This window comes from Nitratireductor alexandrii, from assembly GCF_004000215.1.
GTDB classification, from domain to species: Bacteria; Pseudomonadota; Alphaproteobacteria; order Rhizobiales; family Rhizobiaceae; genus Mangrovimarina; species Mangrovimarina alexandrii.
Genome location: NZ_RBVY01000006.1, coordinates 172,055 through 229,253 on the forward strand (window position 1 = coordinate 172,055; position 57,199 = coordinate 229,253).

Below are 57,199 nucleotides of genomic sequence, written 5' to 3' on the forward strand. Positions count from 1 at the left end.
CATGTCAGATGCTCGGGCATCTCGGCCGGCGCGACCAGATATTTCTGGATATGGTAGAAGCCGCCGCCGTGGACCTGCCATTCCTCGCCGAAAGCGCCTTCCGGCAGGTTCGGCCGTTGCCGCAGGCCGAGATCGAGCGCGACGAAATAGAATGACGAGCCGATCCACGCGATGCCCGTGACCACGTGCAGCCATCGCATCGCGAAGCTCAGCCAATCCCAGAAAACCGCAAGATCGTACATCGGCGCATGCCCTCCTCGTCCGGGCGACTTTACGGGCTCGGCCGCAAACGAAAAGAGGCACAGTCACCGAGCACTTTCAAAAAAATCTGGATAATAATAGTCTCCGCTCCTGTCATCCAGATCGCATCGGGGCACGTCATGGCCTATCTCGACAATGTCGCCGTTTTCGTTCGCGTGGTGGAGCTCGGCAATCTGTCGGCCGCGGGGCGCGACATGCGCATTTCTCCGGCCGTCGCCTCCAACCGCATCAAGGAGCTGGAAAAACATCTGGGCGTGCGCCTGTTCAATCGCACCACGCGCCAACTCACCCCGACCGAGCAGGGCCGGGTCTTTTACGACGGCGCCAAGAAGGTGCTCGACGCGGTCGCCGACGCCGAGGCCGCCGTCAGCGCCTTGTCGGGCCAGCCGCGCGGCACGATTCGCGTCACCGCGCCGCTCGGCCTCGGCCGCCGGCTGCTCGCCTCCGGCATTCCCGAATTCCGCGAGCGCTATCCCGACATCGAGGTGCGGCTCAGACTGTCCGATCACGATGTCGACATGATGCGCGAGGGCATCGACGTCGCCTTCCGGCTCGGCGTGCTGGAAGATTCCAGCCTGCGCATGCGCGGCGTCCTGGAATGCGAGCGGGTGCTGGTCGCTGCCCCGTCCTATCTGGCCAAGCGCGGTGAGCCGCAAAGCCCGGACGACCTTCTGGCGCATGATTGCCTGATGTTGCGCTATCCCGGCGCACGCGAGCATTTCTGGACCGTGCGCACGCCCGACGGCCCGCGCAAGCTGGACGTGCGCGGCCCTTACGATTCCGATGACGGCGACGTGCTGACCGGCTGGGCGCTCGCCGGCCACGGCATCGTCATGAAGCCGCGCTTCGAGGTCGAGCCCTTTCTGCGCGATGGACGGCTGACGACCATTATGACCGACACGCCGCCGATCCCGGTTCAGCTCGCCGCCGTCTATCCGCACAAGAAATACCAGGACCCCAAGGTCCGCCTGCTGCTCGATTTCATGGCCGAGCGCTGCCAGCGCATGATCCGCGACATTCTCGACGGTCGCTGAGCGCCTGCCGGCGGCACGGGAGGAACCCCATGGCCCGTATCATCGCCAAAGCCGCCCTCACCGGCCTTGTCGGGTTTCTCGTCCTGCCCGTGGTGATTTTCCTCGGCGTGCTCGCGCTTGGTTATGCGTTCGATCCCGCCTGCGCCACGCCGGGCGCATCGGGCGGCTGCGAAATGGGGGCAGCCGCCTCGGCCATCGCCTCGGCGATCCCCGGCTTCATGCTGTTTTTCCTGGTTTCGCTGCTGATCAGCGTGAGGCGGAGGAGGAAGGCTGAAACGCGGCCACGAGAGCCGTCATGATCTCCGCCGCAGCCAGGGCCGCGATCACGGCAGGGCGCTTGTCGCGCACGCCGTCGCCGCCAATCGGCGTTACCAGCCGCGACAACGCGGCCGCGCTGCCGCCAGCGGTTTTCAGGAACCAGCTCCTGAAGGTCGCCTTTTTTGTCGCCGAACCGATCATGCCGACATAAGCGGCGTCGCCGCGCTTTAGCGCCTCTGACACGATCAGGAAATCGAGCGCGTGGTCGTGCGTCAGAACGACGAAGGCGGTTCCGGCGGACGCCGCACGCACGAGCTCCTCCGGCACGGCGCTCAGGCGGGTTTCGACATCGGCAGGAAAACCGGCGATGGCCTCGGCGCGGGTCTCCACCACCGTCGCGCGCACCGGCAACAACACGAGCGTTTCCGCCAGCGCCCGGCCGACATGGCCGCCGCCGAAAACGAGCACGCGCGGCAAGCGGTCATCCTCGGCCCGGGCACGCGCGAGAAGCCGGTCGCGCAAGCCCTGGTCGACCCGCTCGATCGACAGGCCGACCCGGCCGCCGCAGCATTGCCCGATTTCGGGACCGAGCGGAATGTCGAGCGCCTTCTCCCGTTCAGCCTCCGCTGCCGGCGCCGCGCGCAGCAGGGCCCGCGCCTCGTCGATCGCCATGAATTCGAGCTGGCCGCCGCCGATCGTGCCAAAAATCCTTTCCGGCGCGACCAGCATCCATGCTCCCGCCTCGCGCGGCGTCGACCCCTTCGCCGCGCTCACCTCGACCTTCGCCGCCGCCGGATGGGCGTCGAGAAAGGCTTTCAGGCTGGTGGCCGTCTTCGTCATGGTCGTAATTCTAACCCGAGATGCCCCTGTCGGCGATCCCCGGCTAGGCCGCGGTTTGGGCACGCACGCGCTCGACCGCCATCAGCACCCGTTCGGGTGTCGCTGGCGCGTCGAGACGCGGACAGACCGTGTGTTCGCCCACACTCGCCACCGCATCCGACAGCGCGTGGAAAACGCTCATCGCCAGCATGAAAGGCGGCTCGCCGACCGCCTTGGACCGGTGCACGGTCGGCTCATGCGCCTCCGGCCAGTCGGCCAGCGTGACGTTGAACACCTTGGGCCGGTCCGAGGCGAGCGGGATCTTGTAGGTCGAGGGTGCGTGCGTGCGCAGCCGGCCCTTGTCGTCCCAGACGAGTTCCTCCGTCGTCAGCCAGCCCATGCCCTGGATGAAACCACCCTCGATCTGGCCGATGTCGATCGCCCGGTTCAGCGACCGTCCGGTCTCGTGCAGGATGTCGGCGCGCTCGACGACGTATTCGCCGGTCAGCGTGTCGATCGAGACTTCCGCGCAGGCCGCGCCATAGGCGAAATAATAGAACGGATGGCCTTCACCCTTGTCGCGGTCCCAGCGCACCTTCGGCGTCTTGTAAAAGCCGGTCGCGGAAAGCTGGACGCGGGCCATATAGGCTTGTTGGGTCAACTCGCCGAACGCGATCTCCTGGTTGCCGACCCTGACCCGGTTGGGCAGGAACTCGATCTGCTCGCGCGGCACACCGTATTTCTCGGCGGCGAAATCGCACAACCGGTCGCGGATCGTGCGCGCGGCGGCCTGCGCGGCCATACCGTTGAGGTCGGAGCCCGAAGAGGCCGCCGTCGCCGAGGTGTTGGGCACTTTGCCGGTCGTGGTCGCGGTGATCTTGACGTGATCGATGTCGATCTGGAACTCCTCGGCCACGATCTGCGCGATCTTGACATAGAGCCCCTGCCCCATCTCGGTGCCGCCATGGTTGAGATGCACCGATCCGTCGGCATAGACATGCACCAGCGCGCCCGCCTGGTTGAAATGGGTCGCGGTGAAGGAGATGCCGAATTTCAGCGGCGTCAGCGCCAGTCCGCGCTTGATCACCGGCGAGCCGGCGTTGAAATCGGCGATCGCGCGCCGCCGGGCCTGATAGTCGGCGCTCTTCTCGAGCTCGTCGACGAGCCGGTGGATGATGTTGTCCTCCACCGTCTGATGGTAGGGCGTGACGTTGCGATCGCTGGTGCCGTAGAAATTCTTCCTGCGGATCTCCAGCGGGTCCTTGCCGAGCGCGAAAGCGATCTCGTCGACCACACGCTCGCAACCGATCATGCCCTGCGGGCCGCCGAAACCGCGAAACGCCGTGTTGGAGACGGTGTTGGTGTAGAGCGGCGCCGACTGGGCGCGTACGGCCGGATAATAATAGGTGTTGTCGCAGTGAAACAGCGCCCGGTCCGTCACCGGGCCGGACAGGTCGGAGGAAAACCCGCAACGGGCGGCGTAAAAATAGTCGACGCCCAGGATGGTGCCCTCGTCGTCGAAACCGACCTCGTAGTCGATGACGAAATCGTGCCGCTTGCCGGTCGCAGCCATATCGTCGTCGCGGTCGGGCCGGATCTTGACCGCCCTGCCGAGCCTCTTGGCCGCCGCGGCTGCGATCGCGGCGAACTGGTTGCCTTGCGTCTCCTTGCCGCCGAAACCGCCGCCCATGCGCCGGATTTCGACGGTGACGGCATGCGAGGGCACGCCCAGCACATGCGCCACCATGTGCTGGACCTCGCTCGGATGCTGGGTCGAGGAAAAGACGGTGACGTCCGTGTCCTCGCCCGGTACGGCCAGGGCGATCTGGCCCTCGAGATAGAAATGGTCCTGGCCGCCAAGCCGCATCGTGCCCTTGATGCGCCGCGGCGCGGTCTCGATCGCGGCCGCGGCGTCGCCGCGCTTGAGCGTCAGCGGATCGGTGACCAGCTTGCCCGCCCGGCGATCTATGTCCCAGATATCGGTGACGAAGGGTTTCTCGTCATAGTCGATCTTCGCCAGCCGGCAGGCGCGCCGGGCCTGCTCGCGGCTCTCGGCAATCACCGCGAATAGCGGCTGGCCGAAAAAATGCACGGTATCGGTGGCGAGCACCGGTTCGTCGGCGCGGCCCGTCGGGCTGATATCGTTGGAGCCGGGCATGTCGTGCCCGGTCAACACGTCGATCACGCCGGGCGCGGCGCGCACGGCGGACAGGTCGATCGAACGGATCGTGCCGTGCGCCACGGTCGACAGGCCGAGGCAGGCGTGCAACAGCCCTGCCGGCTCGGGCATGTCATCGATATAGATTGCCGTGCCGGTGACGTGCTTGTGGGCGGAATCGTGGCGCTGGTCGGTGGCGACGCCGCCCAGAATGCGGGTCGCTTTGAGGTCGGCCGTGGCGTGCTTGTTCATCGGTCTCTCCCTTGGCCTAGGCCGCCTCGTAACGCGACACCTGCACTGGCAAGCCGCTCGTCGTCTCCAGATGGAACCGGCGCAGCAGGTTGCGGGCGGCCAGCATCCGATAGTCGGCCGAGGCGCGCATGTCGCTGATCGGCGCGAAGTCCTTCCCATAGGCGTCGAGCGCGGCCTCCACCGTCTCGCTCGACCACGGCTTTCCGGCGAGCGCGGCCTCCACCGCGGTGGCGCGTTTGGGCGTCGCCGCCATGCCGCCATAAGCAATTCGCACCGCCGCCACCGTGCCGTCGGCGGCGAGCGTCAGATGGAACGCGCCGAGCGCGGCGGTAATGTCCTCGTCGCGGCGCTTGGTCAGCTTGTAGACGGCGTAATGCGTGCCCTCGCCGGGCACCGGCACATCGATACGCTCGACGAACTCGCCCGGCCGCCGGTCCTGCTTGCCGTAATCGATGAAGAAATCCTCGAGCGCGATGGTGCGCCGGCTTTCGCCCTTGCGCAGGGTCACGGTAGCGCCGAGCGCGATCAGCGGCGGCGGCGTGTCGCCGATCGGCGAGCCGTTGGCGATGTTGCCGCCGATCGTGCCCATATTGCGCACCTGCTCGCCGCCGATCCGATCGATCAGCGGACCGAAGGCCGGGATGCGGCGCGACAGGGCCGAGAACGCTTCGGTGTAGGACACGCAGGCGCCGACCGAGACGGCGCCGTCTGTTTCGGTGACGGTGTGCAACTCGTCCAGATGGGCGATGAACACCACCGGCGTGATCTCGCGCATGAATTTGGTCACCCAAAGCCCGACATCGGTCGAGCCGGCGACGATGGTCGCCTCGGGTTCGGCCTCTAGAACCGCGGCCAGATCCTCGACGCTGGCCGGAATGACGAGACGCTGCCCGTCTTGGCCGATTTCCACGCGCGCCCCGTCCTTGAGCGCGTTGAGCGTGGCTTCCACGCGCGCACGCTCGCTGGCCAGCACATCGGTCTCGACGCGGCCATAACTGGAGATCGCGCGCGCGGCCTTGACGATCGGCTGGTAGCCCGTGCAGCGGCACAGATTGCCCTGCAGCGCCTTCTCGATATCGGCCTCGGTCGGATCGGTGCGGCGCATCCAAAGAGCGTAGAGCGACATGACGAAGCCCGGCGTGCAGAAACCGCATTGCGAGCCATGGAAATCGACCATCGCCTGCTGCACGGGGTGCAGCCCGCCATCCTGTCCCTTCAGGTGTTCCACCGTGACGACGTGGCATCCGTTGACGGAGCCGAGGAAGCGGATGCAGGCATTGACGCTTTCATAGATCAGGCCGTCCGGGGTCAGGCGGCCGACCAGAACCGTGCAGGCGCCGCAATCGCCTTCCGCGCAGCCCTCCTTGGTGCCTCGGAGCGCGCGCCTGAGGCGCAGGTAATCGAGCAGGGTTTCGTCGGCGCGCACATCCGACAGCGCGGTTTCGACGCCGTTCAGCATGAAGCGGATTTCGGAGCGGATCTCAGTCATCGGTCAACTGCCCCTGTAGGTCGAGTAGCCGTAGGGCGACAGCAGCAACGGCACGTGATAATGGCTCGGTTCGGCCATGCCGAAACGCAACGGGATCTCGTCGAGAAAGGCCGGCTCCGGCAGCTCCGCACCGTTGGCCCGCAGATAGTCCCCGGCGAAGAAAACCAGTTCGTACCGACCGGTCGCGAACGCGTCGCCGGCCAGCATCGGCGCGTCGCAGCGCCCGTCAGCATTGGTCGAGACGGTCTTGAGATGGGTGCGGCGTTCGCCCTCGATGCGATAGAGGGCGATCGACAGGCCGGCCGCCGGCTTGCCGGTCGCCGTGTCGAGCACATGCGTTGTCAAACGTCCTTCACTTGCCGCCATTCCTCGCCGTCCTCTCCCATCGTCGCGAATTGGCCGGAGCCTTCACCCCAGCGTTGCGATTGTGCAGCAAATCGCGGTCGCGCATAAGGTTCAACCGGCAGAAGCGCCTTGAAAAGACTTTCAAAATTTTTTGGGGCAATGACGCCACGGCCCTTTGATACTCTAATTGCGAAGAGCTGAAATTTCCGACCGGAAGGACGACGGCAAAGCGATGCGGCCGACACGATATCCTCGCGACATGCGCGGCTACGGCGCGAACCCGCCCGACCCGAAATGGCCGGGCGGCGCCCATATCTGCGTCCAGTTCGTGGTCAATTACGAAGAGGGCGGCGAAAACTGCGTCCTCCACGGCGACGCGGCTTCGGAAGCCTTTTTGTCGGAGATCGTCGGCGCGGCCCCGTGGCCCGGCATGCGCCACTGGAATATGGAATCGATTTACGAATATGGCGCGCGGGCCGGCTTCTGGCGCCTGCACCGCCTGTTCACGCAGGCCAATGTGCCCGTGACCGTCTACGGCGTCGCCTCCGCGCTCGCGCGAGCCCCCGACCAAGTCTCTGCCATGCGCGAGGCCGACTGGGAGATCGCCACGCACGGGCTGCGCTGGATCGACTATCGCGACCACGCGCCGGCCGACGAACGGGCTGATCTCGACGAGGCGATCAGGCTGCACACCGAGGTGGTCGGCGCGCGCCCCGACGGCATCTATCTCGGCCGCACCTCGGTCAATTCGGTCAGGCTCGCGGCCGAGGAAGGCGGCTTTGCCTATATTTCCGACACTTATGACGACGATCTGCCCTATTGGCTCGACCATGACGGCCAGGGCAATGCGATCGCGCCGCAACTCGTCATCCCCTATACGCTCGACGCCAACGACATGCGCTTCGCCACGCCGCAGGGCTTCAATTCCGGCGACCAGTTCTTCGCCTACCTCAAGGATGCGTTCGACACGCTCTACGAGGAAGGTCGCAATGGCCGCCCAGGCATGCTCAATATCGGCCTGCACTGCCGGCTCGTCGGCCGACCCGGCCGCGCCGCGGCGCTGAAGCGCTTCGTCGACTACGTCACCAATCACGAGCGGGTCTGGATCGCGCGCCGCATCGACATTGCCCGTCACTGGGCCGAGCACCACCCCTACCAGGCGCCGGCGCTGCGGCCCTCGCGCATGGGCGGTGCCGAGTTCGTCGAGCGGTTCGGCTCGATTTTCGAGCACTCGCCCTGGGTAGCCGAGCGCGCCTTCATGCTCGAGCTCGGCCCGGCGCACGACACGGCCGGCGGCCTGCACAACGCGCTCTGCCGGGTGTTCCGTTCCGCCGGCAAGGACGAACGCCTCGGCGTTTTGACCGCGCATCCCGACCTTGCCGGCAAGCTCGCCCAGGCAAAGCGGCTGACCGCCGAATCCAGCAAGGAACAGGCCTCGGCCGGGCTCGACGCGCTGACCGACGCCGAGCGCGCCCGTTTCACTGAGCTCAACACCGTCTATGTCGAGAAGTTCGGCTTCCCCTTCATCATCGCGGTCAAGGGGCTCACCAAAGAGAGGATCCTCGCTGCCTTCGAGACGCGCATCGACAATGACCGCGACACCGAATTCGACACCGCCTGCACACAGGTGGAACGCATCGCGCTGCTGAGGCTCAGGGACCTTCTGCCGCTATGAGAGACGTCACGATGAAGAACCGCCCCTATTATGCCCCGCATGGCGGCCTGCCTCCGCAGACACAGTTGCTGACCGGCCGGGCAGTGTTTACCGAGGCCTATGCGGTGATCCCCAAAGGCGTGATGAGCGACATCGTCACCAGCCTGCTGCCGTTCTGGGACGAAACGCGCTGCTGGGTGTTGTCGCGGCCGATGTCGGGTTTTTCGGAAACGTTTTCGCAATATATCGTCGAGGTCGCGCCTGGCGGCGGCAGCGACCGCCCCGAGCCCGACGCCAGCGCCGAGGGCGCCCTGTTCGTCGTCGAGGGCGAACTGACCGTCACCGTCGGCGGCACCCGCCACACGCTTAGCCCCGGCTGGTTCGGCTACCTGCCGCCCGACTGCGGCTGGAGCGCGCGCAACCAGAGCGGGACGACGGCGCGCTTCCACTGGATCCGCAAGGCCTATGAGCGTGTCGAGGGGATCGACGCGCCCGAGGCGTTCTTCGCCAACGAGGCCGCGATCGCTCCCACGCCGATGCCCGATACCAACGGGGTGTGGGCCACCACGCGTTTCGTCGATCCCGCCGACATGCGCCACGACATGCACGTCACCATTGTCACGCTCGAGCCAGGCGGGGTCATTCCCTTCGCCGAAACCCATGTCATGGAGCACGGGCTCTACGTGCTGGAGGGCAAGGCGGTCTATCGGCTGAACCAGGACTGGGTCGAGGTCGAGGCGGGCGACTTCATGTGGCTGCGCGCCTTCTGCCCCCAGGCCTGTTATGCGGGCGGGCCCGGAAAGTTCCGTTACCTGCTCTACAAGGACGTCAACCGCCACATGGCGCTTGGCGGGATCGCGCCGCGATGACGCGCACCGTCACCGCCCGGAAACTCACACGTGAGGCCTTCGCCGCCTTCGGCGACGTGCTCGACACCGACTGGCCGGACCATTTTTCGATCAACAACGGCAAATGCGAGCGCTATCACGATCTCGCCCGGGTCGAGGCCGCCGGCCCGAACGCGCGCGTGCTTGTCTCGCTGTTCAAGGCCACGCCCTACGAATTTCCGCTCGCGCTCGGCATGGTCGAGCGCCATCCTTTCGGCAGCCAGGCCTTCATGCCGCTGTCGCCGGCGCCGTTTCTCGTCGTGGTCTGTGCCGATGGGCCCGAGGGACCCGGCGCGCCGCATGCCTTCGTGACTGCCCCCGGCCAGGGCGTCAATTACCGCCGCAACACCTGGCACGGCGTGCTGACGCCGATCGGCGCACCGCAGGACTTCCTCGTCGTCGACCGTGGCGGCGACGGTTCGAACCTTGAGGAATTTTTCTTCGACGCGCCATGGCAGGTGCGACTGCCGGAGACCAAAACCGATGACTGATGCCGCGTTGATCGAGCGTCTGCTCGACGTGATCGAACAAGACATCATGCCGAAAACGGCCGCGGGCGTGGAGGCCGGCAACAAGCTTTTCGGCGCGGCGATCCTCAAAAAGTCCGACCTCTCCGTGGTCGTCGCCGAAACCAACAACGAGATCGAGAATCCGCTTTGGCACGGTGAGGTGCACGCGCTGAAACGGTTTTACGAATTGCCGCATGAGCGGCGTCCGGACACGGGCGACTGCATCTTCGTGGCCACGCACGAACCCTGCTCCCTGTGCCTGTCGGCGATCACCTGGACCGGTTTCGACAATTTCTACTTCCTGTTCAGCCACGAGGATTCCCGCGATTCCTTCGCCATTCCGCACGATCTAAAAATCCTGAAGGAGGTCTTCAGGCTCGATCCCGGCGGCTACAACGCCAAAAACGCATACTGGACCGGCTATGCGATCCGCAGGCTGGTCGAGGCCTTGCCCGAGGCCGAACGCGCTGGTTCGCAAAACCGCATCGCCACGATCGCCGCCGGTTATGACGCGCTCTCGGCGGCCTATCAGTCGAGCAAGGCCGGCAACGACATTCCGCTGAATTGACCCTGTCCCGTCTCCGTTCGGGCGCCCCGTCATATCAATCCACAATGCCGGGCTTGCGCCGGACCGCGGGCGCATGGCTTGCTTGGCGATCTTTCTGGAAAGTCAGGCGCGGAAGGGAGCGGACATGAAGACAGTCACCGATTTTCCCCGGAAGGTCGTCGAGTTCCCCGATATCGGCATCGTCATGCCCGACGGCTGTCGGCTGTCGGCGCGTGTGTGGATGCCAAAGGACGCAGAGGCGGAACCCGTTCCGGCAATCTTGGAGCACCTGCCCTATCGCAAGCGCGACGGCACCACGGCGCGCGACAGCCTGACCCATCCCTATCTCGCCGGACACGGCTATGCCTGCCTGCGCGTCGACATGCGTGGCAATGGCGATTCCGAGGGCCTGATGGCGGACGAATACACCCAACAGGAGCTCAGCGACGCCTGCGCGGTGATCGCCTGGGCGGCGGCGCAGCCCTGGTGCAGCGGCGATGTCGGCATGATGGGCATCTCCTGGGGCGGATTCAATGCCCTGCAGGTCGCCGCGCTCCAGCCGCCGGCGCTCAAAGCGATCATCACGCTGTGTTCGACCGACGACCGCTATGCCGACGACATCCACTACAAGGGCGGTCTGCTTCTGAACGAGAACCAGGGTTGGGGCGCGACCATGCTGTCTTATTCGTCGCGACCGCCCGATCCCGCCCTCGTCGGCGAAAACTGGCGTTCGATGTGGCTCGCTCGGCTCGACAACGAACCGTTCCTGCCCGCGCTCTGGCTTGAGCACCAGACCCGCGACGCCTATTGGAAACATGGCTCGGTCTGCGAGGATTATTCTGCCATCAAGGCTGCCACCCTCGCCGTCGGCGGCTGGGGCGATGCCTACAAGAACGCCGTCTCCCGGCTCGTCCGCGGCATCCAGAACGCCCCTGCAAAGGGTATTATCGGCCCGTGGATCCACAAATACCCGCATTTCGCCGTCCCCGAACCCGCCATCGGCTTTTTGCAGGAGGCGTTGCGCTGGTGGGACCGCTGGCTGAAAGGACGCGCCACCGGCGTGGAGGACGATCCGGCGATGCGGCTATACCTGATGGACTCCGTGCCGCCGCGCGACTGGTACGACGAGCGGCCGGGGCGCTGGATCGCGGAGCCGGACTGGCCGTCGCCGGCGATCGCGACCCGCGATCTGTTTCTCGACGGGTCGGGCGGGCTCGCGGACGGCGCCCGGCCCGGCTTCGAGGCGACCATCGCCTCACCACAGGATTGCGGATTGTTCGGCGGCGAGTATTGCGCGATCTGGCTCGGTCCCGACCTGCCGGGCGACCAGCGCGAGGACGATGCGCGATCGCTCTGTTTCGACGGCCAGCCGGCCGATACCGCCATCGACATCGTCGGCGCGCCGGTCGTCTCGCTGTCCCTTTCGGCCGATCGGCCGCGGGCCATGATCGCGGTCAGGCTGTGCGACGTTCAGCCCGACGGGGCATCGACCCGCATCACCTATGGCGTGCTCAATCTGTGCCACCACGCCTCGCACGAATATCCCGAGGACGTCACTCCCGGCGCGAAAATGGCGATCACGTTGCGCCTCGACGACGTCGCCTATGCGCTCAAACCCGGCCACCGGCTGCGCCTGGCGATCTCCAGCGCCTATTGGCCGCTCGTCTGGCCGTCGCCCGAGCCGGTCGAACTCACCGTGTATGAGGGCAGGCTCACCCTGCCGGTGCGTGCCCCAGGCACCGGCAACGAGGTCGACTTTTCCGGCCCCGAAGGCGCGCCAGCCTGGGCGGCCGAGACCGTGCGCACACCGTCCAACAGCCGTCGGGTCGAGCGCGATCCGCACACAGGGACCGCGACCCTGGTCATCGAGGACGATTTCGGCGCCTTTCGCGATTGCGATCACGGCCTGGAGACGGGAAGCGTGGCGCGTGAAAAATGGTCGATCCATCCCGGTGACCCGCTGTCGGCGCGCGGCGAAACCCACTGGACCGAGACGCTGCGGCGCGGCGACTGGTCGGTGCGCACAGAGACGTTCACGACGATGCACGCCGACCGCAAGCATTTCTTTTTGTCAGGGCGCATTGAGGCCTATGAGAATGAGAAATTGCGCTTTACACGAAGATTTGCCAATAAAATCAACCGCAACTTCATCTAGCGGATTAGTCGCCTACAAATGGCCTCTCGCCATTTACGCCAGGGAATGTCGCATTCGGTCTTGCGATATGCACAGCTATGGCGCCAATATTCCCGTCAAATAGAGGCCGGATAATCGGTCCGCGGGCAACCAAAAAGAGTGAGGAACATCCCATGTCGCAAGAACTTGAATATTTGAGCCATCGCGTCGCTGTCGGCAAGCTCAGCCGGCGTGACTTTCTGGGCAGGGCCGCGGCACTCGGCGTCACGGCCTCCTTTGCCAACACGCTTCTGGGAAGCGCAGCCAGGGCCGCCGGTCCGCAGAAGGGCGGCATCATCAAGGCCGGCATGCAGGGTGGCGAGGCGACCAACAGCCTCGATCCGGCGAGCTTCCTGTCGCAGGTGCCGTTCACCTTCGGCAAGAGCTGGGGCGAATATCTCGTCGCGCTGACGCCTGCAGGCGGGCTCGAAAACCGCATCGCCGAGGAAATCGGCGCCTCCGACGACGCCAAGGTGTGGACATTCAAGATCCGCGACGGCGTCGAGTTTCACAACGGCAAGACCGTCACCGCGGACGACGTTCTGGCCACGCTCGAGCGCCATTCCAACGAGGATTCCAAGTCCGGCGCGCTCGGCATCATGAAGGGCATCGAATCCATGAAGGTCGACGGCAAGAATGTCGTCGTCACACTCAAGGAGGCCAATGCCGACCTGCCCTACCTGATGGCGGACTATCATTTGATCATCCAGCCGAACGGCGGCAAGGATGCGCCTGACGCCGGCATCTCGGCCGGCCCCTACAAGGTCACCGTTAACGAGCCCGGCGTGCGCCATGGCGGGGAGCGCTTCGCCAATTACTGGCAGGGCGACAAGATGGGCTTCGCCGACCAGATCGAGATCATCGTCATCAACGATGCAACGGCGCGCACCGCCGCCTTGCAGGGTGGCCAGGTGCAGTTGATCAATCGGGTCGAGCCGAAGATCGTCGATCTGGTCAAGCGCGTGCCGGGCGTGACGATCCGCAACGTATCGGGACGTGGCCATTACGTCTTCATCATGCATTGCAACACCGCCCCGTTCGACAACGCCGATCTCAGAATGGCGCTGAAATACGCGATGAACCGCGAGGACATGGTCGAAAAGATCTTGCGCGGCTACGGCTCGGTCGGCAACGACTTCCCGATCAACGGGGCCTATCCGCTGTTTTCCGACGATGTCGAGCAGCGCCCCTACGATCCCGACAAAGCCGCGTTCCATTTCAAGAAATCCGGCCATGACGGACCGGTCTTGCTGCGCACCTCCGACGTCGCCTTCCCCGGCGCGGTCGACGCCGCCCAGCTCTATCAGCAGAGCTGCGCCAAGGCCGGCATCACCATCGACGTCAAGCGCGAGCCCGGCGACGGCTATTGGTCGGAAGTATGGAACAAGCAGCCGTTCTCGACCTCTTACTGGGGCGGCCGGCCGACGCAGGACCAGATGTATTCCACCGCCTACATCTCGACGGCGGACTGGAACGACACCCGCTTCTTCCGCGAGGATTTCGACAAGCTGATCATTGCGGCCAGGGCGGAGCTCGACGAGGCCAAGCGCAAGGCGATGTATCGCGACGCCGCGCTCATGGTGCGCGATGATGGCGGTCTGATCCTGCCGATGTTCAACGATTTCATCGACGCCTCGACCGACAAGATCGACGGCTGGGAACCCCACCCGGCGGCCGAACTGATGGACGGCTACGCCCTTGCAAAGTGTTGGCTGACGGCCTGAGAGGGCCGTTGACCAATGGGTTCATCCATCGCAAGCCTCATCGCCCAGCGCATCGCGCTGGGCGTCCTCCTCCTGTTGGCCGTCTCGGTCCTCATCTTCGTCGGCACGCAGATTCTTCCCGGCGACGTGGCGCAGTCGATTCTCGGCAATCAGGCGACCCCCCAGGCGCTCGCCAATCTGCGCGAGGAACTGGGCCTCAACGATCCCGCCATCGTGCGATATTTCGCCTGGCTCGGCGGCGTCGTGACCGGCGATCTCGGCACCGCGCTCACCACGCGTCAGGATATCGCCACCACACTGATGCCGCGGCTGTGGAACACACTATTTCTCGCTTTTTGGGCGGCGGTCGTCTCGGTCCCGCTCGCCATCATTCTCGGCCTGCTGGCGGTGCGCTATCGCAACGGCCCGATCGACAAGGCGATTTCCGGCTTCGCGCTCGCTTCGACCTCGCTGCCGGAATTTTTCGTCGGCTATTTGCTGATCTTCTTCGTCGCGGTCAAGCTGCAATGGTTTCCCTCGATCTCGACCGTCTATGACGGGATGCCCCTGCTGACCAAGCTGCAGGCGATCGTGCTACCGGCGACCGTTCTGGTTCTGGTCGTGCTCGCCCACATGATGCGCATGACGCGTGCTGCGATCCTCAACGTCATGCAGTCGGCCTATATCGAGACCGCCGAACTGAAGGGGCTGTCGGCCTTCGACATCATCCGCAAACATGCCTTTCCCAACGCGATCGCCCCGATCGTCAACGTGGTCATGCTCAACCTCGCCTTCCTGGTGGTCGGCGTGGTCGTGGTCGAGGTGATCTTCGTCTATCCCGGTCTCGGCCAGTATCTCGTCGACCATGTCGCCAAGCGCGACGTGCCGGTGGTGCAGGCGGTCGGGCTGATCTTCGCCGCCGTCTATATCAGCTTGAACATCATCGCGGACATCACGGCGATCCTCGCCAATCCGCGCCTCAGGCATCCGAAGTGAGGGCGGCTGCATGGTCACGCTGACACGCATCCCCTTCGCCGCCGCCCTCGGGCTGGTATTCACGCTGCTGTTCGTGTTCGTCGCGATCTTCGCGCCGCTGATCGCACCCTACCCGCTGTCGGAAATCGTCGGCGACGTATGGGAACCGATGTCGTCCACCCACCTGCTGGGAACCGACAATCTCGGCCGCGATCTGTTGTCGCGCATGATCTTCGGCGCGCGCACGACCATCTTCATCGCTGTGATGGCGACGGCGGTCTCCTTCATCACCGGCTCCGTGCTCGGCTTCACCGCCGCCGTCGTCGGCGGCTGGTTCGACACGATCATGTCGCGCTTCGTCGATCTTTTGATGTCGATTCCGACGCTGATCTTCGGCCTCGTCGTCTTGTCGGTCCTGCCCTCAACCATCCTCACGCTCGTGCTGGTGATGGGTATACTGGACTCCACGCGGGTCTACCGGCTGTCGCGCGCGGTCGCCGTCGACATCAACGTGATGGATTTCGTCGAGGCTGCCAAACTGCGCGGCGAACGCATGGGTTGGATCATCTTTCGCGAGATTCTGCCCAACGCGCTTTCGCCGCTCGTTTCCGAGCTCGGCCTGCGTTTCATCTATGCCGTGCTCTTCCTGTCGGCGCTGTCCTTCCTCGGCCTGGGCGTGCAACCGCCCGAGGCGGACTGGGGCGGCATGGTCAAGGAGAACAAGGAAGGTATCGTGTTCGGCATTCCCGCGGCATTGATCCCGGCGGCGGCGATCGCCGTGCTGGCAATCTCCGTCAACCTGGTCGCCGACTGGGTGCTGAACCGGACGACGAGCCTCAAGGGAGGACGTGGCTGATGGCCCGCACGCAGGCAAAACCGACCACGGACGGGCCGCTGCTTCAGATCCGCAATCTGCGCATCGAAGCGACGGTCTATCCGCCCGGCGAGGCCCCGCACGACATCACCATCGTCGACGACGTGTCGCTGAAGCTCGAAAAGGGCAAGGTGCTCGGGCTGATCGGCGAATCGGGGGCCGGCAAGTCGACCATCGGCCTGTCGGCCATGGGTTACGGTCGCGGCGGCGTCAGGATCACCGGCGGCGAAGTGATCCTCAACGGACGCGACATCCTCAAGGGCGGTCTCGGCGGGCTGCGCCGGCTGCGCGGGCGCGAGGTGTGTTATGTCGCCCAGTCGGCCGCCGCCGCCTTCAACCCGGCCCACAAGCTGATGGACCAGGTGGTGGAGGCGGCGCTGCTGCACGGTACCGCCTCGCGCGCGGAAGCCGAGAAGCGTGCGATCAATCTGTTCCGGAAGCTCTCCTTGCCCAATCCCGAGACGATCGGCGAGCGCTATCCGCATCAGGTCTCGGGCGGCCAGCTCCAGCGCGTGATGACGGCGATGGCGCTATGCCCGGAGCCGGACCTGATCGTCTTCGACGAGCCGACGACCGCGCTCGACGTCACCACCCAGATCGACGTGCTGGCCGCCATCAAGGACGCGATCCAGGATACCGGGGTCGCCGCGCTCTACATCACCCACGACCTGGCGGTCGTCGCCCAGGTCTCCGACGAAATCATGGTGCTGCGCAACGGCAAGCTGGTCGAATGGGGCGACACTCAGCAGATCATCACCGAGCCGCGACGCGAGTACACCAACCAGCTCGTCTCCGTGCACCAGATCGCGCATCAGGAAAAGGAAGCGGTCGGCGCGCCGCTTTTGAAGGTCGAAAACGTCACCGCCGCCTATGGCGGCGGCATGGTGGACGTGTTGAAGAACGTGTCGGTCGAGATCAGGCCCGGCCAGACGCTAGCCGTGGTCGGCGAATCGGGATCCGGCAAGTCGACGCTGGCGCGCGCCATCACCGGCCTGCTGCCGCCGCGGCAGGGCTCGATCACCTTCGACGACCGCGAACTGCCGGCGAGGCTTGCCAGCCGCACCCGCGACGATCTGCGCGAATTGCAGATGATCTACCAGATGGCCGACGTGGCGATGAACCCGCGCCAGACGGTCGGTACGATCATCGGCCGGCCGCTGGAATTCTATTTCGGCATGCGCGGCGCCGAACGCGACAAGCGCGTCGGCGAGCTCCTGGAGGAGATCGAGATGGGCAGCGGCTTCCTCGACCGCTATCCGGCCGAGCTTTCCGGCGGCCAGAAGCAGCGCGTGTGCATCGCGCGGGCGCTGGCGGCGAAGCCGAAACTCATCATCTGCGACGAAGTGACGAGCGCGCTCGACCCGCTGGTGGCCAACGGCATCCTCAAACTGCTGTTGAACCTGCAGGAGATCGAGCATGTCGCCTACCTGTTCATCACCCACGATCTGGCGACGGTGAAGTCGATCGCCGATTCGATCGCGGTGATGTATCGCGGCGAGGTGGTGCGCTACGGCCCGAAATCCGAGGTGCTCGCGCCGCCCTTCGACGACTATACCGACCTGCTTTTGTCCTCGGTGCCCGAGATGGAGGTCGGCTGGCTGGAAAAGGCGATCGCCGGCCGCAAGATGGAGAGCGCGGGCAACTGACACCACCGGCCAAGCCGGCCCGACAGAAACGTGACGGCGACAGCCGGGTTGCGTTCCGGCGCGCTCTGCCACCGGCTCCGCCAACACAACCACGAAAGCGCAACCATGCCTGTTTCATCGAAACTTCTGCTGATTGTTCTCGACGGCGTGCCGTGGCGCAATTGGCGGCGCCTGTTCGGCAATCTCGAGGGATGGGTGCAGTCCGGCGAGGCGCGGGTGTGGAAGATGCGTGCCGTGCTGCCGTCGATATCGGCCTGTTGCTACGCCTCCATCCACACCGGCGTGCCGCCGCAGGTGCACGGCATCCTGTCCAACGAGGTGCGCTTCCGCGTCGCCCAGCCCGACATCTTTTCCGAGGTGACCAAGGCCGGCGGCAAGACCGGCGCGGTCACCCATTCCTACTGGTCGGAGTTCTTCAACCGCCATCCCTTCGATTTCGTCGGCGACATCGAATATGACGAGCCGGCCGGGCCGATCGCCCACGGCCGTTTCCACACCATGACCGGCTACGGTCACGACAACCAGATGACGCCGTCCGACGTCGATTTGTTCGCGACGCTGTCGATGCTCGCCGCCCGTCACGGCATCGACTACGGCATTCTGCATACCTGCACGCTGGATTCTATGGGCCATCGTTTCGGCCACGACAACACCCCGATGGACCACGCCTGCGCGGTCATGGACGGCATGCTGGCCGCATTCCTGCCGCGCTGGCTGGAAGCCGGCTACGAGGTGATCGTCACAGCCGATCACGGCCAGACCGATCGTGGCCATCATGGCGGGCGCGAGGATCTGCAGCAGGATTTCGCGCTTTATTATTTCGGACCGGCCGCCGGACCCGACGACGACATGCTGCTCGACCAGCTCCAGCTCGCGCCGACCATCCTGACACGGCTCGGCGTGCCGGTTCCCGCAACGATGAGCGCCCGGCCGTTCCTGCGCGCCGGCTGATGGTCAGCGCCCGCCGCGCATCGCCGAGGGCGCGCGTGCAAACGCTGCCGCAAAGGCCCGGCTGAAGGCGGAGGCGGAGGAAAAACCGGTTCGCGCGGCGATGTCGGCCATCGGCTCGGTCGTGTCGAGCACCAGCCGCCGCGCCGCCGCCAGACGCAGCCGCAGATAATAGGCGCCGGGCGTTTCGCCGACCGCGTCGGCGAACAGCGTTTCCAGCCGGCGCGCGCTGACGCCGCAACGCCGCGCCAGCGCCGAGACCGGCAAGGGCCGGTCGATATGGCTTTCCATCAGCCGGATCGCCTGGGCCACGCGCGCATCGTAACCGTCGAGCCTGCCGAGCGAGACCAACGGCTGGGCATCGGTCGCCGCCCGCGCCTGATCGTAGATAAACACGCTCGCCACGTCGAGCGCGACCGCCATGCCGAGCCGCGAGCGCACCATGTGCAGCATCAGGTCGAAGGTCGGCGAGGCGCCGCCGGCAGTGAACACCGGCCCGTCGATCACATACCGGTCGGGACGCACCTCGCAGCCGGGAAAACGCGCGGAAAAATCCTCCAGGTCCTCCCAATGGGTGGTCGCCGCCCGTCCCTCCAGCAGGCCCGCCGCGCCGAGCAGCCACGATCCCGCCTCGATCCCGCCCACCGCGCGTGCCTGCCGAGCGGCACGCCGCACGCCTGCGATCAGCCCCGGCGTGGCGGCAAGCCGCGTGCCGAAGCCGCCGACCACGATCAGGACGTCGCTGCGGCGCGCCGGATCGAAACGGCCGGCGACGGCGACCGGTAGGCCGCAGGTCGTGACCGGCGCCTCCCCGCCGGCCGATACGATGGTCCAGTCGAACAGCGTCTTGCCGGCGATGCGGTTTGCCGCCCGCAGCGGATCGACCGCCGAGGCCACGCACATGATCGAGGCGCCGGAAAAAACCAGGAAGGTCAGCGCAAGCGGGTCGCGTTCGGGCCGGAAGATCGAAGCGGCTTCGTTTTTCATCAAGAACAATTCGTAAATTGTAAAGCATCCTCCTGCAAGCCGCGCGATCCTGCGATCCGGATCGGACGCGAACCGGAGGATCGCCATGCCCCTTACGATGAACCGCGAGGTCTTCGTCACCTGTGCCGTCACCGGCTCGGGAGGCACGCAGGATCGCAGCCCGCACGTGCCGCGGTCGCCCAAGGCGATCGCCGAATCGGCGATCGCAGCGGCCAAGGCCGGCGCCGCGATCGTCCATTGCCACGTGCGCGATCCCGAAACCGGCGCGCCGCGCCGCGACGTCGAACTCTACCGCGAAGTGACCGAACGCATCCGCGACGCCGAAGTGGACGTCGTCCTCAATCTGACCGCCGGCATGGGCGGCGACATAGTGTTCGGCCCGACCGACAAGCCGCTGCCGCTCAAGGAAAACGGCACCGACATGGCCGGCGCGGCCGAGCGGATCGAACATGTGCGCCAGTGCCTGCCGGAGATCTGCACACTCGACTGCGGCACGATGAATTTCGCCGAGGCCGACTACGTCATGACCAATACGCCCGGCATGCTGCGCGCCATGGGCGGCCTGATGACCGAGATCGGCGTCAAGCCGGAGATCGAGGCGTTCGACACCGGCCATCTGTGGTTCGCCAAACAGCTTGTCGAAGAGGGTATTTTGAAGCCCGACGCGTTGGTGCAATTGTGCATGGGTGTGCCGTGGGGCGCGCCCGACGATCTCAATACCTTCATGGCGATGGTCAACAACGTGCCCCGGGACTGGACCTTTTCCGCCTTTGCGCTCGGCCGCAACCAGATGGCCTATGTCGCCGCCTCGGTGCTCGCCGGCGGCCATGTGCGCGTCGGGCTCGAGGACAATCTCTGGCTCGAAAAAGGCGTCTTGGCGACGAACGCGCAACTGGTCGAGCGCGCGGTATCGATCGTCGAGGCGATGGGGGCGCGCGTTCTGGGGCCCGAAGAGGTGCGAAAAAAGCTCGGCCTGGAGAAACGCGCGCCGCTGGCGGCCTAGTGCTGAGGCTCAAGAAGATGGACAACGTAGCGCGCAACCCGTGTGGACCGGAGACGTTATCATGACCATCACAAGAGCCGCATGTATCGGCGGGGGCGTTATCGGCGCCGGCTGGGTGGCCCGGCTTGTCCTCAACGGCATCGACGTTGCCATTTTCGATCCCGACCCGCAGGCCGAGCGCAAGGTCGGCGCGGTGCTGGCCGGCGCGCGCCGGGCCTATCAGCGCATGGCCGGACAATATCTGCCGAAGGAAGGCGGGATCCGCTACGCGGCAAGCATCGCCGACGCTGTCGAAGGCACGACGCTGATCCAGGAAAGCGTGTCCGAACGGCTGGAGCTCAAACACGCGGTCCTGGCCGAGATCGACGCCCATGCCGCCGCCAACGCCATCGTCGGCTCCTCCACTTCCGGCATCAAGCCGAGCGACATGCAGACGGCGATGCGGCGTCCCGAGCGCCTCGTCGTCGCCCATCCCTTCAACCCGGTCTATCTGCTGCCGCTGGTGGAAATCGTCGGCGGTGAAAAGACCGCGGGCGAACATGTCGAGCGCGCGCGCGCGCTCTATGCCTCGATCGGCATGAAGCCGGTCGTCGTACGCAAGGAAATCGAGGCCTTCGTCGCCGACCGGCTTCTGGAAGCGATCTGGCGCGAATCGTTGTGGCTGATCAAGGACGGCATCTGCACCACCGAGGAGCTGGACGACATCGTGCGCTACGGTTTTGGCCTGCGCTACGCCCAGATGGGCGTGTTCGAGACCTATCGGATCGCCGGTGGCGAGGCCGGCATGCGCCATTTCATGGCCCAGTTCGGACCCTGCCTCACGTGGCCGTGGACCAGGCTGATGGACGTGCCGGAGTTCAACGACGAGCTCGTCGATCTGATCGCTGACCAGTCCGACGCCCAGTCGGGACAATGGTCGATCCGCGACCTCGAACGGATCCGCGACGACAATCTGGTCGCGGTGATGCAGGCGCTGTCGCGCCAGAACAAGGGCAAGGGCTGGGGCGCGGGCGCGCTGCACAAGGACTATCTTGCACGCCTCGCCGAAACCGCACGGCCGGACAAGGATGCGGGTGACGGCAACGGGAGCGAGACATGAAAAGGCTCGATCCCACCATGCCCGAAGCTGAGGTGAACGCATGAATTTCGGCTTGAGCGAGGAACAGGCGCTGATCGTCGAGACAACCCGCGCCTTCGTCGAGAACGAGCTTTACCCGCACGAGCAGACGGTAGAGCGCAGCGGCCACCTGCCGATGGAACTGATCCGCGAGGTGCAGAAAAAGGCGATCGCCGCCGGGCTTTACGCGGCAAACATGCCGGCCGAGGTCGGTGGCGCCGGTCTCGATACGCCGACATGGCTGCTTTACGAAAAGGAACTCGGCCGGGCCAATTACGCGCTGCACTGGACCTGCGTCGCCAGGCCCTCAAACATCCTGCTCGCAGGCACCGACGCGCAGAAGAAAAAATACCTCTACCCCTGCATCCGGGGCGAAACCTGGGATTGTCTGGCCATGACCGAGCCCGGCGCCGGCTCCGACCTGCGCGGCATGAAGGCGAGCGCCGTCGAGAAGGGCGGCGACTGGGTCTTGAACGGCACCAAGCACTTTATTTCCCATGCCGACATCGCCGGCTTCGCCATCGTCTTCATGGCGACCGGCGAGGAGGAGACCCCGCGCGGCAAGCGCAAGAAAATCACCGCCTTTTTCGTCGACAAGGGCACGCCGGGCTTTACCGTGCGCGACGGCTACCGCAACGTCTCGCATCGCGGCTACACCAATTCGGTGCTGGAATTCGACGATTGCCGCCTGCCGAAGGACCAGGTGCTGGGCGAGGTGCATCGCGGTTTCGAGGTCGCCAATTCCTGGCTCGGCGCGACCCGGCTCCAGGTCGGGGCGACCTGCCTCGGTCGGGCCGACAGGGCGCTCGCCCACGCCATCGACTACGCCGCCCAGCGCGAGCAGTTCGGCCAGCGGATCGGCAAGTTCCAGGGCGTTTCCTTCAAGCTCGCCGACATGGCGACCGAACTGAAGGCGGCCGAACTGATGGTCATGGAAGCTGGCTGGAAATACGACGCCGGCACGGTCACCGACCAGGATATGGCGATGGCCAAACTCAAGGCCACCGAGATGCTCGCCTTCGTCGCCGACGAGGCGATCCAGATCCATGGCGGCATGGGACTGATGGACGACCTGCCGCTCGAGCGCATCTGGCGCGACGCCCGCGTCGAGCGTATCTGGGAAGGCACCAGCGAGATTCAACGCCACATTATTTCGCGCGCGCTGCTGCGGGCGGTGGGAGGATAGGACGACACGATGACCGGCTCGAGGATTCGCGAGGCCGACCTCTATGCGCCGGTCAAACGGCTCCTGGAGGCCCAGGGCTACGCCGTCAAGGGCGAGATCGGCGCGGCCGACGTGGTTGCGGTGCGCGGCGACGAGCCTCCGGTGATCGTCGAGCTCAAGGCCGGGTTTTCGCTGTCCCTGTTTCATCAGGCGATCGACCGCCAGGCGATCACTGACGCTGTCTACGTCGCCATTGCGCGCGGACCCGGCCGCGCCTTTCTGCGCGCGCTCGCCGCCAATACCAAACTGTGCCGGCGCCTGGGGCTCGGACTGATTACTGTGCGGCTGAAGGACGGCTTCGTCGAGGTCCACTGCGATCCCGAGCCCTACCGGCCCCGGCAATCGGCGCCGCGGCGCGCGCGGCTTCTGCGCGAATATCACCGCCGCGTCGGCGATCCCAATACCGGCGGCACGATCCGCCGCAATCTGGTGACGGCCTACCGCCAGGACGCGCTGCGCTGCCTGCGCGTCCTGGCCGAAAACGGGCCGACAAAGGCCTCCGAGGTCGCCAGGCGCGCCGGTGTCGAGCAGGCGCGGCGGCTGATGGCCGACGACCATTATGGCTGGTTCGACCGCATCCGCACCGGCATCTACGATCTGAGCCCGAAGGGCCGCGCCGCGCTTGGCGATTATGCCGACGAGATCGGCAGGATCGCCGCGCGACAGCCGGAGACGGCCGGGGATTGCGGCCGAGCGCCCTCGTCATGAGCGCACGCCGCGACTTCTCGCGCCTGCTGCGCCCGCGCTCGATCGCCGTCATTGGCGGCGGCTTCTTCGGCTCCAACGTTTTGCGCCAGTCGCTCAAGATGGGGTTTGCCGGCGACATCTGGCCTGTGCATCCGGTCAAGAAGGCGGTGGAGGGCGTTCCCGCCTTCGCCAGCGTCGCCGACCTGCCGGGCGCCCCCGACGCCGCCTTTATCGGCGTGAACCGCCACCTGACCGTCGACATGGTCGGCGCACTCGCCGCGCGCGGCGCCGGCGGCGCGGTCTGTTTCGCATCGGGTTTTCTGGAAGCCGGCGAAGAGGACACCGACGGCGCGCGCCTGCAAAAGGCCCTCATCGTCGCCGCCGGCGCGATGCCGATCGTCGGGCCGAACTGCTACGGCCTGATCAACTATGCCGACGGCGCCCTGCTGTGGCCCGACCAGCATGGCGGCGCCCGGCTCGCCGAGGGCGAGCGCGGAGCGGCGATCGTCACCCAGTCCTCCAACATCGCCATCAACATGACGATGCAGCGACGCGGCCTGCCGCTCGCCTATGTCATGACCGCCGGCAACCAGGCCCAGACCGGCCTGTCGGAGATCGGCCTCGGCCTGATCGAGGACGAGCGCGTGTCCTGTCTCGGGCTGCATGTCGAAGGCTTCGATGCGGTGGCCGGGTTCGAGCGGCTGGCGGCGCGGGCGCGCGAGCTCGGCAAACCGGTCGTGGCGATGAAGGTCGGCCGCTCGGCCGCCGCCCGCGTGGCGACCGTCTCGCATACGGCCTCGCTCGCCGGCTCCGACGCGGCCGCCGAGGCATTTTTTGCGCGGATCGGCATCGCCCGCGTCCATTCGATCCCGGCCTTTGTCGAAACGCTCAAGTTGCTGCACGCGGTGGGGCCGCTTTCCGGCCCGCGCCTGTCGTCGATGAGTTGTTCGGGCGGCGAGGCCTCGGTGATGGCCGATGCCGCCGAAGGCCGGTCGGTGGGCTTCCCGCTGCTTTCCGAACCGCATCGCAAGCGCGTCAAGCAGACGCTTGGGCCGTTGGTCACGGTCGCCAATCCGCTCGACTATCACACCTTCATCTGGAACGACCGCGAGGCGATGACGACAACGTTTTCGGCGATGATCGCCGGCGGATTCGATCTCAACATGCTGGTGCTCGACTTTCCGCGCCGCGACCGTTGCACCGACGACGACTGGTGGCCGACTGTCGACGCCTTTGCCGCCGCCCTCGCCGCCAACGCGGCCAGCGGCGCGATCGTCGCCTCCATGCCGGAGAACCTGCCCGAGGATTATTGCGCAAGCCTTTTGGCGCGTGGCATCGCGCCACTATGCGGCATGGCCGAGGCGCTTGACGCTGCCGAAGCCGCGACCGCCATCGGCGAGGCCTGGCAACGCACCCCAGGCGCCCCTTTGTGGGCGGGTCGCACCGAATATCGCGACGATGGCGATGCGGATCGGGCCGAGGAAACACACGCCCCCGACGAGGCTGCGGCCAAGGCGATGCTGGCCGCGCACCGCCTGCCGATACCGGCCGGCCGCGTGGTGGCGAGTGCCGAGGAAGCTTCCTTCGCCGCCACCGGGATCGGCTTTCCCGTGGCGCTCAAGACGCTCGGCATCGCCCACAAATCCGAACGCGGCGCCGTGCGCCTCGGGCTGCGGGACGGCGCCGCCGTGCATGAAGCCGCGACCGCGCTGCTGGCGCTTTCCGACCGACTCTATGTCGAGCGCATGGTGGAAAGCGGCGTCGCCGAACTGATTGTCGGCGTCACCCGCGACCCGCTGTTCGGTCCGGTGATGACGGTCGGTTCCGGCGGCGTGCTGGTCGAGCTCTTGCGCGATACCGCCACGCTTCTGCTGCCGCCGACACGCGCCGAGATCGAAACGGCGCTGCGCGGGCTGGAGCTTTTTCCGCTGCTCGACGGCTATCGCGGCCGGCCCAGGGCCGATCTTGACGCGGCCATCGACGTCATCGCCGACGTCGCGGACTTTGCCGGCGCCCATGCCGGCACCCTCGACGAGCTCGACATCAATCCGCTGATCGTGTGCGCGAAGGGCGACGGAGCCTGGATCGCCGACGCGCTGATCGTGTTCACCCCGCCCGCCCCTCAAGGGGAAGACTGAAGCCGGAGACAGCCATGTCCGATATCGTCAAGACCCGAGCCGAAAGCGCGATCCTGGAAATCACGCTAGACCGCCCCAAGGCCAACGCCATCGACCTGGCCACCTCGCGGCTGATGGGCGAAACCTTCAAAGCGTTCCGCGACGACGACGCGCTGCGCGTCGCGATCGTGAAGACGGCGGGCGACAAATTCTTCTCCGCCGGCTGGGATCTGAAAGCGGCCGCGAGCGGCGACGCGGTCGACGGCGATTATGGCGTCGGCGGGTTCGGCGGCCTGCAGGAACTTCTGGACATGAACAAGCCGGTGCTTGCCTGCGTCAACGGCATGGCGGTCGGCGGCGGCTTCGAACTGGCGCTGTCCTGCGACCTGATCTACGCTGCGGACCATTCCGCCTTCGCCCTGCCCGAAATCCGTGCCGGCACGCTTGCCGACGCCGCCACGATCAAGCTGCCGAAGCGCATCCCCTATCACGTGGCGATGGACATGCTTTTGACCGGCCGCTGGATGGATGCCGAGGAGGCGCGTCGCTGGGGCCTGGTCAACGAGGTGCTGGCGGCCGACCGGCTGGAGGAACGGGTCTGGGAGGTGGCGCGCCTGCTTGCCTCCGGCCCGCCGCTGGTCTTCGCCGCCATCAAGGAAGTGGCGCGCGCGGCCGAGGCGATGAATTTCCAGGACGCGATGAACCGGGTCACCAAGCGCAAATTCCGCACGGTCGACACGCTTTACGCATCCGACGACAATATGGAAGGCTTCCGCGCCTTCGCCGAAAAGCGCGACCCGGTATGGAAAGGACGATAGACGGGAATAGGTCATGACCGACTACGCCGAACTCATCGACGCGCAGACTTGGGCCTTTATCGAGCGTACCAATGCGTTCTATCCACCCGACACGGTCGACTACACGGTCGACCAGCAGCGCCAGATCTACGACCGCATGTGCCGTGAGTTCCATGCCGACCATCCCGAAGGCGTGAGCGCGCAGACGATGGCGATCGAGACGTCGGCCCATGCGATCCCGGCCCGCCTCTATCGCGCCGCCACGCCCGACCCATCGGCGATGGTGCTCTATTTTCACGGCGGCGGCTTTATCCTCGGCGGGCTGGAAAGCCATGACGATATCTGCGCCGAACTGTGCCATCGCACCGGTTACGACGTCGTCTCGGTCGACTACCGGCTTTCACCTGAACATCTCTACCCCGCCTCGCACGAGGACGGTTATTCCGCGTTCGAGTGGGCCGCGCGAACCTATCGTTGCCCGATCCTGCTCGCCGGCGATTCGGCCGGCGGCAACATCGCCGCCGCCGTCGCTGGGCGTTACCGCCGTCACCCGCGCGCGCCGGCCGGGCAGGTGCTGATCTATCCCGGCTTCGGCGGCGACCACACCAAGGGCTCCTATATCGCCCACGCAAACGCGCCGATGCTGTCGACGCGCGACATGGCGTTCTATCAGCAGATGCGCACCGGCGGCGCCGACGTCTCGCGCGATGCCGGTTTCGCGCCGCTGCGCGACACCGACTTTGCCGACCTGCCACCGACCGTGATCGTGACCGCCGAGTGCGACCCGCTGGCCTCCGACGGCCCCGACTACCGCGACCGGATTATCGAGGCCGGCGGCAAGGCCTATTGCCGCGAGGAAAAGGGCTTGGTGCACGGCTATCTGCGCGGCCGCCACATCGTCGACCGGGCGCGGCGGAGTTTCTCGCGCATCGTCGATGCCCTCAAGGCGCTCGGGAGAGGCGAATGGCCTTATTGAGGCACAGGGCTTCACCGGAACCCGGGCCCGTTCTAAACCGGTGCTTATGAACAGCGAAGCTCTGCCCATCCTGCCGGTCGGCGCCAAGGTCGAGGCGGCCGTCCTCGAGCTTAACAACCGCCACGCCCTGGAATTGTCTTTCCTCGAGCCGGACGAGCTTGCCCGTCTGATCGACGCCGCATTCTGCGCTCGACGGATCGGCCAGATCGAGGCCTTCCTGATCGCCTTCGACCAGGATGCCGATTATGACAGTTCCAATTTCCAGTGGTTCAAGGCGCGCTACCCGCGCTTCGTCTATGTCGACCGGGTGGTCGTCGATCCGGCCGCGCGCGGCAGAGGCCACGCCCGGCGACTTTATCGCCATGTGTTCGACAAGGCCGCGGCCGGCGGCTATCCGCTGGTCACCTGCGAGGTGAACGAACAACCGCCCAACCCGGCCTCCGATGCCTTTCACGCCGCGATGGGATTTGAGGCGATCGGAAGGGCCACCCTGCCTGGCGGCGCGAAATCGGTACGTTATTTCGCCCGGCCGATCGGAACTCGCCAGGCCGAGGAGGCGTGACGCTCGGGCCGCGCGGTCAGACCCGCTCGAGCGCGATCGCGATACCCTGGCCAACGCCAATGCACATCGTTGCGAGAGCCAGCTTGGCCTGGCGCTCGCGAAGCTCCAGCACGGCCGTGCCGGTGATCCGGGCCCCGGACATGCCGAGCGGGTGGCCGAGCGCGATCGCCCCCCCGTTCGGGTTGACGTGCTCCGCGTCCTCGGGAATGCCGAGATCGCGGAGCACGGCGATGCCTTGGGAGGCAAAGGCTTCGTTGAGTTCGATCACGTCGAAACCGGCGGGCTCGAGGCCGAGCCGCGCGCACAGCTTCTTGGTCGCGGGTGCCGGGCCGATGCCCATGATGCGCGGCGGCACGCCGGCGGTCGCCCCCGCCAGAATACGGGCGATCGGGGTCAGGCCGTGTTTCTTCGCCGCCGCTTCCGAGGCCACGATCAGCGCCGCAGCGCCGTCATTGACGCCGGAAGCGTTGCCGGCCGTCACCGTGCCGCCTTCCTTCTTGAACGGTGTGCCGAGCTTGGCCAAAGCCTCCACCGTGGTGCCGGCGCGCGGATGCTCGTCCTTGTCGACCACCACCGGGTCGCCCTTGCGCTGGGGAATCGTCACGGGAACGATCTCCTTGGCCAGCCGGCCGTTTTCCTGCGCGGCGACGGCCTTGGCCTGACTGCGCACGGCGAACGCATCCTGATCGGCGCGCGACACGTTGAACGCCTCGGCGACGTTCTCGCCGGTCTCCGGCATCGAATCGATCCCGTACTGCTTTTTCATCAGCGGGTTGACGAAGCGCCAGCCGATGGTGGTGTCGTAGATTTCCGCGTTGCGCGAAAAAGCACTCGCCGCCTTCGGCATGACGAAGGGCGCGCGCGACATCGATTCCACACCGCCCGCGATCATGATCTCCGCTTCGCCGGCCTTGATGGCGCGCGCCGCGATGGTGACGGCGTCCATGCCCGAGCCGCACAGTCGGTTGACGGTCGAGCCGGGCACATCGATCGGTAGCCCGGCCAGCAGCGCGGCCATGCGCGCCACGTTGCGGTTGTCCTCGCCGGCCTGGTTGGCGCAACCGTAAAACACGTCGTCGACCGCCTGCCAGTCGACCCCGCCATTGCGCTCGATCAGCGCGCGAATCGGAGCCGCGCCGAGATCGTCGGCACGCACGGGCGAAAGTGCACCGCCGAAGCGGCCGATGGGCGTGCGGACATAGTCGCAGATAAAGGCTTCAGCCATCTTTCGATCCTTTCTTCGCGCCGGAACCGGCCGCGCCCCTGTGGGCCGCCTCGGTGCGCGCTTTCAAGTCGCGCAACGTCTTCAGTTCCAGTGCGGTCGGCGCGGGCGTCTCGTCAACCCTGTCGGCGAATTTTACCGTCCAGCCGCAGGTCTCCTGCACCTGATCGCGGGTAACGCCTGGATGCAGCGAAACGACGGTGAACTCCTTGGTCTCCGGGTCGGGTTCCCAGATCGCCAGATCGGTGATCAGCAGTGCCGGGCCTTCCGTCTCGATGCCGATGCGGCGGCGATGATCGCCGCCTTCGCCATGGCCGAAGGAGGTGTAGAAATCGATCTTGTCGACCATGCCGCGCTTCGACTGCACCATGGTGATGTAGATTTTCTGCGCCGCGCTCGCGATCTCCGGCGCCCCGCCGCCGCCGGGAAGCCGGGTCTTGGGATGGTCGTAGTCGCCGATCACCGTGGTGTTGATATTGCCGAACCGGTCGAGCTGGGCCGCGCCCAGGAAGCCGATGCTGATGCGCCCGCCCTGCAGCCAGTAGCGGAACATCTCCGGCACCGAGACCGTCGTCACCGCCGTCTCGCACAATTCCCCGTCGCCGATCGACAGCGGCAAGACGTCGGGCGCGGTTCCGATGGTTCCTGATTCATAGATCAGCGTGATGTCCGGCGCGTGGGTGAGACGCGCCACGTTGCAAGCGGCCGACGGCGCGCCGATGCCCACGAAGCAAACGTCGTCGCCCTTCAGGGCGCGGCTCGCCGCGATCGTCATCATCTCGTTGGGGGTGAAGTCTCGGTCGCTCATCACATCGCCCCCAAAGTTGCGACGCGGGCAGCGAAATCCTCCGCCGTCGCCTCGATCACGTTTTCGTCCATCCACGCGCGAAACAGCGCGCGGTCGGCGGCGATCTTGTCCCATTCCAGATAGGCGGCGTTGTCGCGCGGATAATAGCCGTGCGCATAGGACGGGTGCGCGCCGCCCGGCACGACCGCGATCGCCGTCACCGTCCAATGGGGCAGGATGGTCAGGTTTGGATGCAGGTCGGCAAAGTCCTCGACCACCTCCTCGACCGTGACCACCGCGCGCTTGGCCGCCAGCACGGCCTCCTTCTGGATGCCGATAATGCCTTCGATCAGCACGTTGCCTTTGCGGTCTGCCTTTTGGGCGTGGATGAAGGTGACGTCGGGCCGCACGGCGGGAACCGCGGCCAGCGTCTCGCCGGAAAACGGACAGGTCACCTGCTTGATATTGGCGTTGACGCGGGCAAGCTCGGCACCGAGATATCCGCGAAAGATCGCGCAAGGCAGCCCAGCCGCGCCGGCCTCGTAGGCATTGGCCATCGCCGCGTGCGAATGCTCCTCCAGCTCGATCGGACGCGGATAGGCGTTCTCGACTGCATCGCGCAGGCGCCGCAGCAGGCCGACGCCCGGATTCCCGGCATAGGAAAACACCAGCTTCTTGGCCAAACCCATTCCGATCATCTGGTCGTAGACGACGTCTGGCGTCATGCGCACCAATGTCAGGTCCTTGACCCCCTGCCGGATCGCCTCGTGCGCGGCAGCGGTCGGAATAAGGTGCGTAAAGCCTTCAAATGCGGCAATATCACCGTCACGCAGATTGTCGGCCACCGCCTGCTTCAAAGGCATAAAAGTCGCCATGTCGCATCCTTAGTAAAGTTCGTATTGCGAACCTTAGTTTTATATGCGATACTGGTTATATGGATGCCTCGCCTGAGTCAATGCTCTCGGACCCCCAGTCGCGCGACCTCGTCGGCTCGCTGGGGCGCGGTCTGGCGGTCATGGAAATCCTGGCCGCACACCCGGCCGGAATGACCCTGACCGAGATGGCCGAAAAGGCCGGCATAACCCGTGCCGGCGCGCGCCGCTTCCTGCACACGCTGGTGGCAACCGGTTACGCCACCCAGGATGGCCGCACGTTCCGGCTCTCTTCTCGGCTGATCTCCGTCGCGCGCACCTGGCTTGGCAACGCATCGCTGTGGTCCTTCGCCGAGCCCTTCATGCGCGCCGTCTCGCACCGTTTTGGCGAGGCCTGCTCGGCCGCTGTGCTGTCTGGCGAAAACGTGGTCTACGTCGCGCGCGTGCCCGGCCGCCATATTCTCAGCGTCGGCCTGCAGGTCGGCACCCGCCTGCCCGCCTTTTGCACCTCGATGGGCCGGGTCCTGCTGTCCAGCCTGCCCGACGACGAACTGGACCGGTTCCTGGCCGGCGCCGAGCTCAAACCGCTGACGCCGAAAACCCGCACCGACCCGAAGGCGCTGGCCGCGTTGATCCGTGCCGCGGGAGACGAGGGTTATGCGCTCATCGACGAGGAACTCGAGCCGGGCCTGCGCTCGATCGCCGTTCCCGTGCGCGACGGCAGCGGCGCGATCGTCGCCGCGATCAACGTCTCCACCCAGACCGCCCGGCTTTCGGTCGCCGACCTGAAAGACCAGGTTCTGCCTGCGCTCAACGACGCGACGGCGAAGATCCGCGACTTTTTCGCGGTTCAGTAGGCCACTTGCCGCACACCGGCGTTCAGAGCGCGGTCTCGACCTCCAGGCGCCGCCTGTCCAATCCGCGACCGACAAGGCCGAGTTCCGGCCGGCCCCTGCCGCTCCATCGTTCCTCGACTGCCAGGCGGACGCGGTCGCGATCCCAGATGCCCCGGCACGACAACAGCGAGGCGTCACGGTCGCGATAGCCCCAGCCGAGCCCGTCGTCGAAGAACAGCGCCCGTTCCGTAGCACCCTCGCCGGGTCCGGCGAACAAGATCAGCTCGACCCGGGTGAAATCGTGCGGCGCCCGGTCCGGCCAGTCGGTTGCAAGCGGCAGGACCGCGCCCGAGCGCACCAGCACCGGCAGCCGGCCGAGCGGCGCATCGATAGAGACTTGCCGACCGCCGGCATGAACCGTCTCGCCGTGCAGCGTGTGCCAGCCGCCCTCGACCTCCGGCAGGTAGACATCCACCGCCCGCGCCCCTTCCTCGACCGCCGGTGCGACCAGGACGTCGGCGCCGAGCATGAAGCAATCCGTCTCGTCCCGGCATTCCGGCTCGTCGAAATGATAAAACAGCGGCGTTATCAACGGCGCGCCGTCGCGATGGGCGGCGTGGGCGAGGTGGTAGAGATAAGGCAGGAAGCGATAGCGCAGCGTCAGCGCCTCGCGCACCGCGTCGGTCGCTTCCGGGTGCATCCACGGCAGCGTGGTCGGCTCGTCGAGCTGCGGCTTCCAGGAGTTCATCACCGCGCGCGGATGCAGCGACATCATTTCCACGAAACGCACCAGAAGCTCGGGACCGGGCCGCGGCCCGTCGAAACCACCGATATCGTGGCCGGTGAATGGCATGCCCGACAGGCTCATCGACAGGCCCTGGCGCAGATTCCATTTCAGCGTGTGCCAGCTCGTGCGGTTGTCGCCGGTCCAGGTTTCGCCGTAGCGCGCGATCCCGATCGGCCCGGCCCGGCTGATCGTGTAGGGGCGTTCGTCCGGCCGGTGCGCGCGCGTCGCCTCGAAGGTCGCCCGTGTCATCAACAGCGCATGCACCGGGCGCATCGCGATCGCCGGCAGGCGGCGCCCGAAGCCGTCGACCGTGGCGGTCTCGTCCCACAATTCGCACTCGTTGTTGTCGTTCCAGCCGGCGCCGAAGCCGGCTTCCAGAACGTTTGTCGTGATGCCGGCCTTCCACCAGTCGACCGTCGCGGGATTGGTGAAGTCGAGGCTCGAGCCGTCGCCGCCCCAGAACATTTCCACTGCGGGCTGTCCGTCGGCCCGCCGCACGAACCAGCCCTCGCCCGCCGCCCTTGGATAGGCCGGATGCTCGGTCAGCAGCACCGGCTTCACATTGGCCGCCGTGCGGAACCCCAACGCCCCAAGCCGCGCGAAGAAACCGTCGCGGTCGGGAAATTTCTGCGCGTTCCAGGTGAAGACGTAGCGCCGCCCGTCGGCGCGTGTCGTGTAGCCGGAGCCGGAATGGATGGCGCTGATCGGGATCGCGTTGGCGCGGCAGCGTTCGGCGAAGCCGGTGATGACCGCCTGCGCGTCGGGCGCGTCGGCGTGGTGCATGGTGGTGAAGGCGAAGCCCATCGACCAGCGCGGCGGAAAATGCGGCCGGCCGGTCAGCGCCATCAGCCTGGGCACGATGTCGCGCACTTTCGGGCCGGCGACGACATAAAGCACCAAGCCCTTTTCCTGCAGGTCCACATGACGGTAGTGCGGATGGTAATTGGAGTGTTCCGCGCCCAGATCGAAGGTCGCCTCGGCGAATGTGTCGTAGAGCAGTCCCGCCGCCTCGTCCGCACGCCCGGCGATCACGAACGGAACATGTTTGTAGAGCGGGTCGGAGGTCTCGGCATTATAGCCGAGCGAATCCGTCTGCAGACATCTGAGTCGCCGGCCCGTCCGGTCGAGCGGTCCGGACTTGTCGCCGAGACCGTAATGGCTGTCGTCGAGCGCGCGGGCCTGGAAATGGCGAAACACGCCGCGCCCGGCAAACCATTGATAGGCGCCGGTCGGGCGATCGGCAACGACGCGCTGCCACCCATCGGACACGCGCCGTTCGACCGTCAGCGCAAGCGGTGCCGGCTGGACGACGACACGCCAGTCCCGCCCGAAATACGTCGTTTCGCTTTGCCGGTCATGGCGCGCTTCGAGCGGCGCGAAACCTTCGCTCGACACACGGTCCCGCCCCGGCCAGGGCACGTCGCCACCGGGCGCGATCATCCAGGTGCGGTCGACGCAAAGTCCTTCCTCGGGCAGGATCGCGATCCGCACAAGCCAGTCCGACAACGCTTCCACACGCAACGAAAACCCGGCATCGAGCGGCGCGGTGAGGCTCGAGGCGGCTGGAACGACGGGACCCGTCGTGGCGAGAAAACTCATGGCAGAACCATCCTGGGTGAAGGAAAGCCCGAACGGGGGGGCTACGGGCAGCGGCGACGGGGCTTGCCGGCCTATCCGCTTTGGCGGCGCGCCGGCATCGCCCCGCCTGCGCGATAGGGCGCAACGCTGCCCATCACACCGCTTCTCCGACCACCAGCCGCTTCATGCCGAGGCCGTCCGACTTGCGAAACAGATGGGTATAGTCCGGCCTGAACACGACATGGGTGGTCTCGCCGCGCCGGATCCCGGTCTGGCCGGCCAGATGCACGGTCAGCGGCGTCCCCGCCCCGGTTTCGCAGTAGAGATAGGACTCGCCGCCGAGCTGCTCGACCGACTGGACGGTCACCGCGTGACCGGCCGCGTCGCCGACGATCAAATGATCGGGCCGGATGCCGAGTTCGGCCGCGTCCCCCGGTTCCAGCCCGTCTGGCGCAACGGCGGCCCGGTAGTCGTTGCCGGCCGCATCCGACACCACCACACCGCCGGCCTCGGCCTCGCGCACGGTCACGTCGACAAAGTTCATCCGCGGCGAGCCGATAAAGCCGGCGACGAAGCTGTTGGCCGGCTGGTTGTAGAGCTCCAGCGGCGTGCCGGCCTGTTCGATGCGCCCGTCGCGCAAAACCACGATCTTGTCGGCCATCGTCATCGCCTCAACCTGGTCGTGGGTGACATAAATCATCGTGTTGCCGAGCCGGCGGTGCAGCCCGGCGATCTCGCCGCGCATGGTAACCCGCAATTCGGCGTCGAGATTCGACAGCGGCTCGTCGAACAGGAACACGCGCGGCTCGCGCACCACCGCCCGCCCGATCGCGACGCGTTGCCTTTGCCCGCCGGAAAGCTGTTTCGGCCGTCGGTCGAGATAAGGGCCGATCTGCAGCATGGTCGCCGCCGCCTCGACGCGACGGACGATCTCCGGCTTGGGCGTACGGATATTCTCCAGCCCGAAGGCCAGGTTCTGGCGCACCGTCATATGCGGGTAGAGCGCGTAGGTCTGAAACACCATCGCCAGCCCGCGTTCCGACGCCCGCTGCTCGTTGACGCGCACCCCGTCGATGCGCAGCTCGCCGCCGGAAATCTCCTCCAGTCCCGCAATCATGCGCAACAGCGTGGATTTCCCGCACCCCGACGGGCCGACAAACACACAGAACTCGCCATTGTCGATCGTCAGATCGACACCGTGAATGGCACGGACATCGCCATAATCCTTGATCAGCCCGTCAAGTTCGAGGACCGCCATCCTTCACCCCTCTTTCCCGAGCGCCATAATCATTTCACCCCGGTCTGGGCGATGCCGGTCGTGATGTATTTCTGCAAAAAGGCGAACACGATCGTGATCGGCAGCAGGGTCAGCACGGTCATCGCCAGGAGGTTCGACCAACTGGTCTGCAGGTCGCCCTGGAAGGAATTCAGCGCAAGCTGCAGCGTGAATTGCTCGGAGCGGGTCAACACGATCAGCGGCCACAGAAAATCGTTCCAGCGCCACATCACCGAAAAAATCACCAGCACGGCCAGCGCCGGCGCCGACAAGGGCAGCACGATGCGCCAATAGACCCGCCATTCCGACGCGTGGTCCATGCGCGCGGCATCCAAGAGATCGTCGGGAATGGTCAGCATATATTGCCGCAGCAGGAAAACCCCGGTCGGCGTTGCCACCGCTGGCCAGATCACCCCCCACGGCGAATTGACCATGCCCAGTTCCGAAACCACGAGATAGATCGGCACCAGATTGATCGTCGGCGGGATCATCAGCGTGGCAATGATCAGGATAAAGACGAAGGTCTGGCCCCGGAAGCGATATTTCGACAACGCGAACGCCGCCATCGAATTGAACAGGATGGTGATGACCGTCGCGATGACGGTTATGAAGACCGAGTTCCAGAAATAGAGCGCGAAATTGAACCGCTCGAACAGCGCGGAATAGTTTTCCACCGCGAGCGCGAATTCGCGTTCCGGCACGCGGTCGTTGATGTTGACCTGCAGCCGCTCGCCCGGATTTTGCGGGTCGACCATCTGGCTCATCAGCCCGATGCGGCGCACCTGCGCCAGAAGCCGGCCCTCGTGCTCGCCACCCGTCACCCGAAAAAGCTGCAACGGCTCCTCGTACCCTTCGACCTCGACATGGATCGGCGCCAGCGGCAACAGCGAGGGCGGGTATTCCTGCAGCGCGGATTCGGTCTTGAACGACGACAGCGCCATCCAGGCGACCGGCCCGAACATCAAGACGACGGCGAGCGCCAGGTAGCCAAAAGTCAGCCAGTCCGTGAGGTCGAGCCGGCCGCGGCCGCGGGTTCGCGTCAGGAAGGAGCGCAGCATCGCCTAGCCCTCCCCGCGGCCGCGCGCGGCGCGCAGTTGCAAAAGCGTCAGCACCATCAGCACCGCCGCCATCAAAAGCGAGGCCGCCGCCGCCAGGCCGTAGAGCTGCGGTCGGAAGGCGAAGCCGGTCTCGTAGATGAACTGCAAAAGCAATAGCGTCGCCGAGCCGGGACCGCCGCCGGTCAAAACGAAAATCTCGTCGAAGGCCTGCACGGCGCGGATCAGCGACAGCACCAGCACCACAACCATGGTCGGCATCAAAAGCGGCATGGTGATCTTCGAAAACACCCGCCATTTCGACGCGCCGTCCATTTCCGCTGCCTCGTAGACATCGGCCGGTATCGCCTGCAGCCCGGCAAGCAGGATCAGCGTGTAGAAACCCATATGCGCCCAGATCGACACGAACACGATCCAGAAAAAGGCCCAGTCGGCCTCGACCAGCCAGTTGACGATCGGCAGCCCCTGCGTCTCCAGCCCGGCATTGAGCACACCGTAGCGCTGCAGCACCCATTTCCATATCAGCGCCACCACGACCGGCGACAACAGCACCGGATAGAAGAACACGCTGCGGAAGAAACCGCGCAGCGGGATGTTGCGGTTCAGCACCAATGCCGTGACCAGCGAAAACAGGATCATGAACCCGACCTGCAGCACCACGAACCAGCTCGTATTGTGCACGGCGCGCCAGAAGATATCGCGCTGGCAGCTATTGGGATCGAGATAGTTTTCGCAGGCCAGCAGCGAGGAAAAGTTCTCCAGCCCGACATAGGGCCGCTCCGACAAGAGGATACGGTCGCTGCCGGAGGTGGCGTAGAAGAAGTTCAGGAAGATCGGCAGAAAGGTGAACAGGCCGAAAATCAGGAGATTGGGCAGCAGGAACACCCAGGCAATCTTCTGCGCACCGGTCATTTTCTGAACGGCCAGCATCGGTCGCTCGAACAGCTCGAAGGCTGCCCGGTAGAGGTAGGATATCGCCGTCGTCACGGGTGCGAACATCGCGTGTGCCTCATGACATGGGCCCTTGTCCTCACCGCCCGCCCCGCTTGTCGTGCGGAGAAGACGTCCCGTCGCCGGCCTCCCCCGGCAAACCGGGGAGAGGTTTCGGCGACAGGGTCGGGACGATCCCGTTACTGCGCCGCCGCGACGGCTTCCTCGACATCGGCGTCGATGCGGTCGAGCGCCTCGTCCAGCGACAGTTCACCGACGATCGCCTGGGTGATGCGGGTCACCGTGGCGTTCATGATCGCGCGGTTGTTCTTGTAGCCCTGGAACTGGAAGGCGACCGGCGAAAACCCGGCGAGCGCGTTGCCGAACGCGGTCAGGGCCGCCTTTTCGGCGTCGGTGGCGTTTTCGTAGTCGATGCCCTTGACCTGCAGCGCCTGGTTGGCGGGGATGTTCTTGGTCTTGGCCAGCACCTTGGCCTGCACGTCCTCGCGCGCGATGAAGTCGAGCAGCTTGCCCACTTCCTCCGGCGCTTTCGTGTGCTTGAAGGCGGCGATCGCCGCGCCGCCGGGAATGCCGGTGCAACCGCCGGGACCGCACGGCGCCGGCACCGCGACCCAGTCGAAGGCGTCGCCAATATCGCGCCCGAAGCGCCCGATCTGCCAGGAGCCCGACATATACATCACGAGCGAGCCGTTGGTGAATTCCTTGGCGGCATCCTGATAGGTCGCGCCGCCCGCGCCGGCCCACACCTCCTTGGCTATCGTGCCGTCCTCGTTCCAGGCCACGAACTGCTCCGAAAACGCGCGGAAGCCTTCATCAACCGTGATCGGATCGCCCTTGTCGTCGAACAGCTTCGCCCCATAGGAGATCGCCGGCCCGGCGTAGCGGTGGCCCGAGCGGTCGAGCGCCATCGGATAAGGCGTCTGGGTCGCCTCGGCCACCTTTTTGGCCGCCGCCGCCCACTCCTCATAGGTCGCGCCGGCGCCCGGCATGTCGACGCCGGCCTGTTCGAACAGCGTCTTGTTGACGAAGGGGCCGGTGGCGGTCTGCTGGTCCATGATGGCGTAGATGCCCTTGTCGTCCGGCCCGTTGACCCGGGTCCAGGCGAGCGTCTTGCCGTATTGCTCCTCCAGCTTGGCGGCGTCGGCGACATAGGGCGTCACGTCGAGCATATATGTGGCCAGTCCGCCGAGGTCGGTCACGCGGGCGAGATCGGGGCCCTCGCCCGAGGCGAGCTGCAGCGGCAGGCTCTCCACGATCGACTTGTAGGGCACGATGTCGACCGCGACGGTGGTGCCGGGATTCTCGGCCTCGAACGCTTTGAACTGTTCGGCCCAGGCGTCGCATTCCACGCCGTCCTGGTAACAGGCGAAGCGCAATTCGGCCGCCGAGGCCGACGAGGCCGACGAGGCCGCGACGATCGCGGCGAAGGCAATTCCGGAAAGCAGATGTCTCGATTTCATGATTTCCTCCCTGATCGGTGCACGCTGGTTTGGACGGTCGAGGTCGCATGTTGCGATGCATCAAGATTGTAGTCTTATATCTTATATAAGATACGATCTGAGCACCTTCCCCGTGCCGCTGTCAAGGCCCCGACGCGTTCAGGACCGTCTCGATATGGCCGACCATTTCGGCCTCCGCGCGATCGGCGTCCTGGGAGCGGATCGCCGCCAGTATACGCATATGATCGTCGAAGGCGCGCTGCGAGCGGCCGTGGATGGATGACATCAAGATGAAACGCTCACGATCGACATGCGCCTTGACCGTCTGGGCGAGTTGCCAGGCACCGGGCACTCCGGCCATGTCGGCCAGCAATTCGTGAAATGTTTCATCGACTTCGAAGAAGGAGGCATAGTCGTCGATGCGTGCCGCCGCTTCCTGGCGGGCCAGGATCGGGGCCAGCCGTTTTTCGTCGAGACCGGTCTGCGCCAGCCGGCGCGCAATCCGGCCTTCGATGGCCGCGCGGACGAAAAGCGCCTCCAAAAACCGGGCCCGGTCGCGCTCGGCCACGATCGAGCCGACCTGCGGCCGGGTCACCACCAGCCCTTCGCTGGCGAGCTGTTGCAGGGCGGCGCGCAAGGGTGTGCGCGAGACCAGGCAAAACGCGGCGATCTCGCTCTCATGGATCGGTGTTCCGGCGGGAAGCCGGCTGTCGACGATGCGCTGGCGCAGCGCCAGATAGAGCTGCCGGGCGATCGGCTGCGCGCGGTCGATGGTGATGCCGTCCAGCGCTTCGCCGAGTTCGAAGCCTTCCGGGACATGTTTCACACGCGGCATGGCATCGCCTCCCGCGTGATCGCCGCGGCGACCCCATCTTTGAGGATGCGCGCCAGCCTTGTCTCAACCGCGTCGCGAAAGGCGCGGGCCTGCGCCAGCCGCGCCGGCATGAGCCCGTCGAGCCCGAAAACGGCATTGGCGAGCGCGCCGGCGTCGTCCCCGTGTCCGTCGGTCGCCGCCGCCAGCGCCGCCGCGCGCGGATCGTGCAGCGTATAGGCCCGGCCATCCTCGGTGCGGCCGAGCACGAAGCGGATCCACATCGCCGTGGCGAACGCGTAGCTGTCGAGCGACCAGCCTGCCTCGAACGCCGCCAGCGCCGGCTCGAACACGCGCTGCGGCAGTTTCTGCGTGCCGTCGATCGCGATCTGCTCGGTGCGGTGCGCGATCGCGGGATTGGCGAAACGTTCCATCAGGCGCGCGGCATAGTCGGGCAGCGCGATCCCGGGAACCGGGTCCAGCGTGCGCGCGGCATCGCGCAAATGCCGTTCGACCAGCAAGCGCATCGCCTCGTGCGCCATCACGTCGCGCACATGCTCGTGTCCGGCGAGAAAACCGGCATAGGCGATCATCGAATGCGCGCCGTTGAGCATGCGCAGCTTCATCTTCTCGTAGGGCGCGACCGAGGCCACGAACAACGCCCCGCCGGCTTCCCAGTCGGGGCGGCCGGCGGCGAAATCGTCCTCGATCACCCATTGCGAGAACGCTTCGGTTTCCACTGCGGCCATGTCCACGCGCCCCGTCGCCCGCTCCGCTTCGGCCAGGGTTTCGTCGCTGGTGGCCGGCGTGATGCGGTCGACCATGGTCGAGGGAAACCGCGCCGTCTCGGCGATCCAGCAGGCCAGGTCGCGATCGACCTCCCGCGCGAAATCGAGCACCAGCCGCCGCACCAGTTCGCCATTGCCCGGCAAATTGTCGCAAGACAGCACCGTCAGGCCCGTCGCGCCGCGCGCCCGGCGCTGCGCGAACGCGGCAACCAGATGGCCGACGACGCTTCTCGGCCTGTCGGGTTCGGCAAGATCGGCGGCGATGTCGGGCCGGCTCCGGTCGAGCGCTCCGGTCGCGGGATCGAAGCCATAACCCTTTTCGGTGACGGTCAGGCTGACGATGCGGGTCGACGGCGCGGCCAGTGCGTCGAGCACGGCGGCGGGTTCGCGCGGCACCGCCAGCACCTTGGCGATCGACCCGACGACGCGCGCCGAAATTTTTTCGCCGCCGCGTACCTGCACGGTGTAGAGCCCCGCTTGCGGGTTGAGGGCCTCCGCGACATCGCACGACCGCAGGCTGACGCCGATGATCATCCAGTCGCCGCCCGAGCGGGCCAGCGCGTCGTCGGTATAGACCGCCTGGTGGGCGCGGTGAAAGGCGCCGACGCCGAGATGGACGATACCGGCGCCGCGTCCCCGGCGTTCGAAACCCGGCGTGCGGATCCCCGCCGGCAATCCGTCAAGCGTGGTCAGCCGCGCGCTCATATACGTTGCCGGTGACGACCGAGAACCGCCATCACGCCGCGCAGTTCCGCCAGCCCCTTGAGACGCCCGATTGCCGGATAGCCCGGCTGCGCGCCGCGCGTAAGGTCGTCGAGGATTTCCTGGCCGTGATCGGGCCGCATCGGAATCTCGGCGTCCGCCCGCCCCTCCTTGCGACGTCGGCTCTCCTCGGCGAGCAACGCTGCAACGACCGCCACCATGTCGGTCTGGCCGGCGAGATGTTCGTCCTCAAAGAACGAGCACGGCACCGTCTCGGCGTCGCGACGCACATTGCGCAGGTGGACGAAATGGATGCGGGGGCCGAGCCGGGCCGCCATCGCCGGCAGGTCGTTGTCGGGCCGTACCCCCAGCGATCCCGTGCAGAAAGTGACACCGTTGGCGGACAGGTCGACCGCATCGAGAACGGCGCGATAATCCTCTTCGGTCGACATCACCCGAGGCAGGCCGAGCAGGGCAAAAGGCGGGTCGTCGGGATGACAGCACAGCCGTAGCCCGAGCCGCTGCGCCAGCGGCACCACCTCCGACAGAAAATCGATCAGGTTCTGCCGCAGCCGCGCGGCGTCGATACCCGCGTAAAGCGCAAGTTGGCGCGACAGCCCTTCCAGCGACCAGTGCTCGGCGGCGCCGGGAAGCCCGGCGGTGATGTTGGCCGCCAGACGTTTCTTGCCCGCCTCGTCGAGCGCGTCGAACCGCTCCTTCGCCGTCTCCAAGATGGGCGCCTCATAGTCGGCGGAAGCGTGCCGGCGTTTCAGCACATGGATGTCGAAGGCGGCGAAATCGGCAAGGTCGAAGCGCATTGCCGTGCCGCCATGGCCGAGCGGCCAGGCGAGCTCGGTGCGGGTCCAGTCGAGCACCGGCATGAAATTGTAGCAGATCGTCTCGATACCGGCCCGGGCCAGGTTTTCCAGGCTGCGCTTGTAATGGACGAGATCGGCGCGCCAGTCTCCCGTCTGCGTCTTGATCGCCTCCGAAACCGGCAGGCTCTCGACCACCTCCCAGGCGAGGTGGGTCATGCTGCCGTCGGGGTGGAACGCCACCTCGCGCTGGCGCGCCTCGATCTCCTCGGCATGCCATATCGCTCCGGCGGGGACATGGTGCAGCGCCGTAACGACGCACGACGCCCCAGCCTGGCGCGCATCCGCCAGCGAAACCTTGTCCCTTGGACCAAACCAGCGCCACGCTTGACGCACGCGCCTGCCTCCCTGTTTTGTACACTAGTATCCCAGTTTATTGCCCAAGGATCAAGCGGCGATTCGGCCGGATCCGTACAGGCTGGATTTCTCCTGACAGATCCTTGTCAGGCATGCATGCTAGGAGGGGCGATCCCCACCCCAAGGACATGCCGACACCGATGACCGAACCCAGCCCGCCGCTGCTCAAGGATAGTCTCGACCGCGACCGCATGCATGGGATCGCGCGGCGCATGGCGGCGCTTTGTCCGGATTTCGCGACCGACCGCTTCATCGCCCATGTCACGGACGGGCTCGACCAGCGCGGCATCATGCAGCGCGTGCGGCGGATCGCGACCGGCCTGCACGCCGCCCTGCCCGGCGACTTCGAGAACAATGTCAGGCTTCTTCTGGCCTTCGCGCCCGAGGCCGGTCATCCCTTCGTCGCCATCGCCCTGTCGGATTATGTCGCACTCCACGGCGCGGACCGCTTCGAGCAATCGATGGCGGCGCTGAAGCAACTGACCCGCTACGGCTCGTCCGAATTCGCCATCCGGCCGTTCCTCGACCGCGATTTGCACCGCACCCTCGCGGTGATGGAAATATGGGCGCGTGATCCGGACGAGCATGTGCGCCGCCTCGCCAGCGAGGGCTGCCGGCCGCGCCTGCCCTGGTCGTTCCGGCTCAAGGCGCTGACGGCCGATCCGGCGCCCGTCGCCACGATCCTCGCCACGCTGAAAGCCGATCCGAGCCCTTACGTACGCAAATCCGTCGCCAACCATTTAAACGACATCGCCAAGGACCATCCTGGCTGGGTGCTGAACCTTCTCGCGGCATGGCCACGCGAGAATCCCCGCACCGCCTGGATCGTCAAGCACGGCCTGCGCACACTGATCAAGCAAGGTGACAAGCGCGCCCTGACCCTGATCGGCGCCGGCGCCGCGCCTGTAATCGCTGTCGAGCGCTTCGCCGTCATCCCGGCCGCGATCGTGCTTGGCGCGCCCGTCGCGATCGAAGCCCGGCTGGTATCGCGCGCCGACACCAGCCAGCGCCTCGTCGTCGACTACGCCATCCACTATGTCAAAAAGAATGGCGCGACATCGCGAAAGGTTTTCAAGTTCAGGGAAATCGAGCTTGAAGCGGGCCTCGGCGCCACGCTGACGACCACCCAAACGGTGCGCGACTTCACCACCCGCAAACACCATGCCGGCCGCCACCGCATCGAATTGCTGGTCAACGGCCGGACGCTCGCCGAAACGGCCTTCGATCTCGCGCTGGCGGCCGGTGCCGCCGCAACACCCGTGCTCACACGTAACGATTGACGACGTTTTCCAGATATTCCTGGCGTCCAGAGCAGGGGGCCGGTTCGATGCCCTCAGCCTCCACTCGCGCGGCGATCGCCTCCAGCGTGCGCTCGCCGGCAAACATCGCGCGGGCCTCGGCCTGGCTCCAGCCGGCATAACGCTCTTCCAGGGGCCCGGCGAGCGCCTCGTCCTCGATCATCGCCGCCGCTGCCATAAGCCCGCGCGCGCAGCAATCCATCCCGCCAATATGGGCATAAAGCAGGTCGGCCGGATCGAGCGACTGGCGCCGGAGCTTGGCGTCGAAATTGGTGCCGCCGCTGGTAAACCCGCCGCCGCGCAGGATCTGGTAATAGGCGAGCGCCATTTCCGGCACGTTGTTGGGGAATTGGTCGGTGTCCCAACCCGACTGGTAGTCGTTGCGGTTCATGTCGATCGAGCCGAAAATGCCGAGCACGTTGGCGAGCGCCAGCTCGTGTTCGAAGGAGTGGCCGGCCAGGATGGCGTGGCCCTGTTCGATATTGACCTTGACCTCGTTCTCCAGCCCGTAGCGTTTCAGGAACCCGTAGACGGTGGCGACATCGTAGTCGTATTGATGCTTGGTCGGCTCCTGCGGCTTCGGCTCGATCAGGATCGCACCCTTGAAACCGATCCGGTGCTTGTAGTCGACGACCATCGCCAGAAAACGCCCGAGCTGGTCGAGCTCGCGCCGCATGTCGGTGTTGAGCAGCGTCTCGTAGCCTTCGCGCCCGCCCCACAGCACATAGTTTTCCCCGCCGAGCTTGAAGGTCGCGTCGATGCAGGCCTTCACCGTCGCCGCCGCGTAGGCGAACACGTCCGGATCGGGATTGGTGGCCGCGCCGGCCATGTAGCGCCGGTTGGAAAACAGATTGGCCGTACCCCAGAGCAGCTTCACCCCGGTCTCGTTCATCTTGCCGGCCAGGTAGTCGGTGATTTCGTCGAGCCGCGCCACGCTTTCGCCAAGCGTGGCGCCTTCCGGCCGCAAATCGTGATCGTGGAAGCAGAAATAGGGCGCGCCGAGAATGGAGAACATCTCGAAGGCGACGTCGGCCTTGAGCCGCGCCTGCGCCATCGAATCTGCCGGGAACCAGGGCCGCTCGAAGGTTTCGCCGCCGAACGGGTCGTTGCCCGGCCAGACGAAATTATGCCAGTAGCAGACCGCGAAGCGCAGATGGTCCTCCAGCCGCTTGCCCATCACCACCCGGTCGGGATCGTAGAACCGATAGGCGAGCGGATTGGTGCTGTCCGGCCCCTCGTACCCGACCTTGCCGATATCGCCGAAAAACCCGGTGCTCATGTCGTTGCTCCTTTCGATTGGACGCTGGCGCGGTTCACATCGTCCCCCGGATCGCCGGATAAAGCGCCCGGAAGCGCGCATAGGCCTCGTCGAAGGCGCCGCGCAGCCGGCTTTCCGGCTCGACCGTCGCCGCGGTCGGCGGGGGCGCGCACACCGCATGGGGATCGGCCCCCTCGGCCGCGATCAGTCCCAGCCGCGCGGCGCCGAACGCAGCCCCGAAATCGCCCTCGGCGGGCAGGTCGACCGGCAGGCCGAGCGCGGTCGCGATCGCCTTCAGCCAATAGACCGAGCGCGATCCGCCGCCGATCGCCGTCACCCGGGACAGATGCGTACCGGCCGCCTCGAGAGCTTCGAGACTGTCGCGCAGCGCGAACGCCACGCCCTCCAGCACGGCCCGCGTCAGCGCCGGGCGGTCGCTCTCGTGGCCGAGGCCGGAAAAGACGCCGCGGATGACGGCATCGTTATGCGGCGTGCGCTCGCCCGACAGATAGGGCAGGAAGGACACGCTGCCCGGCGCCTGCAGCGCTTCGCCGAGTTCGCCCGTCAGATCGCTGGCCGTCCGGCCGGTAATACCGGCCAGCCAGTTGAGCGAATCCGTCGCCGATAGGATCACGCCCATCTGGTGCCAGGACGCGGGCAACGCGTGGCAGAATGTGTGGACCGCCCCTTCGGGGTTGGGCAGATACCGCGCATTGGCCGCGAACAGGACGCCCGACGTGCCCAGCGAGACGAAGGCCTGTCCCGCCCGTACCGCACCCATGCCGCAGGCCGAGGCAGCGTTGTCGCCCGCCCCGCCGGCAACGATCACGTCCGCGCCCATGCCCCATTCCGCCGCCAGTTCCGCGCGCAGCGTTCCGCTGCGTTCGGTGCCCTCGACCAGCGCCGGCATGTGGTCGACGCCAAGCCCGGTGGCCGCCAGTAACGTATCCGACCAGCGCCTGTTCCCGACGTCGAGCCACGCAGTGCCGGCCGCGTCCGACATCTCGGAACAATGCGTGCCGGTCAGCCACAGTCGCAAATAGTCCTTCGGCAACAACACCTTGCGCACGCGCTCGAACAGCGCCGGCTCGTTGTCACGCATCCAGGCGAGCTTCGGCGCGGTGAATCCGGGAAAGACGATGTTGCCGGTGATCTTGCGAAAGCGCGGATTGGCGTCGAGCAGCGCCGCCTGCCGGTGGCTGCGCGTGTCGTTCCAAAGAATCGCCGGCCGCAGCGGCCGATCGTCCGCGCCGAGCGCGGTTGCCCCGTGCATCTGGCCCGAAAGGCCGATGCCGCGCACGGCGGCAAGCGCGGCCGCATGGTCCGATTTGAGCCCGTCCAGCGCCGCTCGCGTCGCCGCGATCCACCAGTCCGGTTCCTGCTCCGACCAGCCGGGATGCAGCCGCGACACCTGAAGCGCGCCCGTCGCCGACGCAATGACGGCCTGGCTCTCATCGACCAGCAGCGCCTTAACCCCCGACGTGCCGAGGTCGAGCCCCAGATACATGTCTCCGTCCTCCCATCGACGCCGCGCCCCGGCGCACAAACGTCGTTTTCGCGCCCCAATCTGGTCAGACCAGTTTACGCCGCGCACAGTCATAGCAAATCTGCCGGCGATGAGAACCGGTCGAATGCCAATTCGCGCTATTTTTTTCGTGTCTCGGAAAAAATCAAGGGGCCATCGCCGGCAAAGCCTGGGCGCGGCGCAGCAGAAGATCGGAAAACGGGCTTTGCGGCCTGAGTGCGTGCCGTTCGGCCGCGAGCGCAAAAGCGAGCGGACGCTCGCCGGCGCGCAAGGCCGCCTCCATCAGCGTCAGGTCGAGCACGTCGCGCTGGGCATGGCTGCCGCCGAAGCGGTGTGCGATCGCCCGGATCGGTTTCAGGAGTTCGATCGCCGTGCGGTGGTCGCCGTCGGCGAAGGCCCGGATCGCCAGGCTGGCGGGATGGCCGACATCGCGCGTGAAGGCGGCGTTGTCGCCGCCGCTTTCGATCGCCGCGCGCTGCGCCTCGAGCAGGTTTGCGGCCAGGTCGCCGCGCCCGGCGCCGGCAAAGGCCATCATCGCGTGCACGTCGTTGAAGGCGTAATTGGCCGCGCCGGCGAACGGCGCCCACAATTCGGCCAACTGTTCCCAGCGTCCGCCGGTATCGACGCCGCGCAGGAAAAGCCGCCACAGGATCGCCGAGGCGTCGACCATGTTGAGCGCGACCGCGCTTTCGCCGCCGCGGATCGGTCCGTCATAAAGCGCCAGCACCTCGTCAGTTTCGCCGAGATCGAAATGAAACAGCGCCAGATGCCACCAATTGTGGACCTGGAAAAAGCTCTCCGCCGTCCAGTTGTCGGGATTGGCCCGCATCCAGGCGATTCCGTCGGCCTGGCGGCTTTGCATCTCCATGACATGCGCCACCGCATGCTGGCCCCAGCCGTCGCGCGGTTCCAGTTCCACCGCTTGGCGCCCGCTCGCTTCCGCGCGCGCATAATCGCCGGTTTCCTCAAGCCCAAACGCATGCGCGCTCAACAGGGCGTGATAGCCGGGCATCGCCGCATCCCAGGCCGGCAGGGCGCGGGCGATGCGGTCGCGCAGCATGCGCGCGTTTCCGGTGAAGAAGTCGATCTGATGACCGGCCTGGAGCGCCAGCGCGTCGCGCGGCATTTCGATGGTCAGATCTTCCAGCAAGAGTCCCGCCCGGTGCCACTGGCCTTGCGCCAGGGCGCCCAGCGCTGCGACGTGACCGGCCTCGCGTGCCGTCATCGGCAGGGCGCGGGCCGCCTCGAAACAGCGCCGCGCGACCTTGGTGGCTTCCGGCTCGGTGGCCAGCCCGTAGAGCCAGCCCTTCAGCACATGCGCCATGACGAAAGCCGGGCTGGCGGCCAAGGCACGTTCGACCGCGTCGACCGGATCGCCGGCGAAGCGCTGCAGTGCCGCAAGTCCGGTCTCGTAATCCTCGGCACTGTCGGCACTCGCACCCGATAGCGCGAAGCCGAGCCGGTCGTGCACCGTCATCGCCCTACTGGCCCGAGCGTGTCACCGCCGTGGCGATGCCGGCGCCGACGAGCAGCGTACCGCCGGTGCGATTGAAGATCGACACGATGCGCGGGTTTCTGACCGCGGCACGCGCCCGCGAGGCAGCCAGCGCATAACCAAGCGCATTGGCGAAGGCCAGCGCCAGGAAAGTCGCCTCGAAAATCGCCATTTGCAGCCAGAAATCGCCCTGCCGGTCGAGAAACTGCGGCAGGAAAGCGACAAAAAATGTAATACTCTTGGGATTGAGCGCCGTCACCAGCCAGGCATGGCCAAGCATCTTGCCCGCCGCCGCCGCATCCTTGCGCGGCTGCGCATCGAGATTGGCACCGGCGCGAAACAGCTTGACGCCGAGATAGATCAGATAGGCCGCGCCGGCCCATTTCACGATCGTGAAGATTGTGGCCGACGTCATCAGCAGCGCGCCGATGCCCAGCATCGACAGCGTCATCGCCGTGAAATCGCCGAGCGCCACGCCGAACGCCATCGGCAGCGCCGCACGCCACCCCTGGCCGAGTGCATAGGACACCACCAGCAGGATGGTCGGCCCGGGAATGATAAGCAGAACCGCCGAAGCGGCCGCAAAGGCAAGCCATGTTTCGAAGACCACTGTTTGCTCCTGTGCTGACGACAGCAATTCACGGCGCGGCGCGACTGTAAAGGGCCGTGCGCCGCTTTGAGGCGACCGGCTACCGGACCAGCCCTAGCACGGGGGACCGCGCCTGCGAATGTCCCAACACGTCGCCGCCTCTGGACCACCCGATTTTGGCGCCCGGCACTTGTTGGTCGATCGGATCCCAAGCATATTAGAAGTCGCTCATCGGGTCTTTACCTCCCGTTTTGACCCCGTGGGTGTTCTCCTCTGGAGGTCTTGCCCGGAAAGGCACTTCCAAGCTTCGGGCCGGATCGCGAGATCCGGCCATTTTTTCAGCAACGCCTTTCATCCCGCGCCGCTTTCGGTCGCCAGGCCGTCCCCGACGGGGCTTGGCAGCGCGCCTCATTTCGCTCACCCTAGGCGCGATCACGGGAGGGAACGACGATGTTCCGGGATCGGCGCGAGGCGGGCCGTGTGCTCGCCGCCGAAATCGCGATGACAGCGCCGGATCGGCCGGTGGTGCTGGCCCTGCCGCGCGGCGGCCTCCCCGTCGCGGCGGAAATCGCCCGCGCCCTGAAAGCCCCGCTCGACATTCTCGTCGTCCGCAAGGTCGGCGCTCCCGACAATCCGGAGCTGGCGCTCGCCGCGCTGGTCGACGGCGATCCGCCCGACCTCGTGGCCAATGACGAGATTGTCGCGGCCTACGGGCTCGACCCGGCCGGCCTCGAGGCGCTTGCCCGGCACGAACGGCCGGAACTTGAGCGCCGGCGGCAAACCTATCGCGGCACCCGCAAGCCGGTCGACGTCGCCGGCCGCACGGTGATCCTCGTCGACGACGGCGTGGCCACCGGCACCACGGTAAAGGCTGCGCTCCGCGCCCTGGCCCGCCGCCGCCCGGCGCGTGTGATCCTCGCCGTTCCGGTCGCCCCACCGGAGGTGATCGCGGCATTGACGCGCGAGGCGGATCTGGTGGTGTGCCCGCGCCAGCCCGACCGCTTCCGGGCCTTGAGCCTGCATTATCGCGATTTCCCGCAGCTTACGGACCGCGAAGTGCTGGAGATTCTGGCCGAGGCCGGACCGGCCGATACCGCCCACTAGCGGGGCGCGCGAGGCCGGCTGCGCGTTGCAATTGCAACCGGAGCTGGCTACGCTGACCCGCGTCCATGAAAGGCATCGCGCATGCCGGTGACCCACGAACCCCTTGGCGGTCAACGCCTGCTGTTCGGGCGGACGACGCTGATAGACCTTTTGGCGCTGGTCAAGCCGCGCGTCATGGTACTTGCCGTTTTTACCGCTCTTGTCGGGCTTGTCGTGGCGCCGGGGGCGCTGCCTCCCATCCAGGCGCTGGTGGCGATTGGCGCCATCGCGATCGGCGCCGGCGGCGCGGGAGCGCTCAACATGTGGTACGACGCCGACATCGACGCGGCCATGGCGCGCACGCGTCAGCGTCCCCTACCGCGCGGACGGGTCACGCCAACGGCCGCGCTGATCTTCGGCCTGACCCTGTCGGTCTGTGGAACCGTGCTTCTGGTTGCGGCCGCCAACGGGCTCGCAGCAATGCTGCTTGCCTTCACCATCTTTTTCTACGCCGTCGTCTACACAATCTGGCTCAAGCGCCGAACGCCGCAGAACATTGTCATCGGCGGCGCCGCCGGCGCCCTGCCGCCGGTGATCGGCTGGGCCGCTTCCGCCGGCTCGCTGGGAGCGGAAGCGGCGGTGCTGTTCCTGATCGTCTTCCTGTGGACACCGCCGCACTTCTGGGCGCTGGCGCTGCTGCGCGAGCACGACTATAAGCGGGCCAGCATCCCGATGATGCCCAACGTGGCCGGATCGGCATCCACCCGCCGGCAAATATTTGCCTATGCGCTCGCAACCGCGTTCACCGGCGTTCTGCCCTGGCCGCTGGGTTTCGCCGGACCCGTGTTCGGGCTGGGCGCGGTCGCACTCGGCGCCGGCCTCATCGGCAAGGCGTGGTTGACACTCAAGCCGCCGCGCACATCGGGCCCGGCGCGCGCCGAACGCCGGCTGTTCGCCTACTCGATTATCTATCTTTTCGCGCTATTTGCGCTGCTTTTGACCGACACGGTCGCCACGCGCGCGCTGATTGCCGGTTGAGACCGGCGGCGTGCGGGCATCGTCCACAAAACCCGGCCAGGCGGTTGCGCCCGGCCGGGACAGGATCGGCCCTATCTATCCGTCAGGGTTTCGGGTCGGCCTCCAGATAGGCGATCACATTGGCGATGTCCTCGTCCTTCTTCAGGCCGGGAAACGCCATCTTGCCCTTGGGAAGCACAGCCTTCGGATCGCGCAGATAGGCGGTGAGGTTCTCCTCGTCCCAGACCAGGCCGTCGGCGCCGGCTTCCTTGATGTTGGCCGAATAGCGCGGCTGGAAATCCTCCAGCGAACCGGCGGTCCGGCCGACGACCCCCACGAGATGCGGCCCGACCTTGTTCTTCTCGTTCTCCGCGTCGTGGCAGGCCCTGCATTTGTTGAACACTTTCTTTCCGGCCGCAGCGTCGGCGGCGAACGCGGCCGGCGACATCGTCATGGCAAGGCCGAGACACGTCCCGGTGAGCAGAATCTTCAAGGTCATGGCGGGCAGTCCTCCAGATTTGGTTATCGTTTCGGCCGGAACCAGCACCGCACCGGCGCTCGACAGCGTCCGGCACCAAGGCCACCGACCGGGTCTGCACGATGGCGCGAACACGCCACACGACGCACGACGAGGCGGGTCACAGTCCCCCCATAGCAAACCCGATCAGGAGGAGGATTGCCAGACCGATCCCGATCAACAGCAATTGACTGCGATCCATCGCCGACCTCCCGAGCCGCCGTTGCGTTCTGCAAGGTTAGCCAAGATCGACGGAGCACGCCAGCGCAGCCATGCGCCCGACCGCACAAAAATCAGCGACAAAATGCCTGCATCGGGGTATGGTGACTAAGGCAGGTCGCGGATTTCGCGTGACCGGACCCGCCAGAAGGCGGCACAGCGAACCGCACCCCCCAGGACACGATCCAGGAGGAGTGGTCATGGCGAGCTTTCACGTCTTTGCAGGATCCCAGAAAACGATCGCGCATCCCAAGGTGCGGCATATGAGCGTGGGGGACGTGTTCGACGCCTTGCGTCTCGGGTTCGAGGATTTTTGGGAAAAGCCCTCGCATTATGTTTTTCTGTGCCTGATCTACCCCGTCACCGGCATCGTCCTGCTGACCTGGGCATCGGGCGGCAACGCGCTGCAATTGCTGTTTCCGCTGATGTCCGGCTTCGCGCTTTTGGGGCCCTTCGCCGCGATCGGACTTTACGAAATCAGCCGGCGCCGCGAGCTTGAGCTCGACACGTCGTGGTCGCATGCGCTGGAAGTACGCAAATCGCCCGCCATACCGGCCATCGTCGCCGTCGGCGCGTTGCTCGTGGTCCTGTTCCTGGCCTGGCTCTATACCGCCCAGGCACTTTATGTGTGGCTGTTCGGCACGGCCGAACCGGGCTCCCTTTCAGCATTTTTGGCCGGTCTGTTCGGCACCCAGCAGGGCTGGACGCTGATCATCGTCGGCAACCTCGTCGGATTGCTGTTCGCCCTGGTGGTGCTGAGCACCACGGTGGTCGCCTTCCCGCTCCTGCTCGACCGCGACGTCGGGGCCTATGTGGCAATCGAAACCTCCGCGCGCGCGGTACTGGCCAACCCGGTTCCGATGATGCTGTGGGGGCTCATCGTATCGATCGGACTGCTCGCCGGCTCACTACCGTTTCTTGCCGGCCTGGCGGTCACCATTCCCGTGCTCGGCCACGCCACCTGGCACATCTACCGCAAGGCGATCGTGCCGGCCGGCACGCGCCGAGCCGCGGCGTCGGCGACGCAGTAGCGCGAGGTTCGAAGCCCTGCCTCGCCGGGCCGTCCCCCGCGCGCCGGCGCCCACCCCTGGCTTCGCCACGACAGGACCGGCAGGGCCGCAGCGCTGCCGGTCGCGGCACGCCTACCGGGCTCTTGCGCCCGCCCTCTTTCTGAGCCCCCCGCGGCAGCGGAGGGCTTCCAAAGGTCCGGTTTCCGCACTCTGCGGCGCGTTAACCGCCGCCGAAGAAAGTCATTCTGGTGAAGACGGTGTGGTCGGATTCGATCACCATGATCGCCACGAACACCAGCACAGCGATCGGCGGCAGGATGATCGCCCAGGACAGCGCCGCCCGTTCCCACATCATATGCATGAACACGGCCATGATCAGCCCCGCCTTCAAAACCATGAAGATCAGGATCAGGCTCCAGCGCAACAGGCCTTCGAGGTGGATATAGTCGACCATGTAGGAACAGGCGCTCAACACGAACAGCCAGCCCCAGACGATCAGATAAAGACGGATGGGATGCTGCTGGCCTTCGCCGTGGCCGGCGGCGGCGGCCGCCTCGCCCGGTTGCGATTGATGCGTATGCGCGGATGACGAAGACATGAGCGTGCCTCACCACAGATAGAAAAACGCGAAAATGAAGACCCAGACCAGATCGACGAAGTGCCAGTAAAGGCCCATGATCTCGACGTGCTCGTAATCGCCGCGCCGACTGGTGAAGAAGCCGCGCTGGCCGCGATCGTAATCGCCGCGCCACACCTTTCTGGCGACGATCAACAGGAAGATGACGCCGATCGTGACATGGGTGCCGTGAAAGCCGGTGATCATGAAAAACGACGAACCGAACTGCGCCGCCCCCCACGGATTGCCCCACGGCCGCACGCCTTCCTGGATCAGCTTGGTCCACTCGAAGGCCTGCATGCCGACGAAGGTCGCGCCCATCAGCGCGGTAAAAAGCATCAAGATCACGGTCATGCGCCGATTGCGCCGATAGGCGAAATTGACGGCCATCGCCATCGTGCCGCTCGACGAGATCAGCACAAAGGTCATGATCGCGATCAGGATCAGCGGGATATCGGCGCCGAACATGTGCAGCGCGAACACCTCGCTCGAGTTCGGCCAGGACACCGTCGTCGACATGCGCGCCGTCATGTAGGACAGCAGGAAGCAGCCGAAGACGAACGTGTCGGACAACAGGAATATCCACATCATCGCCTTGCCCCAGCTCACGCTCTTGAAGGCGCGCTGGTCGGAGGCCCAGTCCGCGGCGATTCCCTTGAGACCGTCGGGCCGGTCGGGTGCGGTTTGCGCGATATCGGCCATTGTCCACCCCTCAGATCAGGAACTGACGGCACACGGCGATGAAATCGTTCGCCCATCCGGCAAGCAGCACGAACACGCCGAGCCAGACCAAAAGCAGGAAGTGCCAGTACATGGCGCACAGTTCGATGCCCAGGCGGGTGTTTTCGTCGTTGCGGCCGCCCATGCCGCGCGCGCCGACGCGCACGAGGCCGACAATGCCGCCGACGATGTGCAGACCGTGCATGCCGGTGATCAGGTAGAAGAAGCTGCTCGCGGGATTGCCGTCGAGCAGGTAGCCGTCCGCCGTCAGGTCGCGCCAGGCCATCCACTGGCCGGCGAGAAACGCGAGCGTGGTCAGACCGGCGGTGACCAGCGCCAGCCGCACCGTGTCGTCGTGGCCCTTGCGCGAAGCGATCACTGCGATCTGCAGCGCCACGCTCGCCAAAACCAGGATCGCGGTGTTGAGCCACAGGATCGAGGGCAGAGGCGTGGCCTGCCAGTCGGCATAGTCCATGCGCATGAAATAGGCGCTGGCAAACAGCGCAAACAGCGCGCCGACCACGGCTAGGAAGATGCCGAGCGCGATCTTCGCCGTCGGCATCCCGGTCACGTCGGTGTCGGGAAACGCCGCCGGCACGCCCTGCTCCAGCCAGGGTTTCGACATCAGCCGCTGGTGCGACAGCCACCAGCCGGCCACCCCGAGAACCACGAGCAGGAAGACTAGGATGACGCTCATGCCGGCCCCGCCACGTGCCCGGTCTGCGGCCCGGGATCGTTCTGGGCGATGAAATCCTCCGGCGCGCCGGGCACGGAATAGTCATAGGCCCAGCGATAGACCACCGGCAGCGTGTCGCCCCAATTGCCGTGCGGCGGCGGCGTGGTCGGCGTCTGCCATTCCAGCGACGTCGCCCGCCACGGATTGCCGCCGGCGTCGCGGCCGAATTTCAGGCTCCAGAACAGGTTGAACAGGAAGACGAGTTGGGCAAAGCCGACGACCAGCGCGGCGACGGTGATGAAGGCATTCAGCGTGTGCACGGAGTCGGGAATGAAGCTCGTGCCGCCGATATCGGGATAGCGCCGCGGCACGCCGACCAGCCCGACATAATGCATCGGAAAGAAGATCGCGTAGGCGCCCAGAAACGTGACCCAGAAATGGAACTGGCCCATCGCCTCGTTGAGCATCCGGCCGGTGATTTTCGGATACCAGTGATAGATCGCGCCGAAAATCACCAGGATCGGCGCCACGCCCATCACCATGTGGAAATGCGCGACCACGAACATCGTGTCGGACAGGGGCACGTCGACGACCACGTTGCCGAGGAACAGGCCGGTCAGCCCACCATTGACGAAGGTGACGATGAACGCGAGCGCGAACAGCATGGGAAGGGTGAGATGGATGTCGCCGCGCCACAAGGTCAGCACCCAATTATAGACCTTGAGCGCAGTCGGAACGGCGATGATCAGCGTGGTGGTGGCAAAGAAGAAACCGAACCAGGGATGCATGCCCGACACGTACATGTGGTGCGCCCACACGACGAAGGACAGGGCGCCGATAATGACGATCGCCCACACCATCATCCGGTAGCCGAAAATATTCTTCCGTGCATGGGTGCTGATCAGGTCGGAGACGATGCCGAAGGCCGGCAGCGCGACGATATAGACTTCCGGATGGCCGAAGAACCAGAACAGGTGCTGGAACAGGATCGGGCTGCCGCCGCCATACTCGAGCTGCTGGCCGAGCTCGACCAGCGCCGGCATGAAGAAGCTGGTGCCCAGGAGCCGGTCGAACAGCATCATCACGCAGGCCACGAACAGCGCCGGAAAGGCCAGCAGCGCCATCACGGTGGCGGTGAAGATGCCCCACACCGTCAGCGGCATGCGCATCAGCGTCATGCCGCGCGCACGGCCCTGCAGCACGGTCACGACATAGTTGAGCCCGCCCATGGTGAAGCCGATGATGAACAGGATCAGCGAGACCAGCATCAAGACGATGCCCCAGGCCTGGCCGCCCGGCGTGCCCGACAGGATCGCCTGCGGCGGGTAGAGCGTCCAGCCGGCGCCGGTCGGCCCGCCCGGCGCGAAGAAACTCGCGATCAGGACCAGCACTGCCAGCAGGTAAATCCAGTAAGACAGCATGTTGGCGTAGGGAAACACCATGTCGCGCGCGCCGACCATCAGCGGGATCAGGTAATTGCCGAACCCGCCGAGAAACAGCGCCGTCAAAAGATAGATCACCATGATCATGCCGTGCATGGTGATGAACTGGTAATAGGCTTCCGGGGTGATGAAATCGAACGTGCCGGGAAAGCCGAGCTGCAGGCGCATCAGCCACGACAAGACCAGCGCGACCATGCCGATCGCGATCGCGGTGCCGGAATACTGAATGGCGATGACCTTGGCGTCCTGCGAGAATACATAGGTCGTCCACCAGCTTTTCGGATGGTAGAGTTCGACATCGGCGACTTCCGCGGCCGGGACGGCATTGTTGGCATGCGGCGTGACCTCGACCATTCATCCACCTCCCGTCGGTGCGGCGCCCGCTTCCGGCGGGATCGCCGCGCGCTGCTATGCGGTCGCCTCCCCGCTCATCGCCGTGCATCTCCGGCGACGCTGACCTGTTCTGGCGCCGTCAGCTGCGCGAAAGTCGACTGCTCCTGCAGCCAGACCTGGTAATCTTCCTGCGTGTCGATGATGACGGTGCCGCGCATATAGCCGTGCCCGGTGCCGCACAGCTCCGCGCACAGCACGTCGAACGTTCCCGTGCGGGTCGGCGTGAACCAGAAATAGGTGACCGTGCCCGGCACCATGTCCATCTTGGCGCGGAATTCCGGCACGTAGAAATCGTGCAGCACGTCGATCGAGCGCAAGAGCATCTTGACCGGCTTGCCGATCGGCAGGTGCAGATCGCCGGCCTCGACCACGACATCGTCCTGGCCGTTCGGGTCGTCGGGATTGACGCCCAGCGGATTGTCGAAGGAGACGAGGCGGCTGTTCGACGTGCCGAGCTTGCCGTCGGCACCTGGCAGGCGGAAACTCCACTGCCATTGCTGGCCGACGACCTCGACCTCGGCAGCGTCGTCGGGCACGGTGACGAACTGGTACCAGACGAACAGGCCGGGCGCGAGCATCACCGCCACGCCCAGGGCCGTGGCGACCGTCAGCCAGGTCTCCAGCTTCCTGCTTTCGGGCTCGTAGTCCGCCTTGCGTCCTTCCTTGTGGCGGAACCGGAACACGCAATAGGCCATGAACAGCACCACGGCCGCAAAGACCACGCCGGTGATCCAGAACGTGATGACGAGCGTGGTGTCGATATACCCCCAATTCGAGGCAATCGGGGTCCACCACCACGGGCTCAGAATGTGAAACAGGACCGAGCCGGCGACAATAAGAACGAGTACCAGCGCAACCGCCATTCTCCGTTCCTCCCGGCATCCCGTCGGCGTTGACGCGCCGAAACCGGATGTCGCCTCACCATAACCTGATGTTCCGAGGCGACGCCACACCATCGCCGGTCGCGCGCACGTAACCGGTCCCGCGCGGCACCGCTTCCCG

The 57,199-nt window shown here is 66.0% G+C and carries 52 protein-coding genes (1 of these 52 only partly in view); 25 read left to right on the forward strand and 27 right to left on the reverse strand.

Annotated features, from left to right (window positions below):
• Window positions 1-242 carry the 5' end (the start) of a urate hydroxylase PuuD gene (locus EP380_RS15325; RefSeq protein ID WP_106571979.1) on the reverse strand. Its footprint begins 985 nt before the window's first position, so only the first 242 of its 1,227 coding nucleotides appear in the window; it begins with the start codon at window positions 240-242; the stop codon falls past the left edge of the window.
• A gap of 138 nt (window positions 243-380) precedes the next feature.
• On the opposite strand from EP380_RS15325, the gene EP380_RS15330 reads away from it, so the two are divergent.
• Window positions 381-1,295 carry a LysR family transcriptional regulator gene (locus EP380_RS15330; RefSeq protein WP_106571980.1) on the forward strand — a complete coding sequence of 305 codons (915 nt, stop codon included), beginning with the start codon at window positions 381-383 and terminating at the stop codon, window positions 1,293-1,295.
• A gap of 29 nt (window positions 1,296-1,324) precedes the next feature.
• A complete protein-coding gene (locus EP380_RS15335) occupies window positions 1,325-1,594 on the forward strand; it encodes a hypothetical protein (protein ID WP_127599227.1) in 270 nt (89 codons plus the stop codon).
• On the opposite strand, the gene xdhC is transcribed toward EP380_RS15335, so the two are convergent.
• The 4 genes from xdhC to uraH are packed head-to-tail and all read right to left on the reverse strand — an operon-like array spanning window position 1,542 to window position 6,637.
• Window positions 1,542-2,393 (reverse strand): xanthine dehydrogenase accessory protein XdhC, encoded by an 852-nt coding sequence (xdhC, locus tag EP380_RS15340; RefSeq protein WP_127599228.1) that lies wholly within the window; start codon window positions 2,391-2,393, stop codon window positions 1,542-1,544. The genes EP380_RS15335 and xdhC overlap by 53 nt on opposite strands.
• A 43-nt stretch (window positions 2,394-2,436) precedes the next feature.
• Window positions 2,437-4,782 (reverse strand): xanthine dehydrogenase molybdopterin binding subunit, encoded by a 2,346-nt coding sequence (gene xdhB / locus EP380_RS15345; RefSeq protein WP_127599229.1) that lies wholly within the window; start codon window positions 4,780-4,782, stop codon window positions 2,437-2,439.
• Between the two features lie 16 nt (window positions 4,783-4,798).
• Window positions 4,799-6,271, reverse strand: coding sequence for a xanthine dehydrogenase small subunit (xdhA, locus tag EP380_RS15350; protein ID WP_127599230.1), 1,473 nt, complete (start codon window positions 6,269-6,271; stop codon window positions 4,799-4,801).
• A gap of 3 nt (window positions 6,272-6,274) precedes the next feature.
• On the reverse strand, window positions 6,275-6,637 hold the full coding sequence (gene uraH / locus EP380_RS15355) for a hydroxyisourate hydrolase (protein ID WP_106571985.1): 363 nt from the start codon (window positions 6,635-6,637) through the stop codon (window positions 6,275-6,277).
• 238 nt (window positions 6,638-6,875) lie between these two features.
• On the opposite strand from uraH, the gene puuE reads away from it, so the two are divergent.
• The 10 genes from puuE (at window position 6,876) to EP380_RS15405 (ending at window position 18,535) form a co-directional block, all read left to right on the forward strand.
• Entirely contained in the window at window positions 6,876-8,291 is a 1,416-nt protein-coding gene (gene puuE / locus EP380_RS15360; protein ID WP_127599231.1) for an allantoinase PuuE, read from the forward strand.
• Between the two features lie 11 nt (window positions 8,292-8,302).
• Window positions 8,303-9,139: a bifunctional allantoicase/(S)-ureidoglycine aminohydrolase gene (locus tag EP380_RS15365; RefSeq protein ID WP_164749881.1), complete on the forward strand. Its 837-nt coding sequence runs from the start codon at window positions 8,303-8,305 to the stop codon at window positions 9,137-9,139.
• Complete coding sequence (locus EP380_RS15370) at window positions 9,136-9,648, forward strand: ureidoglycolate lyase (protein ID WP_127599232.1); 513 nt, start codon at window positions 9,136-9,138, stop codon at window positions 9,646-9,648. The genes EP380_RS15365 and EP380_RS15370 overlap by 4 nt, the downstream gene beginning before the upstream one ends.
• Entirely contained in the window at window positions 9,641-10,234 is a 594-nt protein-coding gene (locus tag EP380_RS15375) for a nucleoside deaminase (RefSeq protein ID WP_106571989.1), read from the forward strand. The genes EP380_RS15370 and EP380_RS15375 overlap by 8 nt, the downstream gene beginning before the upstream one ends.
• 124 nt (window positions 10,235-10,358) lie before the next feature.
• Window positions 10,359-12,368: a CocE/NonD family hydrolase gene (locus tag EP380_RS15380; protein ID WP_127599233.1), complete on the forward strand. Its 2,010-nt coding sequence runs from the start codon at window positions 10,359-10,361 to the stop codon at window positions 12,366-12,368.
• A gap of 152 nt (window positions 12,369-12,520) precedes the next feature.
• Window positions 12,521-14,110 carry an ABC transporter substrate-binding protein gene (locus EP380_RS15385; protein ID WP_127599234.1) on the forward strand — a complete coding sequence of 530 codons (1,590 nt, stop codon included), beginning with the start codon at window positions 12,521-12,523 and terminating at the stop codon, window positions 14,108-14,110.
• Window positions 14,111-14,125: 15 nt separating this feature from the next.
• Window positions 14,126-15,085 (forward strand): ABC transporter permease, encoded by a 960-nt coding sequence (locus EP380_RS15390; RefSeq protein WP_127599235.1) that lies wholly within the window; start codon window positions 14,126-14,128, stop codon window positions 15,083-15,085.
• A gap of 10 nt (window positions 15,086-15,095) precedes the next feature.
• Window positions 15,096-15,920, forward strand: a complete 825-nt coding sequence (locus tag EP380_RS15395; RefSeq protein ID WP_106571993.1) for an ABC transporter permease — start codon at window positions 15,096-15,098, stop codon at window positions 15,918-15,920.
• A complete protein-coding gene (locus tag EP380_RS15400; RefSeq protein ID WP_127599236.1) occupies window positions 15,920-17,584 on the forward strand; it encodes an ABC transporter ATP-binding protein in 1,665 nt (554 codons plus the stop codon). The genes EP380_RS15395 and EP380_RS15400 overlap by 1 nt, the downstream gene beginning before the upstream one ends.
• Window positions 17,585-17,689: 105 nt before the next feature.
• Window positions 17,690-18,535 carry an alkaline phosphatase family protein gene (locus EP380_RS15405; protein WP_106571995.1) on the forward strand — a complete coding sequence of 282 codons (846 nt, stop codon included), beginning with the start codon at window positions 17,690-17,692 and terminating at the stop codon, window positions 18,533-18,535.
• 3 nt (window positions 18,536-18,538) lie between these two features.
• On the opposite strand, the gene EP380_RS15410 is transcribed toward EP380_RS15405, so the two are convergent.
• Entirely contained in the window at window positions 18,539-19,522 is a 984-nt protein-coding gene (locus tag EP380_RS15410; RefSeq protein ID WP_127599237.1) for a GlxA family transcriptional regulator, read from the reverse strand.
• A gap of 82 nt (window positions 19,523-19,604) precedes the next feature.
• On the opposite strand from EP380_RS15410, the gene bcoG reads away from it, so the two are divergent.
• The 8 genes from bcoG to EP380_RS15450 are packed head-to-tail and all read left to right on the forward strand — an operon-like array spanning window position 19,605 to window position 28,003.
• Window positions 19,605-20,522: a 3-dehydrocarnitine:acetyl-CoA trimethylamine transferase BcoG gene (gene bcoG, locus EP380_RS15415; RefSeq protein WP_127599238.1), complete on the forward strand. Its 918-nt coding sequence runs from the start codon at window positions 19,605-19,607 to the stop codon at window positions 20,520-20,522.
• A gap of 58 nt (window positions 20,523-20,580) precedes the next feature.
• The gene (locus EP380_RS15420; RefSeq protein ID WP_127599306.1) at window positions 20,581-21,621 is read left to right on the forward strand and encodes a 3-hydroxyacyl-CoA dehydrogenase NAD-binding domain-containing protein; all 1,041 of its coding nucleotides are present in this window, start codon (window positions 20,581-20,583) and stop codon (window positions 21,619-21,621) included.
• A 40-nt stretch (window positions 21,622-21,661) separates the two neighbouring features.
• Entirely contained in the window at window positions 21,662-22,825 is a 1,164-nt protein-coding gene (locus tag EP380_RS15425) for an acyl-CoA dehydrogenase family protein (RefSeq protein WP_127599239.1), read from the forward strand.
• Between the two features lie 9 nt (window positions 22,826-22,834).
• Window positions 22,835-23,572, forward strand: coding sequence for a DUF2161 domain-containing phosphodiesterase (locus EP380_RS15430; protein ID WP_127599240.1), 738 nt, complete (start codon window positions 22,835-22,837; stop codon window positions 23,570-23,572).
• Window positions 23,569-25,689 (forward strand): acetate--CoA ligase family protein, encoded by a 2,121-nt coding sequence (locus EP380_RS15435; RefSeq protein ID WP_127599241.1) that lies wholly within the window; start codon window positions 23,569-23,571, stop codon window positions 25,687-25,689. The genes EP380_RS15430 and EP380_RS15435 overlap by 4 nt, the downstream gene beginning before the upstream one ends.
• Window positions 25,690-25,703: 14 nt before the next feature.
• Window positions 25,704-26,486, forward strand: coding sequence for a carnitinyl-CoA dehydratase (locus EP380_RS15440; protein WP_106572001.1), 783 nt, complete (start codon window positions 25,704-25,706; stop codon window positions 26,484-26,486).
• 13 nt (window positions 26,487-26,499) lie between these two features.
• Complete coding sequence (locus EP380_RS15445) at window positions 26,500-27,441, forward strand: alpha/beta hydrolase (RefSeq protein WP_127599242.1); 942 nt, start codon at window positions 26,500-26,502, stop codon at window positions 27,439-27,441.
• Between the two features lie 46 nt (window positions 27,442-27,487).
• On the forward strand, window positions 27,488-28,003 hold the full coding sequence (locus EP380_RS15450; protein WP_106572003.1) for a GNAT family N-acetyltransferase: 516 nt from the start codon (window positions 27,488-27,490) through the stop codon (window positions 28,001-28,003).
• A gap of 16 nt (window positions 28,004-28,019) precedes the next feature.
• On the opposite strand, the gene pcaF is transcribed toward EP380_RS15450, so the two are convergent.
• Genes pcaF through EP380_RS15465 form a run of 3 tightly spaced genes read right to left on the reverse strand, consistent with a single transcriptional unit; the run spans window position 28,020 to window position 30,887 of the window.
• On the reverse strand, window positions 28,020-29,228 hold the full coding sequence (gene pcaF, locus EP380_RS15455; protein WP_127599243.1) for a 3-oxoadipyl-CoA thiolase: 1,209 nt from the start codon (window positions 29,226-29,228) through the stop codon (window positions 28,020-28,022).
• The gene (locus tag EP380_RS15460; protein WP_127599244.1) at window positions 29,221-30,033 is read right to left on the reverse strand and encodes a CoA-transferase subunit beta; all 813 of its coding nucleotides are present in this window, start codon (window positions 30,031-30,033) and stop codon (window positions 29,221-29,223) included. The genes pcaF and EP380_RS15460 overlap by 8 nt, the downstream gene beginning before the upstream one ends.
• Entirely contained in the window at window positions 30,033-30,887 is an 855-nt protein-coding gene (locus EP380_RS15465; protein ID WP_127599245.1) for a CoA transferase subunit A, read from the reverse strand. Before EP380_RS15465 ends, EP380_RS15460 begins: the two co-directional genes overlap by 1 nt.
• Window positions 30,888-30,967: 80 nt before the next feature.
• Here EP380_RS15465 and EP380_RS15470 point away from each other — a divergent pair, with 80 nt between their 5' ends.
• Window positions 30,968-31,741 (forward strand): IclR family transcriptional regulator domain-containing protein, encoded by a 774-nt coding sequence (locus tag EP380_RS15470; protein WP_106572007.1) that lies wholly within the window; start codon window positions 30,968-30,970, stop codon window positions 31,739-31,741.
• 22 nt (window positions 31,742-31,763) lie between these two features.
• Here the strand turns inward: EP380_RS15470 and EP380_RS15475 are convergent, their stop codons facing one another.
• The 8 genes from EP380_RS15475 to uxuA form a co-directional block, all read right to left on the reverse strand.
• Window positions 31,764-34,106, reverse strand: a complete 2,343-nt coding sequence (locus tag EP380_RS15475) for a glycoside hydrolase family 31 protein (protein ID WP_127599246.1) — start codon at window positions 34,104-34,106, stop codon at window positions 31,764-31,766.
• Window positions 34,107-34,239: 133 nt separating this feature from the next.
• Entirely contained in the window at window positions 34,240-35,343 is a 1,104-nt protein-coding gene (locus EP380_RS15480; protein WP_106572009.1) for an ABC transporter ATP-binding protein, read from the reverse strand.
• A 29-nt stretch (window positions 35,344-35,372) separates the two neighbouring features.
• Window positions 35,373-36,419, reverse strand: coding sequence for a carbohydrate ABC transporter permease (locus EP380_RS15485; protein WP_106572010.1), 1,047 nt, complete (start codon window positions 36,417-36,419; stop codon window positions 35,373-35,375).
• Between the two features lie 3 nt (window positions 36,420-36,422).
• Entirely contained in the window at window positions 36,423-37,346 is a 924-nt protein-coding gene (locus EP380_RS15490; protein ID WP_127599307.1) for a carbohydrate ABC transporter permease, read from the reverse strand.
• A 200-nt stretch (window positions 37,347-37,546) separates the two neighbouring features.
• Window positions 37,547-38,827 carry an ABC transporter substrate-binding protein gene (locus tag EP380_RS15495; RefSeq protein ID WP_127599247.1) on the reverse strand — a complete coding sequence of 427 codons (1,281 nt, stop codon included), beginning with the start codon at window positions 38,825-38,827 and terminating at the stop codon, window positions 37,547-37,549.
• A 121-nt stretch (window positions 38,828-38,948) separates the two neighbouring features.
• Entirely contained in the window at window positions 38,949-39,641 is a 693-nt protein-coding gene (locus EP380_RS15500; RefSeq protein WP_106572012.1) for a GntR family transcriptional regulator, read from the reverse strand.
• A complete protein-coding gene (locus EP380_RS15505) occupies window positions 39,629-41,110 on the reverse strand; it encodes a mannitol dehydrogenase family protein (protein ID WP_127599248.1) in 1,482 nt (493 codons plus the stop codon). The genes EP380_RS15500 and EP380_RS15505 overlap by 13 nt, the downstream gene beginning before the upstream one ends.
• Window positions 41,107-42,318 carry a mannonate dehydratase gene (uxuA, locus tag EP380_RS15510; protein ID WP_127599249.1) on the reverse strand — a complete coding sequence of 404 codons (1,212 nt, stop codon included), beginning with the start codon at window positions 42,316-42,318 and terminating at the stop codon, window positions 41,107-41,109. The genes EP380_RS15505 and uxuA overlap by 4 nt, the downstream gene beginning before the upstream one ends.
• Window positions 42,319-42,479: 161 nt before the next feature.
• Between uxuA and EP380_RS15515 the strand changes: the two genes are divergently transcribed.
• Window positions 42,480-43,619, forward strand: coding sequence for a DNA alkylation repair protein (locus EP380_RS15515; protein WP_127599250.1), 1,140 nt, complete (start codon window positions 42,480-42,482; stop codon window positions 43,617-43,619).
• Here EP380_RS15515 and xylA read toward each other — a convergent pair.
• The 4 genes from xylA to EP380_RS15535 all read right to left on the reverse strand — a co-directional run bounded on the left by xylA (window position 43,603) and on the right by EP380_RS15535 (window position 48,525).
• Window positions 43,603-44,916 (reverse strand): xylose isomerase, encoded by a 1,314-nt coding sequence (gene xylA / locus EP380_RS15520; RefSeq protein WP_106572015.1) that lies wholly within the window; start codon window positions 44,914-44,916, stop codon window positions 43,603-43,605. The two genes, EP380_RS15515 and xylA, sit on opposite strands and share 17 nt — an antisense overlap.
• Window positions 44,917-44,950: 34 nt before the next feature.
• Window positions 44,951-46,402 carry a xylulokinase gene (gene xylB / locus EP380_RS15525; protein ID WP_127599251.1) on the reverse strand — a complete coding sequence of 484 codons (1,452 nt, stop codon included), beginning with the start codon at window positions 46,400-46,402 and terminating at the stop codon, window positions 44,951-44,953.
• Window positions 46,403-46,565: 163 nt separating this feature from the next.
• A complete protein-coding gene (locus EP380_RS15530; protein ID WP_127599252.1) occupies window positions 46,566-47,897 on the reverse strand; it encodes a tetratricopeptide repeat protein in 1,332 nt (443 codons plus the stop codon).
• 4 nt (window positions 47,898-47,901) lie between these two features.
• The gene (locus tag EP380_RS15535) at window positions 47,902-48,525 is read right to left on the reverse strand and encodes a LysE family translocator (protein WP_106572018.1); all 624 of its coding nucleotides are present in this window, start codon (window positions 48,523-48,525) and stop codon (window positions 47,902-47,904) included.
• A 429-nt stretch (window positions 48,526-48,954) separates the two neighbouring features.
• Between EP380_RS15535 and EP380_RS15540 the strand changes: the two genes are divergently transcribed.
• Together EP380_RS15540 and EP380_RS15545 are read left to right on the forward strand one after the other, a co-directional pair.
• Entirely contained in the window at window positions 48,955-49,608 is a 654-nt protein-coding gene (locus EP380_RS15540; RefSeq protein ID WP_127599253.1) for a phosphoribosyltransferase, read from the forward strand.
• 81 nt (window positions 49,609-49,689) lie between these two features.
• Window positions 49,690-50,625 carry a heme o synthase gene (locus EP380_RS15545; protein ID WP_127599254.1) on the forward strand — a complete coding sequence of 312 codons (936 nt, stop codon included), beginning with the start codon at window positions 49,690-49,692 and terminating at the stop codon, window positions 50,623-50,625.
• 82 nt (window positions 50,626-50,707) lie between these two features.
• Here the strand turns inward: EP380_RS15545 and EP380_RS15550 are convergent, their stop codons facing one another.
• Window positions 50,708-51,058: a c-type cytochrome gene (locus EP380_RS15550; RefSeq protein ID WP_164749882.1), complete on the reverse strand. Its 351-nt coding sequence runs from the start codon at window positions 51,056-51,058 to the stop codon at window positions 50,708-50,710.
• A gap of 482 nt (window positions 51,059-51,540) precedes the next feature.
• On the opposite strand from EP380_RS15550, the gene EP380_RS15555 reads away from it, so the two are divergent.
• Window positions 51,541-52,371, forward strand: a complete 831-nt coding sequence (locus EP380_RS15555) for a DUF2189 domain-containing protein (protein WP_106572022.1) — start codon at window positions 51,541-51,543, stop codon at window positions 52,369-52,371.
• Window positions 52,372-52,570: 199 nt separating this feature from the next.
• Here EP380_RS15555 and EP380_RS15560 read toward each other — a convergent pair whose 3' ends face one another.
• The 5 genes from EP380_RS15560 to coxB all read right to left on the reverse strand — a co-directional run bounded on the left by EP380_RS15560 (window position 52,571) and on the right by coxB (window position 57,060).
• Entirely contained in the window at window positions 52,571-52,948 is a 378-nt protein-coding gene (locus EP380_RS15560; protein ID WP_106572023.1) for a cytochrome C oxidase subunit IV family protein, read from the reverse strand.
• Between the two features lie 9 nt (window positions 52,949-52,957).
• On the reverse strand, window positions 52,958-53,668 hold the full coding sequence (locus EP380_RS15565) for a heme-copper oxidase subunit III family protein (protein WP_127599255.1): 711 nt from the start codon (window positions 53,666-53,668) through the stop codon (window positions 52,958-52,960).
• A 10-nt stretch (window positions 53,669-53,678) separates the two neighbouring features.
• A complete protein-coding gene (locus EP380_RS15570; RefSeq protein WP_127599256.1) occupies window positions 53,679-54,383 on the reverse strand; it encodes a cytochrome c oxidase subunit 3 in 705 nt (234 codons plus the stop codon).
• The gene (locus EP380_RS15575; protein ID WP_127599257.1) at window positions 54,380-56,158 is read right to left on the reverse strand and encodes a cytochrome c oxidase subunit I; all 1,779 of its coding nucleotides are present in this window, start codon (window positions 56,156-56,158) and stop codon (window positions 54,380-54,382) included. The genes EP380_RS15570 and EP380_RS15575 overlap by 4 nt, the downstream gene beginning before the upstream one ends.
• A 74-nt stretch (window positions 56,159-56,232) precedes the next feature.
• Window positions 56,233-57,060 (reverse strand): cytochrome c oxidase subunit II, encoded by an 828-nt coding sequence (gene coxB / locus EP380_RS15580; RefSeq protein WP_127599258.1) that lies wholly within the window; start codon window positions 57,058-57,060, stop codon window positions 56,233-56,235.
• Window positions 57,061-57,199 lie beyond the last annotated feature (139 nt).

Coding starts and splice junctions, on each gene's coding strand:
- EP380_RS15330 (WP_106571980.1), top strand. CDS start 381: ATGGCCTATCTCGACAATGTCGCCGTTTTCGTTCGCGTGGTGGAGCTC.
- EP380_RS15335 (WP_127599227.1), top strand. CDS start 1,325: ATGGCCCGTATCATCGCCAAAGCCGCCCTCACCGGCCTTGTCGGGTTT.
- xdhC (WP_127599228.1), bottom strand. CDS start 2,393: ATGACGAAGACGGCCACCAGCCTGAAAGCCTTTCTCGACGCCCATCCG.
- xdhB (WP_127599229.1), bottom strand. CDS start 4,782: ATGAACAAGCACGCCACGGCCGACCTCAAAGCGACCCGCATTCTGGGC.
- xdhA (WP_127599230.1), bottom strand. CDS start 6,271: ATGACTGAGATCCGCTCCGAAATCCGCTTCATGCTGAACGGCGTCGAA.
- uraH (WP_106571985.1), bottom strand. CDS start 6,637: ATGGCGGCAAGTGAAGGACGTTTGACAACGCATGTGCTCGACACGGCG.
- puuE (WP_127599231.1), top strand. CDS start 6,876: ATGCGCGGCTACGGCGCGAACCCGCCCGACCCGAAATGGCCGGGCGGC.
- EP380_RS15365 (WP_164749881.1), top strand. CDS start 8,303: ATGAAGAACCGCCCCTATTATGCCCCGCATGGCGGCCTGCCTCCGCAG.
- EP380_RS15370 (WP_127599232.1), top strand. CDS start 9,136: ATGACGCGCACCGTCACCGCCCGGAAACTCACACGTGAGGCCTTCGCC.
- EP380_RS15375 (WP_106571989.1), top strand. CDS start 9,641: ATGACTGATGCCGCGTTGATCGAGCGTCTGCTCGACGTGATCGAACAA.
- EP380_RS15380 (WP_127599233.1), top strand. CDS start 10,359: ATGAAGACAGTCACCGATTTTCCCCGGAAGGTCGTCGAGTTCCCCGAT.
- EP380_RS15385 (WP_127599234.1), top strand. CDS start 12,521: ATGTCGCAAGAACTTGAATATTTGAGCCATCGCGTCGCTGTCGGCAAG.
- EP380_RS15390 (WP_127599235.1), top strand. CDS start 14,126: ATGGGTTCATCCATCGCAAGCCTCATCGCCCAGCGCATCGCGCTGGGC.
- EP380_RS15395 (WP_106571993.1), top strand. CDS start 15,096: ATGGTCACGCTGACACGCATCCCCTTCGCCGCCGCCCTCGGGCTGGTA.
- EP380_RS15400 (WP_127599236.1), top strand. CDS start 15,920: ATGGCCCGCACGCAGGCAAAACCGACCACGGACGGGCCGCTGCTTCAG.
- EP380_RS15405 (WP_106571995.1), top strand. CDS start 17,690: ATGCCTGTTTCATCGAAACTTCTGCTGATTGTTCTCGACGGCGTGCCG.
- bcoG (WP_127599238.1), top strand. CDS start 19,605: ATGCCCCTTACGATGAACCGCGAGGTCTTCGTCACCTGTGCCGTCACC.
- EP380_RS15425 (WP_127599239.1), top strand. CDS start 21,662: ATGAATTTCGGCTTGAGCGAGGAACAGGCGCTGATCGTCGAGACAACC.
- EP380_RS15430 (WP_127599240.1), top strand. CDS start 22,835: ATGACCGGCTCGAGGATTCGCGAGGCCGACCTCTATGCGCCGGTCAAA.
- EP380_RS15435 (WP_127599241.1), top strand. CDS start 23,569: ATGAGCGCACGCCGCGACTTCTCGCGCCTGCTGCGCCCGCGCTCGATC.
- EP380_RS15440 (WP_106572001.1), top strand. CDS start 25,704: ATGTCCGATATCGTCAAGACCCGAGCCGAAAGCGCGATCCTGGAAATC.
- EP380_RS15445 (WP_127599242.1), top strand. CDS start 26,500: ATGACCGACTACGCCGAACTCATCGACGCGCAGACTTGGGCCTTTATC.
- EP380_RS15450 (WP_106572003.1), top strand. CDS start 27,488: ATGAACAGCGAAGCTCTGCCCATCCTGCCGGTCGGCGCCAAGGTCGAG.
- pcaF (WP_127599243.1), bottom strand. CDS start 29,228: ATGGCTGAAGCCTTTATCTGCGACTATGTCCGCACGCCCATCGGCCGC.
- EP380_RS15460 (WP_127599244.1), bottom strand. CDS start 30,033: ATGAGCGACCGAGACTTCACCCCCAACGAGATGATGACGATCGCGGCG.
- EP380_RS15465 (WP_127599245.1), bottom strand. CDS start 30,887: ATGGCGACTTTTATGCCTTTGAAGCAGGCGGTGGCCGACAATCTGCGT.
- EP380_RS15470 (WP_106572007.1), top strand. CDS start 30,968: ATGCTCTCGGACCCCCAGTCGCGCGACCTCGTCGGCTCGCTGGGGCGC.
- EP380_RS15475 (WP_127599246.1), bottom strand. CDS start 34,106: ATGAGTTTTCTCGCCACGACGGGTCCCGTCGTTCCAGCCGCCTCGAGC.
- EP380_RS15480 (WP_106572009.1), bottom strand. CDS start 35,343: ATGGCGGTCCTCGAACTTGACGGGCTGATCAAGGATTATGGCGATGTC.
- EP380_RS15485 (WP_106572010.1), bottom strand. CDS start 36,419: ATGCTGCGCTCCTTCCTGACGCGAACCCGCGGCCGCGGCCGGCTCGAC.
- EP380_RS15490 (WP_127599307.1), bottom strand. CDS start 37,346: ATGCTGGCCGTTCAGAAAATGACCGGTGCGCAGAAGATTGCCTGGGTG.
- EP380_RS15495 (WP_127599247.1), bottom strand. CDS start 38,827: ATGAAATCGAGACATCTGCTTTCCGGAATTGCCTTCGCCGCGATCGTC.
- EP380_RS15500 (WP_106572012.1), bottom strand. CDS start 39,641: ATGCCGCGTGTGAAACATGTCCCGGAAGGCTTCGAACTCGGCGAAGCG.
- EP380_RS15505 (WP_127599248.1), bottom strand. CDS start 41,110: ATGAGCGCGCGGCTGACCACGCTTGACGGATTGCCGGCGGGGATCCGC.
- EP380_RS15515 (WP_127599250.1), top strand. CDS start 42,480: ATGACCGAACCCAGCCCGCCGCTGCTCAAGGATAGTCTCGACCGCGAC.
- xylA (WP_106572015.1), bottom strand. CDS start 44,916: ATGAGCACCGGGTTTTTCGGCGATATCGGCAAGGTCGGGTACGAGGGG.
- xylB (WP_127599251.1), bottom strand. CDS start 46,402: ATGTATCTGGGGCTCGACCTCGGCACGTCGGGGGTTAAGGCGCTGCTG.
- EP380_RS15530 (WP_127599252.1), bottom strand. CDS start 47,897: ATGACGGTGCACGACCGGCTCGGCTTCGCGCTATCGGGTGCGAGTGCC.
- EP380_RS15540 (WP_127599253.1), top strand. CDS start 48,955: ATGTTCCGGGATCGGCGCGAGGCGGGCCGTGTGCTCGCCGCCGAAATC.
- EP380_RS15545 (WP_127599254.1), top strand. CDS start 49,690: ATGCCGGTGACCCACGAACCCCTTGGCGGTCAACGCCTGCTGTTCGGG.
- EP380_RS15550 (WP_164749882.1), bottom strand. CDS start 51,058: ATGACGATGTCGCCGGCCGCGTTCGCCGCCGACGCTGCGGCCGGAAAG.
- EP380_RS15555 (WP_106572022.1), top strand. CDS start 51,541: ATGGCGAGCTTTCACGTCTTTGCAGGATCCCAGAAAACGATCGCGCAT.
- EP380_RS15560 (WP_106572023.1), bottom strand. CDS start 52,948: ATGTCTTCGTCATCCGCGCATACGCATCAATCGCAACCGGGCGAGGCG.
- EP380_RS15565 (WP_127599255.1), bottom strand. CDS start 53,668: ATGGCCGATATCGCGCAAACCGCACCCGACCGGCCCGACGGTCTCAAG.
- EP380_RS15570 (WP_127599256.1), bottom strand. CDS start 54,383: ATGAGCGTCATCCTAGTCTTCCTGCTCGTGGTTCTCGGGGTGGCCGGC.
- EP380_RS15575 (WP_127599257.1), bottom strand. CDS start 56,158: ATGGTCGAGGTCACGCCGCATGCCAACAATGCCGTCCCGGCCGCGGAA.
- coxB (WP_127599258.1), bottom strand. CDS start 57,060: ATGGCGGTTGCGCTGGTACTCGTTCTTATTGTCGCCGGCTCGGTCCTG.